The 54,986-nt window shown below is 62.5% G+C and carries 56 protein-coding genes and 1 riboswitch (2 of these 57 running past the window's edge); of the genes, 22 read left to right on the forward strand and 34 right to left on the reverse strand.

Annotation, left to right across the window (positions count from 1 at the left end):
* Window positions 1-540 carry the 5' portion of an acyl-CoA dehydrogenase family protein gene (locus tag BM019_RS04210; protein ID WP_175510588.1) on the reverse strand. The gene continues 615 nt to the left of window position 1, outside the view, so 540 of the gene's 1,155 nt are visible here — the first part of the coding sequence; it begins with the start codon at window positions 538-540; the stop codon falls past the left edge of the window.
* Window positions 541-766: 226 nt separating this feature from the next.
* Here BM019_RS04210 and BM019_RS04215 point away from each other — a divergent pair, with 226 nt between their 5' ends.
* Entirely contained in the window at window positions 767-1,666 is a 900-nt protein-coding gene (locus BM019_RS04215) for a GlxA family transcriptional regulator (RefSeq protein ID WP_172963002.1), read from the forward strand.
* A 47-nt stretch (window positions 1,667-1,713) separates the two neighbouring features.
* Here BM019_RS04215 and zapE read toward each other — a convergent pair whose 3' ends face one another.
* The 3 genes from zapE to BM019_RS04230 form a co-directional block, all read right to left on the reverse strand.
* Window positions 1,714-2,808, reverse strand: coding sequence for a cell division protein ZapE (gene zapE, locus BM019_RS04220; RefSeq protein ID WP_092417683.1), 1,095 nt, complete (start codon window positions 2,806-2,808; stop codon window positions 1,714-1,716).
* Window positions 2,809-2,895: 87 nt separating this feature from the next.
* The gene (locus BM019_RS04225; RefSeq protein WP_092417684.1) at window positions 2,896-4,251 is read right to left on the reverse strand and encodes a tryptophan--tRNA ligase; all 1,356 of its coding nucleotides are present in this window, start codon (window positions 4,249-4,251) and stop codon (window positions 2,896-2,898) included.
* A gap of 24 nt (window positions 4,252-4,275) precedes the next feature.
* A complete protein-coding gene (locus BM019_RS04230; RefSeq protein ID WP_037035259.1) occupies window positions 4,276-4,905 on the reverse strand; it encodes an alpha/beta hydrolase in 630 nt (209 codons plus the stop codon).
* A 144-nt stretch (window positions 4,906-5,049) separates the two neighbouring features.
* Between BM019_RS04230 and BM019_RS04235 the strand changes: the two genes are divergently transcribed.
* Window positions 5,050-5,484 (forward strand): Z-ring associated ZapG family protein, encoded by a 435-nt coding sequence (locus BM019_RS04235; RefSeq protein WP_007928428.1) that lies wholly within the window; start codon window positions 5,050-5,052, stop codon window positions 5,482-5,484.
* 183 nt (window positions 5,485-5,667) lie between these two features.
* Here BM019_RS04235 and BM019_RS04240 read toward each other — a convergent pair whose 3' ends face one another.
* The 5 genes from BM019_RS04240 to BM019_RS04260 all read right to left on the reverse strand — a co-directional run bounded on the left by BM019_RS04240 (window position 5,668) and on the right by BM019_RS04260 (window position 8,346).
* Window positions 5,668-6,399, reverse strand: coding sequence for a YiaD family glycine zipper/OmpA-like lipoprotein (locus tag BM019_RS04240; RefSeq protein WP_009045527.1), 732 nt, complete (start codon window positions 6,397-6,399; stop codon window positions 5,668-5,670).
* A 114-nt stretch (window positions 6,400-6,513) separates the two neighbouring features.
* Window positions 6,514-7,158 carry an MBL fold metallo-hydrolase gene (locus BM019_RS04245; protein WP_009045528.1) on the reverse strand — a complete coding sequence of 215 codons (645 nt, stop codon included), beginning with the start codon at window positions 7,156-7,158 and terminating at the stop codon, window positions 6,514-6,516.
* A gap of 118 nt (window positions 7,159-7,276) precedes the next feature.
* The gene (locus BM019_RS04250; RefSeq protein ID WP_009045529.1) at window positions 7,277-7,777 is read right to left on the reverse strand and encodes a methylated-DNA--[protein]-cysteine S-methyltransferase; all 501 of its coding nucleotides are present in this window, start codon (window positions 7,775-7,777) and stop codon (window positions 7,277-7,279) included.
* 148 nt (window positions 7,778-7,925) lie between these two features.
* Window positions 7,926-8,171, reverse strand: a complete 246-nt coding sequence (locus BM019_RS04255) for a hypothetical protein (protein ID WP_037004990.1) — start codon at window positions 8,169-8,171, stop codon at window positions 7,926-7,928.
* Window positions 8,161-8,346, reverse strand: a complete 186-nt coding sequence (locus tag BM019_RS04260) for a hypothetical protein (protein ID WP_037004992.1) — start codon at window positions 8,344-8,346, stop codon at window positions 8,161-8,163. The genes BM019_RS04255 and BM019_RS04260 overlap by 11 nt, the downstream gene beginning before the upstream one ends.
* 134 nt (window positions 8,347-8,480) lie before the next feature.
* Here BM019_RS04260 and BM019_RS04265 point away from each other — a divergent pair, with 134 nt between their 5' ends.
* Together BM019_RS04265 and BM019_RS04270 are read left to right on the forward strand one after the other, a co-directional pair.
* Entirely contained in the window at window positions 8,481-9,164 is a 684-nt protein-coding gene (locus BM019_RS04265; RefSeq protein WP_009045531.1) for a response regulator transcription factor, read from the forward strand.
* Window positions 9,149-10,489, forward strand: a complete 1,341-nt coding sequence (locus tag BM019_RS04270) for a sensor histidine kinase (RefSeq protein WP_092417685.1) — start codon at window positions 9,149-9,151, stop codon at window positions 10,487-10,489. Before BM019_RS04265 ends, BM019_RS04270 begins: the two co-directional genes overlap by 16 nt.
* Window positions 10,490-10,497: 8 nt before the next feature.
* Here BM019_RS04270 and BM019_RS04275 read toward each other — a convergent pair whose 3' ends face one another.
* The 5 genes from BM019_RS04275 to BM019_RS04295 form a co-directional block, all read right to left on the reverse strand.
* Window positions 10,498-13,233 carry a winged helix-turn-helix domain-containing protein gene (locus tag BM019_RS04275; protein ID WP_085532354.1) on the reverse strand — a complete coding sequence of 912 codons (2,736 nt, stop codon included), beginning with the start codon at window positions 13,231-13,233 and terminating at the stop codon, window positions 10,498-10,500.
* Window positions 13,234-13,560: 327 nt separating this feature from the next.
* The gene (locus tag BM019_RS04280) at window positions 13,561-14,925 is read right to left on the reverse strand and encodes a DUF1329 domain-containing protein (protein WP_007928419.1); all 1,365 of its coding nucleotides are present in this window, start codon (window positions 14,923-14,925) and stop codon (window positions 13,561-13,563) included.
* Between the two features lie 28 nt (window positions 14,926-14,953).
* Window positions 14,954-16,843, reverse strand: a complete 1,890-nt coding sequence (locus tag BM019_RS04285; RefSeq protein WP_009045534.1) for a DUF1302 domain-containing protein — start codon at window positions 16,841-16,843, stop codon at window positions 14,954-14,956.
* Between the two features lie 337 nt (window positions 16,844-17,180).
* Window positions 17,181-18,863 carry a fatty acid--CoA ligase gene (locus tag BM019_RS04290; protein WP_009045535.1) on the reverse strand — a complete coding sequence of 561 codons (1,683 nt, stop codon included), beginning with the start codon at window positions 18,861-18,863 and terminating at the stop codon, window positions 17,181-17,183.
* Window positions 18,864-19,032: 169 nt separating this feature from the next.
* A complete protein-coding gene (locus BM019_RS04295; protein WP_009045536.1) occupies window positions 19,033-20,217 on the reverse strand; it encodes an MFS transporter in 1,185 nt (394 codons plus the stop codon).
* Window positions 20,218-20,303: 86 nt separating this feature from the next.
* On the opposite strand from BM019_RS04295, the gene BM019_RS04300 reads away from it, so the two are divergent.
* A complete protein-coding gene (locus tag BM019_RS04300; RefSeq protein ID WP_092417686.1) occupies window positions 20,304-21,077 on the forward strand; it encodes an AraC family transcriptional regulator in 774 nt (257 codons plus the stop codon).
* Here the strand turns inward: BM019_RS04300 and BM019_RS04305 are convergent.
* Both BM019_RS04305 and BM019_RS04310 read right to left on the reverse strand, forming a co-directional pair.
* Complete coding sequence (locus BM019_RS04305) at window positions 21,070-22,170, reverse strand: hypothetical protein (protein ID WP_092417687.1); 1,101 nt, start codon at window positions 22,168-22,170, stop codon at window positions 21,070-21,072. The two genes, BM019_RS04300 and BM019_RS04305, sit on opposite strands and share 8 nt — an antisense overlap.
* Window positions 22,171-22,306: 136 nt before the next feature.
* On the reverse strand, window positions 22,307-22,936 hold the full coding sequence (locus tag BM019_RS04310) for a LysE family translocator (protein WP_007928409.1): 630 nt from the start codon (window positions 22,934-22,936) through the stop codon (window positions 22,307-22,309).
* Between the two features lie 82 nt (window positions 22,937-23,018).
* Here BM019_RS04310 and BM019_RS04315 point away from each other — a divergent pair, with 82 nt between their 5' ends.
* The 3 genes from BM019_RS04315 (at window position 23,019) to BM019_RS04325 (ending at window position 25,864) form a co-directional block, all read left to right on the forward strand.
* A complete protein-coding gene (locus BM019_RS04315; RefSeq protein ID WP_092417688.1) occupies window positions 23,019-23,984 on the forward strand; it encodes a 2-hydroxyacid dehydrogenase in 966 nt (321 codons plus the stop codon).
* Window positions 23,985-24,017: 33 nt separating this feature from the next.
* Window positions 24,018-25,016 (forward strand): class I SAM-dependent methyltransferase, encoded by a 999-nt coding sequence (locus BM019_RS04320; RefSeq protein WP_053262582.1) that lies wholly within the window; start codon window positions 24,018-24,020, stop codon window positions 25,014-25,016.
* A 52-nt stretch (window positions 25,017-25,068) separates the two neighbouring features.
* Window positions 25,069-25,190: riboswitch (yybP-ykoY riboswitch) on the forward strand.
* An 89-nt stretch (window positions 25,191-25,279) separates the two neighbouring features.
* Window positions 25,280-25,864 (forward strand): TMEM165/GDT1 family protein, encoded by a 585-nt coding sequence (locus BM019_RS04325; RefSeq protein WP_009045541.1) that lies wholly within the window; start codon window positions 25,280-25,282, stop codon window positions 25,862-25,864.
* Window positions 25,865-25,991: 127 nt separating this feature from the next.
* Here BM019_RS04325 and BM019_RS04330 read toward each other — a convergent pair whose 3' ends face one another.
* Window positions 25,992-26,807, reverse strand: coding sequence for a M48 family metallopeptidase (locus tag BM019_RS04330; protein ID WP_007928401.1), 816 nt, complete (start codon window positions 26,805-26,807; stop codon window positions 25,992-25,994).
* Window positions 26,808-27,075: 268 nt separating this feature from the next.
* On the opposite strand from BM019_RS04330, the gene BM019_RS04335 reads away from it, so the two are divergent.
* Complete coding sequence (locus BM019_RS04335) at window positions 27,076-29,217, forward strand: methyl-accepting chemotaxis protein (protein ID WP_092417689.1); 2,142 nt, start codon at window positions 27,076-27,078, stop codon at window positions 29,215-29,217.
* 168 nt (window positions 29,218-29,385) lie between these two features.
* On the opposite strand, the gene BM019_RS04340 is transcribed toward BM019_RS04335, so the two are convergent.
* From BM019_RS04340 to BM019_RS04350, 3 genes are read right to left on the reverse strand one after another with little or no spacing between them, the layout of a single operon-like run.
* The gene (locus BM019_RS04340; RefSeq protein WP_009045543.1) at window positions 29,386-30,006 is read right to left on the reverse strand and encodes an SOS response-associated peptidase; all 621 of its coding nucleotides are present in this window, start codon (window positions 30,004-30,006) and stop codon (window positions 29,386-29,388) included.
* A 34-nt stretch (window positions 30,007-30,040) separates the two neighbouring features.
* Window positions 30,041-30,301, reverse strand: coding sequence for a putative signal transducing protein (locus tag BM019_RS04345; RefSeq protein WP_007928396.1), 261 nt, complete (start codon window positions 30,299-30,301; stop codon window positions 30,041-30,043).
* 11 nt (window positions 30,302-30,312) lie between these two features.
* A complete protein-coding gene (locus tag BM019_RS04350; RefSeq protein ID WP_007928395.1) occupies window positions 30,313-30,495 on the reverse strand; it encodes a CPXCG motif-containing cysteine-rich protein in 183 nt (60 codons plus the stop codon).
* A gap of 139 nt (window positions 30,496-30,634) precedes the next feature.
* Between BM019_RS04350 and BM019_RS04355 the strand changes: the two genes are divergently transcribed.
* Window positions 30,635-31,804: a 1-acyl-sn-glycerol-3-phosphate acyltransferase gene (locus BM019_RS04355; RefSeq protein WP_036997981.1), complete on the forward strand. Its 1,170-nt coding sequence runs from the start codon at window positions 30,635-30,637 to the stop codon at window positions 31,802-31,804.
* A gap of 96 nt (window positions 31,805-31,900) precedes the next feature.
* On the opposite strand, the gene BM019_RS04360 is transcribed toward BM019_RS04355, so the two are convergent.
* A complete protein-coding gene (locus tag BM019_RS04360) occupies window positions 31,901-32,188 on the reverse strand; it encodes a hypothetical protein (protein ID WP_009045546.1) in 288 nt (95 codons plus the stop codon).
* Between the two features lie 187 nt (window positions 32,189-32,375).
* Between BM019_RS04360 and BM019_RS04365 the strand changes: the two genes are divergently transcribed.
* On the forward strand, window positions 32,376-32,582 hold the full coding sequence (locus tag BM019_RS04365; RefSeq protein WP_007928392.1) for a hypothetical protein: 207 nt from the start codon (window positions 32,376-32,378) through the stop codon (window positions 32,580-32,582).
* 147 nt (window positions 32,583-32,729) lie between these two features.
* On the opposite strand, the gene BM019_RS04370 is transcribed toward BM019_RS04365, so the two are convergent.
* Window positions 32,730-33,314: a YajG family lipoprotein gene (locus BM019_RS04370; RefSeq protein WP_009045547.1), complete on the reverse strand. Its 585-nt coding sequence runs from the start codon at window positions 33,312-33,314 to the stop codon at window positions 32,730-32,732.
* Between the two features lie 206 nt (window positions 33,315-33,520).
* On the opposite strand from BM019_RS04370, the gene BM019_RS04375 reads away from it, so the two are divergent.
* Both BM019_RS04375 and mqo read left to right on the forward strand, forming a co-directional pair.
* Entirely contained in the window at window positions 33,521-33,754 is a 234-nt protein-coding gene (locus tag BM019_RS04375; protein ID WP_092417690.1) for a hypothetical protein, read from the forward strand.
* 732 nt (window positions 33,755-34,486) lie between these two features.
* Window positions 34,487-35,998: a malate dehydrogenase (quinone) gene (gene mqo, locus BM019_RS04380; protein WP_053262586.1), complete on the forward strand. Its 1,512-nt coding sequence runs from the start codon at window positions 34,487-34,489 to the stop codon at window positions 35,996-35,998.
* Between the two features lie 91 nt (window positions 35,999-36,089).
* On the opposite strand, the gene BM019_RS04385 is transcribed toward mqo, so the two are convergent.
* The 4 genes from BM019_RS04385 to BM019_RS04400 form a co-directional block, all read right to left on the reverse strand.
* The gene (locus BM019_RS04385) at window positions 36,090-36,377 is read right to left on the reverse strand and encodes a PA4642 family protein (protein ID WP_007928384.1); all 288 of its coding nucleotides are present in this window, start codon (window positions 36,375-36,377) and stop codon (window positions 36,090-36,092) included.
* Between the two features lie 63 nt (window positions 36,378-36,440).
* Complete coding sequence (locus tag BM019_RS04390; RefSeq protein ID WP_092417691.1) at window positions 36,441-36,926, reverse strand: hypothetical protein; 486 nt, start codon at window positions 36,924-36,926, stop codon at window positions 36,441-36,443.
* A 90-nt stretch (window positions 36,927-37,016) separates the two neighbouring features.
* A complete protein-coding gene (locus BM019_RS04395) occupies window positions 37,017-37,490 on the reverse strand; it encodes a WbuC family cupin fold metalloprotein (protein WP_092417692.1) in 474 nt (157 codons plus the stop codon).
* A gap of 3 nt (window positions 37,491-37,493) precedes the next feature.
* Window positions 37,494-38,051, reverse strand: coding sequence for a hypoxanthine-guanine phosphoribosyltransferase (locus tag BM019_RS04400; RefSeq protein WP_007928381.1), 558 nt, complete (start codon window positions 38,049-38,051; stop codon window positions 37,494-37,496).
* Between the two features lie 166 nt (window positions 38,052-38,217).
* Between BM019_RS04400 and upp the strand changes: the two genes are divergently transcribed.
* Both upp and BM019_RS04410 read left to right on the forward strand, forming a co-directional pair.
* The gene (gene upp, locus BM019_RS04405) at window positions 38,218-38,856 is read left to right on the forward strand and encodes a uracil phosphoribosyltransferase (RefSeq protein WP_007928379.1); all 639 of its coding nucleotides are present in this window, start codon (window positions 38,218-38,220) and stop codon (window positions 38,854-38,856) included.
* Window positions 38,857-38,858: 2 nt separating this feature from the next.
* On the forward strand, window positions 38,859-40,133 hold the full coding sequence (locus BM019_RS04410) for a uracil-xanthine permease family protein (RefSeq protein ID WP_053262590.1): 1,275 nt from the start codon (window positions 38,859-38,861) through the stop codon (window positions 40,131-40,133).
* A 117-nt stretch (window positions 40,134-40,250) separates the two neighbouring features.
* On the opposite strand, the gene hemH is transcribed toward BM019_RS04410, so the two are convergent.
* Window positions 40,251-41,267: a ferrochelatase gene (gene hemH, locus BM019_RS04415; protein ID WP_092417693.1), complete on the reverse strand. Its 1,017-nt coding sequence runs from the start codon at window positions 41,265-41,267 to the stop codon at window positions 40,251-40,253.
* Between the two features lie 13 nt (window positions 41,268-41,280).
* Window positions 41,281-42,183, reverse strand: a complete 903-nt coding sequence (locus tag BM019_RS04420; RefSeq protein ID WP_062824662.1) for a TIGR01777 family oxidoreductase — start codon at window positions 42,181-42,183, stop codon at window positions 41,281-41,283.
* A gap of 196 nt (window positions 42,184-42,379) precedes the next feature.
* Here BM019_RS04420 and BM019_RS04425 point away from each other — a divergent pair, with 196 nt between their 5' ends.
* The 5 genes from BM019_RS04425 (at window position 42,380) to BM019_RS04445 (ending at window position 47,413) form a co-directional block, all read left to right on the forward strand.
* Window positions 42,380-43,363 carry an NAD(P)/FAD-dependent oxidoreductase gene (locus tag BM019_RS04425; RefSeq protein ID WP_062824661.1) on the forward strand — a complete coding sequence of 328 codons (984 nt, stop codon included), beginning with the start codon at window positions 42,380-42,382 and terminating at the stop codon, window positions 43,361-43,363.
* A gap of 313 nt (window positions 43,364-43,676) precedes the next feature.
* On the forward strand, window positions 43,677-44,645 hold the full coding sequence (locus BM019_RS04430; RefSeq protein ID WP_092417694.1) for a YbgA family protein: 969 nt from the start codon (window positions 43,677-43,679) through the stop codon (window positions 44,643-44,645).
* Between the two features lie 3 nt (window positions 44,646-44,648).
* A complete protein-coding gene (locus tag BM019_RS04435; protein WP_092417695.1) occupies window positions 44,649-45,584 on the forward strand; it encodes a MerR family transcriptional regulator in 936 nt (311 codons plus the stop codon).
* 13 nt (window positions 45,585-45,597) lie between these two features.
* Entirely contained in the window at window positions 45,598-47,043 is a 1,446-nt protein-coding gene (gene phrB, locus BM019_RS04440) for a deoxyribodipyrimidine photo-lyase (protein WP_092417696.1), read from the forward strand.
* Window positions 47,044-47,107: 64 nt separating this feature from the next.
* Entirely contained in the window at window positions 47,108-47,413 is a 306-nt protein-coding gene (locus BM019_RS04445; RefSeq protein ID WP_009045559.1) for a YkgJ family cysteine cluster protein, read from the forward strand.
* Between the two features lie 7 nt (window positions 47,414-47,420).
* On the opposite strand, the gene BM019_RS04450 is transcribed toward BM019_RS04445, so the two are convergent.
* From BM019_RS04450 to hemA, 6 genes are all read right to left on the reverse strand, one after another.
* Window positions 47,421-47,939: an acyloxyacyl hydrolase gene (locus BM019_RS04450; protein ID WP_007928361.1), complete on the reverse strand. Its 519-nt coding sequence runs from the start codon at window positions 47,937-47,939 to the stop codon at window positions 47,421-47,423.
* Between the two features lie 115 nt (window positions 47,940-48,054).
* A complete protein-coding gene (gene murI / locus BM019_RS04455) occupies window positions 48,055-48,846 on the reverse strand; it encodes a glutamate racemase (RefSeq protein WP_092417697.1) in 792 nt (263 codons plus the stop codon).
* Window positions 48,839-49,594 carry a molybdopterin-synthase adenylyltransferase MoeB gene (locus BM019_RS04460; RefSeq protein WP_092417698.1) on the reverse strand — a complete coding sequence of 252 codons (756 nt, stop codon included), beginning with the start codon at window positions 49,592-49,594 and terminating at the stop codon, window positions 48,839-48,841. The genes murI and BM019_RS04460 overlap by 8 nt, the downstream gene beginning before the upstream one ends.
* A complete protein-coding gene (prmC, locus tag BM019_RS04465; RefSeq protein WP_092417699.1) occupies window positions 49,588-50,418 on the reverse strand; it encodes a peptide chain release factor N(5)-glutamine methyltransferase in 831 nt (276 codons plus the stop codon). The genes BM019_RS04460 and prmC overlap by 7 nt, the downstream gene beginning before the upstream one ends.
* Before the next feature lie 6 nt (window positions 50,419-50,424).
* On the reverse strand, window positions 50,425-51,507 hold the full coding sequence (gene prfA / locus BM019_RS04470; RefSeq protein WP_007928353.1) for a peptide chain release factor 1: 1,083 nt from the start codon (window positions 51,505-51,507) through the stop codon (window positions 50,425-50,427).
* Window positions 51,504-52,790, reverse strand: coding sequence for a glutamyl-tRNA reductase (gene hemA, locus BM019_RS04475; RefSeq protein ID WP_009045563.1), 1,287 nt, complete (start codon window positions 52,788-52,790; stop codon window positions 51,504-51,506). The genes prfA and hemA overlap by 4 nt, the downstream gene beginning before the upstream one ends.
* Before the next feature lie 181 nt (window positions 52,791-52,971).
* On the opposite strand from hemA, the gene BM019_RS04480 reads away from it, so the two are divergent.
* Entirely contained in the window at window positions 52,972-54,696 is a 1,725-nt protein-coding gene (locus BM019_RS04480; protein WP_092417700.1) for a tetratricopeptide repeat protein, read from the forward strand.
* Window positions 54,697-54,700: 4 nt separating this feature from the next.
* On the forward strand, window positions 54,701-54,986 hold the 5' end (the start) of the coding sequence (lolB, locus tag BM019_RS04485; RefSeq protein ID WP_007928346.1) for a lipoprotein insertase outer membrane protein LolB. The gene runs 332 nt beyond the window's last position; only the first 286 of its 618 coding nucleotides appear in the window; its start codon is at window positions 54,701-54,703; the stop codon falls past the right edge of the window.

A 54,986-nucleotide genomic window follows, 5' to 3' on the forward strand; every position in this document is an offset into this window, starting at 1 on the left:
ATCGGTCTTGGCCACGACAATCACCAGATCGGCCAGATAGCCGTTGGTGATAAAGGTCTTGGAGCCGTTGATCACATAGTCGTCACCGTCCAGCACTGCAGTGGTCTTGACCCCCTGCAGGTCGGAGCCGGCGCCCGGCTCGGTCATGGCGATGGCCGTGACCATCTCGCCGGACACCAGTTTCGGCAGGTACTTGTGCTTAAGCTCCTCGCTGCCGTAATGCAGGATGTAAGGCGCGACGATATCGGAATGCAGGGAGAAGCCGATACCAGTCAGACCAAGGCGCCCTACCTCCTCGATCACTACCGCGCTATAGAGGAAGTCAGCCCCCAGTCCGCCGTACTCCTCGGGGAGATGGGAGCAGAGCATTCCCGCCTCACCGGCCTTGTTCCACAAGGCGCGGTCGATGTAGCCCTGTTTTTCCCATTGCCCATGGAACGGTACGGCCTCCTTTTCCAGGAAGGTACGTACGCTGTCACGAAAGAGCTCATGCTCGGAGCTGAACAAGGTTCTGGGGATCATGGGGCCACCTGTCGTTATTGTTAGCCGGGATTGGCCCACAGAGCCTAAGCCCACGCGTACGACACAGGACACTGGACACTTCCGACAAAAAATAAGACGATCCAGCCGTCTGGTGACCACTTTCCCCTATAAGAACAATTGAATTATGTCTAACCAAACCTCCACGCCCTTGCGGCGCGTCAGCATCCTGGCCATCGACCGGGTTTTCGCCTCCACCCTCATGCAAGCCAAGGATTTCTTCCATCTGGCCAGCCTGCGCTACGGCAAGCAGCTGGGCCAGGGCCTGACCCCGGCCTTCGAAACCCGCCTGGTCAGCCCCGATGGCAAACCGGTATGCAGTTTCAGCAACGTGATCATGCCGGTGGACGGCGGCCTGGAAGATACCGACGTGATCATCCTCCCGGCGTTCTGGGACGATTTCGAAACCCTCTGCCAACGTTATCCACAGATCCTGCCCTGGCTGCGCCAGCAACACGCCCGCGGCGCCGTGCTCTGCGGCGAGGCCACCGGGGTGTTCTGGCTGGCCGAAGCCGGGTTGCTCGACGGCAAGGAAGCCACCACTTACTGGCGTTTCTTCAATGCCTTCAGCGAGCGCTTCCCCAAGGTCCAACTCAATCAGGACAAGCACCTGACCGACGCCGACAACCTGTATTGCGCCGGCGGCACCACTTCGGCCTGTGACCTGTACATCTATCTGATCGAGCGTTTCTGCGGCGCCAACGTGGCCCAGGCCGTGGCCCGCGACATCCTTTATGAAGTGCAGCGCAGCTATTCCCCGGGGCGTATCGGCTTTGGCGGCCAGAAGCTGCATCAGGACGTGATCATCCTGCAGATCCAGCACTGGCTCGAAGAGCACTTCGCCGACAAGTTCCGCTTCGAGGACGTAGCCCGCGAACATGGCATGAGCATTCGCAATTTCATGCGCCGCTTCCAGACCGCCACCGGCGACAAACCCCTGCATTACCTGCAGCGCCTGCGCATCGAAACCGCCAAGGGCCTGCTCTCGGGAACGCGCAAGAGCATCAAGACCATCAGCTACGAGGTCGGCTATGACGATGCGAGCTTCTTCGCCCGCCTGTTCCGCCAGCACACCGAGCTGTCACCGAACCAGTACCGGCAGCAGTTTCACCAACAAGCCGCGTAAATGAAAAAGGGCCTGCAATGCAGGCCCTTCTTTTTATCTGGAAACCGTTAAGGCTTGTGCGCCCGCGAGAGGAACTCGTGGGACTGCATTTCCAGCAGACGGCTGAGGGTGCGCTGGAACTCGAAGGTCAGGCGACCGCCGGTGTACAGATCCTTGAGCTCGACTTCAGCGGAAATGATCAGCTTGACGTTACGGTCGTAGAACTCGTCGACCATGTTGATGAAGCGACGGGCGATATCGTCGTTGGCGACGCTCATCTGCTCGACACCGCTGACCAGCACGGCGTGGAAGATCTTGCCCAGTTCGATGTAGTCGTTCTGGCTGCGTGGGCCATCGCACAGTTCGCGGAAGTCGAACCAGGCCACGTCATCGCAGGTACGCAGGGCGCGGATTTCGCGGTTCTCGACGATCAGCACATCGTTTTCCACCGCCTGGGTGCATTCCGGCGTCAGCGCGCGAAAGCTCTTGCGCAGGCTTTCGTGGGCCGCTTCGTCCAGCGGGAAGTGGAACAACTCGGCCTGTTCCAGGTGACGCAGGCGGTAGTCGACGCCACTGTCGACGTTGACGATCTCGGTGTGCTGCTTGATCAGGGCAATGGCCGGCAGGAAACGCGCACGTTGCAGGCCATCCTTATACAGACCGTCCGGCACGATGTTCGAGGTCGCCACCAGGGTCACGCCGTTCTTGAACAGCTCTTCCATCAGCGTGCCGAGGATCATGGCATCGGTAATGTCGGAAACGAAGAATTCGTCGAAGCAGATCACCCGGGCCTCATCGGCGAAGCGCTTGGCGATGATGGTCAGCGGGTTCTTCTCGCCGCCCAGGGTCTTCATCTCTTCGTGCACACGCTTCATGAAGCGGTGGAAGTGAGTACGGACCTTCTGCTTGAACGGCAGGGCTTCAAAGAAGGTATCGACCAGATACGTCTTGCCACGCCCTACTCCGCCCCAGAAGTACAGGCCCTTGACCGGCACCTGGTCTTTCTTGCCAAACAGCTTGCCCAGCAGGCCCGGCTTGTTGTTCGACGCGGCGATCAGATCGTCGTACAGGCGCTGCAAATGACGCACGGCAGTTTCCTGCGCAGCGTCGTGGAAGAACTCCGGGCGTTTCAGATCAGCTTGGTATCGTTCTAGGGGCGTCATAATTCGTTAGCAAGGCAACAAAAACGGGCCGTCACTGTAGCGACGGCCCTGGAGAATGGCAATCAGCCCTTGGTCGGGAGATTGCGGTTAGTCCTGCACAGGCGTCAGGGCGACGCGCAGCGCATCGATTGCCGCATCGCGGGCCGCCGCGTCGGCAAAGGCCGGGCTGTCGGCCACGCACTCGCCTTCCAACCAGACACTGAAACCCAGCGCTTCACTGCGCAGATCCAGCGCCTGGCCGGCTTGCAGTTGCTTGGTCACCGCACCTGCAGTCTTGCCATCGGCAAAGTTGCGCGACAGCAACAGTTGCTCGCCATCGGCGGCCAGCAGGCGGAAACGGAAGCTGCCGTCGTCTTCACGGAAGCTGACGAAGCGCGCGGCCTTGGCCGCTTTCTTCTTGGTGGTCGCCGCCACTTGTACCTGATTGACGAACGAACGCAGGCCCACGGCCTCGCGCAGCTCGTTGAGGAATGGCGTGGCCACGGCGCGGGCTTTCTTGGCGCCGGCCTGGAGGATGTCTTCCAGGTCCGAAGGACGCTCGATCAACTGGTGATAACGCTCGCGCGCCTCGCCCAACTGGTTGTCCAGCAGCTGGAACAGACGATTCTTCGCCTCGCCCCAACCCAGGCCCTGCAGCAGCTCGCTGCGGAATTCGTCGGCCTGGGCCGGCGTCGCGAAAGCCTGGAACAGGGTGAACAGGTGAGCGTTGTCAGGGTCCTTGGCTTCGCCAGGAGCGCGGGAGTCGGTGACGATGCGCGAGATCGCGTCCTTCATGTCCTTGGCGCTGCTGAACAACGGGATGGTGTTGTCGTAGCTCTTGGACATCTTGCGGCCATCGAGGCCCGGCAAGGTGGCGACGCTTTCCTCGATCAGCGCCTCGGGCATGGTGAAGAATTCCTTGCCCTGACCGAACAGATGGTTGAAGCGCTGGCCGATATCACGGGCCATTTCCACGTGCTGGATCTGGTCGCGACCGACCGGCACCTTGTGCGCGTTGAACATCAGGATGTCCGCGGCCATCAGCACCGGGTAGCTGTACAGGCCCATGGTGATGCCGGCATCCGGGTCTTCGCCGGTCTCGACGTTTTTATCCACCGAAGCCTTGTAGGCGTGAGCACGGTTGAGCAGGCCCTTGGCCGCCACGCAGGTCAGCAACCAGGTCAGTTCCGGGATTTCCGGGATGTCCGACTGGCGGTAAAAAGTCACGCGTTCCACATCCAGGCCACCGGCCAGCCAGGTCGCGGCGATTTCCAGGCGCGAGCGCTGGATACGCAGCGGGTCATCGCACTTGATCAGCGCGTGATAGTCGGCCAGGAAGTAGAACGAATCGGCATTGCTGTCGCGGCTGGCGAGGATCGCCGGGCGGATGGCGCCGGCGTAGTTGCCCAGGTGCGGCGTGCCGGTGGTGGTGATGCCGGTGAGGATGCGCGTACGAGTAGTCATGGGTAATCGCTTATCAGACTGCAATCAATTCGAGAGTCGTGGCAGCACCAGATCCTTGAGATCGGTGAGCTTGCCATGAAAAAAGTGTCCGCATTCTGCCACTTTCAGCAGCTCATGGGGGCGCTCAAGCGCGTCGGACCAGTCGTAGACCAGCTGCGGGTCGACCACTTCGTCGGTTTCCGGCTGGATCAGGGTCAGCGGGCAGTTCTGCGGCAGCAGGTCGCTATCGCGCAAACGCATCACGGCGGCGGCAACCATGAACAGGTGCTTGAGCGGCTCGCCGCGGGCTTCCAGGCGTCCGCCGAGGCTTGCGGCGACGAAGCCGCCGAAGGAGAAGCCGAGCAGGGTCATCGGCAAGTCCGGGTGCCTGGCCCGCAGCCATTCGGCAGCCGCCTGCGCGTCGTCGACTTCACCGCTGCCCATGTCGTGGCTGCCTTCGCTGGCGCCGACGCCACGGTAGTTGAAACGCAAGGTGATCAGGCCGGCGTCACGCGCCGTACGTTGCAGGGTCGAGACCACCTTGTTGAGCATGGTGCCGCCCTGCACCGGGTTCGGATGGCAGATCAGCGCCACGCCACGGGCGTCGGCGACATCCAGATACAAGGCTTCCAGTTGACCGACCGGGCCGGCAATCACTACGGGGGTTTCACGCATAAGCAAGGAAGGAACTCCGTGACCTCGAATCGGGTCGACTCGTCTAGCAAATTGTCTGTGCCAATCTATTGCGAGTGAATCGCGGTATACAGCGCAGGTTCGAGCCGTTAACGTAAAGCAAAGCCGTTTATAGAGGAAGGACTCGTGGAACACTCGCTCTTAGTTTGGTTGTTGCCGACTCTTGCCCTGATCGCGGGTGTCGCCATTGGATTTCTGGTCGCTCGCCTGCTGCCGAATGCCGCGCCTAACCGCACGCAACGTCAGCTGGATGATATTCAGGAACGTTTTGACAGCTATCAGAACGAAGTGGTCACCCACTTCAACAGCACCGCCACCCTGGTGAAAAAACTCACTCAAAGCTATCAGGAAGTGCAGGACCACCTCGCCGAGGGCGCCAACCGCCTGGCCCTGGACGAGTTGACCCGCCAACGCCTGCTGGCCGCGCTGCACTCCGACTCGGTGCAGGCTCCACGGGAACGCCTGACGCCACCGCGCGACCAGGAACCGCCAAGGGACTACGCGCCAAAGACGCCTAACGCGCCTGGCATGCTCGACGAGCATTATGGTCTGAAGAAGTAATCAGGCTTCGCGTCCAATAAAAAGCCCCCGGACCATTCGGTTGTCCGGGGGCTTTTTTGTATCTGGTGATTTGATAGCGACTGTGCCGACCTCTTCGCAGGCAAGCCCGCGAAGAGGTCGGCAAAGGCCACACACAAAAATGCCCGATCACAGGATCGGGCATTTCTTCATTCAAACGATCAGTTACGGATACTGCTGAACCGTACCCGGCTGTTGCTGCTGACCACCATACTGCTGGCCAGGAATCGCCTTGAGGTTCACTTCCACCCGACGGTTCTGCGCACGGCCATTGACGTCGCCGTTGCTGGCGATCGGGTTATCCGGGCCAGCGCCACGGGCCGACAGGTTGGCACCGCTGACACCTTGAGAGGTCAGGTAGGTCGCCACGCTCTGGGCGCGACGCTGGGACAGGTCCATGTTGTGCTGGCGGCTGCCGGTGCTGTCGGTGTAACCGACGATTTCGATCTGGTTCTGGTTGAACTCCTTGAGGGAGTTGGCCAGGTTGTTCAGCGGTTGATAGAAGCTTGGGGCGATGTTCGCCGAATCGGTGGCGAAGGTGATGTTGCCCGGCATGATCAGTTTGATCTGATCGCCCTGGCGCTGCACTTCGACCCCGGTATTGGCCATGCTGGCACGCAGTTTCTTTTCCTGCTGGTCGGCGTAGTAGCCGTAGCCGGCGGCGGAAGCGCCGACTACCGCGGCGCCGATCAGCGCGCCCTTGCCACGGTTGTTGTGGTCGATGGCGGCACCGGCCAGCGCACCGGCCAAGGCACCCAGGCCACCGTATTTTGCAGTTTTGCTCATGCCCGTGGAGCCGTCGGCCTGCCCCTGATTGTCATAGGGGTTAGGCGAAGCACAGCCGGACAACAAGGCCACAGCGGTAGCAACAACGATCAAACGACGCGAGGTGAACATGGAGAAGCTCCTACTTTTTTCATTCTGTGATGCAGCGGACGTTGGCAACAGACCTTTGCAGGCGTTTGAACACGGCCAATGACAAAAATTCCGTGAAACTTTTGACAGCAAAGGTCAGGCCCTGACAAAGGGATTTTCACGCATTTCATCGCCCAGGCGGGTGTCCGGACCATGCCCGGCCACCACAGTCGCGTCTTCGTCGAGGGTGTACAGACGCTGCTTGATCGAACGCACGATGGTGGCCTGGTCGCCCCCCCACAGATCCGTGCGCCCTACCCCGCGCTTGAACAACGTGTCGCCGGCAATCAGCAGCTTAGCCTCTGCGAACCAGAAGCTCATGGAACCTGGGGTATGTCCCGGCGTATGCAGGGCCACGCCGCAACCGCAGGCCAGCTCTTCGTCGTCCGCCAGCCAGCGATCCGGCGCCGGCACCGGCGTGTAAGGCACGCCGAACATGCTGCACTGCATTTCCAGGTTGTCCCAGAGGAACTGATCCTCCTTGTGCAGGTGCAGGGTTGCGCCGGTTTTCTCCTTCATCTGTCCGGAGGCCAGGAAGTGATCCAGGTGGGCATGGGTATGAATGATGCTCACCACCTTCAGCCCCAGCGCGTCGAGCCGCGCCATGATCAGGTCGGGATTGCCGCCCGGGTCGACGACGATGGCCTTTTTTGTAACAGGGTCGCCAATGATCGTGCAGTTGCACTGCAAGGGACCGACGGGGAAGGTTTCGCGAATAAGAGCAGGCTTGGCGGCTTCCATGGGATGTTCCTGAAGAAATCGATAGGCCATTCTCGCACAGCTTGCAGCCACTGCTTTGCCGCGTAATGCAGACAACGACAACTGCCGCCCGCGCCCCCGGGGCGGCAATCATTCACAGTCAGAACGCCAACTGCAGGGTTTCCTCGCCTTCCAACGCCAGCAGAAACTGCTTGGCCTGCAGGCCGCCGGCAAAACCGGTGAGGCTGCCCGAGGCGCCGATCACCCGGTGGCAAGGCGCGATGATCGAGATCGGGTTCCGGCCATTGGCCGCACCGACTGCGCGCACGGCCTTGGGACTGCCCACCTGCGCGGCAATCTGGCTGTAGCTGCGGGTTTCACCGAAAGGAATGGTCAGCAGCGCCTGCCAGACCTTGCGCTGGAACTCGGTGCCGACAAAGTCCAGTTCCAGTTCGAAGCGATCGCGGCTGCCGGCAAAGTACTCCTTGAGCTGGCGCTCGGTTTCCAGCAAGACCGGATGATCGTCGGCAGGCTGCAACGGGCCGAGACGCACCCGGTTTTCGCGTTCGTTCTCCCAGAGAATCGCGGCGAGCTTCGTGCCTCTGGCAACCAGGGTCAGTTGACCGACGGGCGAGTTGATCAATTTGAATACGCAGGACATGGCAAGCCTCCTTTATCTTCCAGGGAGATCAGGCCCGGACCTGGCCTTCATCTCGGTACGCCTGCACTGTAGATCGACATTCAAGCGCAAGAACTACGTTTCTTGCGCTTGAACTCAGTGCCGGATTTTCCTGGGGCCGCTACATCGGCTACTCATCCTCTTCGATCAGATAACAATTGTCACTGCTGCTGCGCCGGCCATGGGGATCGACGATAAAAGCCCCGCGCCCGTTGCCGCACTCCAGCAGATGCACCGGCGACAGCTCACGCTGTTGATCGATACGCGCATTGAGCCGGACGATATAGGTGCCCAGCGCAAGCGCCACGCAAAGAATCAGCAACAGGCACAGCACCAACTGGTCGGTGTAATCCGCGCAGGTCTTTTCAGAAGGCATAGGCAATAGAGCCCGATCCTGCTGCCAGCCCGCCCCCATTCCCGGTCAAGAACCCTGACAGCGGCCCACCCCCGCCCAGGCGCGCCACAGACGTGCCGGGCGACAAGGCACAGGCCATCAGGCCGATGACAATCAAGACCAGCAGAATGCCTTTGGCGACAGGAGACAGGTTCATGGTGGCGTTCTCTTGGTATAAAAGCCGCCACCCTAGAGTCCGACAGGTTAACGCCAGGTAAACATCGGTAAAAAACGCGCCGGCTCCGTTATCCTCTGGGCCACTGAGCGACACAGGTCCAAGGGGACATTCCCGTGCATATCCACCTGCTGCTGGTCGAGGACAACCTCGACCTGGCCAACACCGTCATCGAATACCTGGAAATCACCGGGATCGTCTGCGATCACGCCAGTAATGGCCAGACCGGCCTGAACCTGGCGCTGAGCCAACACTATGATGTGATCCTGCTGGACATCATGCTGCCGCGCCTGGATGGCCAACAGCTGTGCAAACAGCTGCGCGAACAGGGCAAACAGACACCGATCCTGATGCTCACCTCGCTGGATGCCCTGCCGGACAAGCTCGCCAGCTTTGCCATGGGCGCCGACGATTACCTGGTCAAGCCCTTCGAGCTGGCCGAACTGGTGGCCAGGATCCGCGCCCTGAGCCTGCGGCGCAGCGGCCAGGCCAGCCGCCTGCAGGTGGCCGACCTGACCATGGATCTGTCCACCCGCAAGGTCAGCCGCGCCGGACAGGAACTGCACCTGTCGCCCACCTGCTGGACCCTGCTGGAGTGCCTGATGCGTGCCAGTCCCGAGCCGGTGGGGCGCGAACGTCTCGAGGCGACGGTCTGGGGCGACGAGCCGCCGGACAGCAATACCCTCAAGGTGCACATGCACCGCTTGCGCAAGGCGGTGGACAAGGATTTCAGCCAAGCGCTGATCCACACTATTTCTGGCGTCGGTGTGCAGCTGAGGACCCCATGCGTAAAGGGCTGAGTCTGAAATGGGTGATCAGCGGCAGTTTCCTGCTGTTGATCGCCGTGGTGCTGCTGATCTACAGCCAGCTGCTATCGAGCTATAGCATCCGAGGCCTGCTCTATACCGCCAGCGCCATGATGGAAGAAGAAGCCCTGTATTTCGTCAGGCACTACAAGAAAGACCCAAGCCTTGCCCCGCCGCAGAACTACTTCTTCAGCAGCGTTATCGGCAAGGAAGCGCTGCCGCCGAAAATTCGCCAGTTACTGGATACGCCGCCAACCCTGTCCTTCGGTGCCGTGCAGGTGTTCGGTGAACTGGACGCCGATGGACAGGATGAAGTCAAAGCGATCCTGGCCCAGCCCCTGGGTGACGGCAAAATCCTCTACATGTTCGATGTCGACCACGACCATGAAGAAGGTGGCGAGGTCGAGACCCCGTTGTCCGATGCCTATCTCGATCACGAACTGAACAGCATTAATGTCATCAGTCTGGCGGTATTCATCCCGGCACTGATCATCATCGCCCTGCTGGTCTGGTGGCTGGTGCGCCCCCTCGGCCGGCTGGCCCAGTGGTCCACCACCCTGAAAGATCCGGAGGAGGTGTCCAGCCAGCGCCCGAATTTCCGTTTCAAGGAGTTCAATGTCCTGGCCGACTCCCTGGCCCAGAGCGTGCAGCAGGTGCAGGCCGCCAGCCAGCGCGAAGGGCGCCTGCTGCGCTACACCAGCCATGAGTTACGCACGCCGCTGGCGGTGCTCAAGGCCAACCTGGAACTGCTGACCCTGCAGGCCGGCGGTTCGCTGCCCCTGCCTCTGCAACGTATCGAACGCTCGGTGCTGAACATGCAGCGCATTGCCGAGACGCTACTGTGGATGAGCCGCGAGCGCGTTGAACCCTTGCCGGAAGAAGCCATCGACATGGCCGAATTGTTCAACGAATTGATCCAGGAGCATCGCTACCTGATCGGCAAGCGGGATATCGAGCTGATCCTCGACATCAGCAACGAGCCTTGTCGCCTGCCCCTGACCGCCTGCCGAATCGTGGTTGGTAACTTTCTGCGCAATGCCCTGCAATATGCTGAGGAAGGCAGCATCGAAATCACCTTCGAACAGCTGCAACTGCGCATCGTCAACCGTATCCGTGATACCAGCCAGACGGAAGAATCCAGCGACTTCGGCTACGGCCTGGGCCTGGAGCTGATGCGCCAGCTGTGCGCCAGGCTGGGCTGGCACATCCAGGTCCTCACCGAACAACAGCGCTTCACCGTGACCCTGGACTTCAACACCGCAGAGCCCCCTGCTTCGCCCCAGGAGCGAGCCGAGGACGATACCCGCAAGATCAGCTGACCGCTCAATCAGCCCAGTAATCCCAACTCCTGGGCCCGGGCCACGGCCTGGGTGCGACGCTCCACCCCCAGCTTGCTGTTGATATGGCTGGCATGGGTCTTCACGGTATGCAGCGAGATAAACAACTGATCGCTGATTTCCTGGTTGGAACAGCCCTGGGCGATCAGTTGCAGCACCGCCAACTCGCGGGAACTGAGGGCTTCGCCGTGATGCTGCTCCAGGGAATCACGTGCCACGGCGACCGGCAGGCGTTCGAGCAAGGTCTGGCGCAATGGTGTCGCCGCCCCCTGCTGAAGTTGCTCGCGAACCCAGGCCGGATGCGCCCGCACCGCCCATTCGAACGGTTGCAATGCCCCGCCCACGGCAGCCTCCAGCGCCTGGGCAAAGGCCTGCCGGGCCTCGGGGTCGCGCCCCTGGGCCAGCAACAGCGCGACCTTCTGGTTCAACGCCATCACATTGAGCATTTGCCGCCCGGTCTGCCGGCCATGCTCCAGCAGTTTGTCCAGGCGCTGCTCGGCCAGGGCCGGCTCGCCCTGGATGCTGTCGAGCAAGGCTTGCTGCAACTCGATATGCAGCGGCAGTTGTGGATGAAATTCCGGTGCCGCGGCGGCCTGGTCGCCGGTGTAGGTCTGCCCCAGGCGAGCCAGCCAGGCTTGCGCCAGGTCCGTGCGGCCCTGGGCCAGCCAGAGTTCGCATTTGACCAGGGTGATCATCGCCAGGTAGTAGATCGGCGGTACGTCCCAGATGTGCATCAGGCGTTCGGCTTCGGCCAGTTCGGCAAAGGCCTTGGCAAATTCACCGTTGTGACCCTCCAGGTTGGCGATCACGCAATGGCCGATCAGCACGCTGATATCGCGACAGGCCCGCGCCTCGATCAGCCCCGCCCGCAGGCGCGCCAGTCCGGTCTCGGGCTGGCAGCGCAACGCCAGCAGGTAACCTTCGTACAGAGTCAGCCGCGCCCGTACCGCGTACAGGCGTTGCGCGGACAGGCCATACAAGCGCTGCAAGCCCTGGCGGACTTCATCCAGCGCCCGCAGGATCTCGCCGCGGGCTTGCAGCACCCGGGCCCGGTCGTAATGGGCCAGGGCCTCGAACAAAGGGTTGCCGACCCGCTGCGCCAGTTCCAGGGACTCGCGGTTGAGCCCCCGGGCACGCCACAGGTCGCCATCGGCGATCGCCAGGTTGGACAGGGTCGACAGGCACACCAGCCGCTGCCCGTAACGCTTCTGCGGCAAGGTTTCCAGGGCTTCGGTGCAATACAGCAGGGTCAGCTCGCGATTCCCCCGTCCGCGGGCGACGATCCCGCTCAAGGCCAGCCATTGCGCCAGCATGGATTTCTGCGCGGTGGCCGAGGGGGCCGGCAGGAAGCGGCTCAAATGGCTGGCCAGCTCCTCGGCAGCGTCCAGCTGGCACGCCAGCCCCAGCGCCCAGCTGTACAGCACGATCAGCCGCGGGGTGCTGATCAGCAGGCTGTCGGGCAAGTCCATTTTCCAGCGCAGCAGCATGCCGACGTTCTGCTCGGCCAGCAGTTGTTCCTCGGACAGGTTCTGTACCAGATTCGCCGCCACGTCCAGGTGCCCGGCGCGCAACGCCTGCTCCACCGCTTCGTCCAGCAGCCCCTGGGCGTTGAACCAGCGACAGGCCCGCAGGTGCAGGCTGGCCGGCGGCAATATCGCGTTGGCGGTGGGCCGGGTGCGCAGCAGGTCGGAGAACAGGTGGTGATAACGGTACCAGTGCCCCTGCTCGTCCAGCGGCACCAGGAATACCTGGTGGGCCAACAGGTAACGCAGGATCTCGGCACTGTCGTGGGACTCGCGCAATGCATCGCACAGGTCGCTGCAGAAACGTTCCTGGGGCGCCGTGTCGTAGAGGAACGACTGCACTTCGGCAGGCAGGCAATCGATGACCTCTTCCAGCAGATAATCGCGAATCAGGCCTTCGCCGCCATTCAGCGACTGCGGCAAGGTCGCGCCACTGCCCGCCTCCGAGGCCGCCAACAGCCAGAAGCGCAGCCCCGCCACCCAGCCTTCGCTGCGCAGGATCAGGCTTTCCAGTGCCTCGCCGCGCAGCGAACTGCTGTGCCGGTCGAGCAGGGTCAGGGATTCGTCGTAGGTCAGGCGCAGGTCCTGCTCATGCAGTTCCAGCAACTGCCGTGACAGGCGCAGACGCGCCAGGTGCCAGTCCGGGCGCTGGCGGCTGGTTACCAGCACCAGCAAGCCGTCGGGCAAATGATTGAGGAAGAACTGCAGACAGCGATCGAGCACCGGCCCCTGGGCCAGGTGGTAATCGTCCAGTACCAGCAATAAGGGAGAAGCACTGGAAAGATGGGCCGCCAACTCATCGAGCAGCCCGTCCAGCCACTCTTCGAAGGCGAAGGGCTGGTGGCGCTGGCGCATCTTCAGCAGCCCGAGGGATTGGTTGCCCAGTTGGGCGAAATATTGTTGCAGCCCCTCGAGCAGGCGCTCGAGAAAACGTCCCGGATCGCTGTCCCGGCGACTGAGCCCCAGCCACAGGCTGCGCCAGTGCGGCGGCAGGCTTTGGCAGAACTCCACCGCCAGTGAACTCTTGCCAAAACCGGCCGGTGCGCTGACCAACAGCAGCCGGCCATTGAGGCCCGCGCTCAGGCGCTCGCACAGACGCGGCCGCAGTACGTAGCCGTCGGGCAAGGGAGGTCGGTAGAAGCGCCCTTCCGGCGCGGGAATGGCCGCACCGGCAGGCCCCTGGATACGGGACAGATCAGTCATGGCCAACTCTTATTGAAGTGCTGTTGTCGGCAATACAGATGTCGGCAGACTAGCGGTAAAAAGCCCCCTGTTGAAGATTTTTGCTACAGATGGATAGAAAAAGAATACAACCAGGTTTGTCAGCACTCCCCGCATACCTGTAGGAGCGAGCTTGCTCGCGATAGGGCAGCGCGGTTTTACCGGGAGATGGCATTGTCTGGAGTTTTTTTCGCGAGCAAGCTCGCTCCTACAGAGGCCACCCCGCGCCTTGTAGAAAAACGCAGACAATAAAAAACGCCCCGAACCAGTCGGGGCGTCGATCGAGGATGCGCCTCGATTTACCGCGGGTTAACGAACGCCATCCTGGCGCAGGGCCGCCGGAGTGAAGTCGCTGGTGGTGGCGGTGAAGCCGAAGTCGTAGGCCGACTTCTCTTCGTTCTTCATGCCCAGTGCCAGGTAACGGCCGGACTGCAGGTCGTAGAGGGTTTCCAGGGCATACCACGGCACTTGCTTGTCGTAGTAGTTCTCGGCATGCGCCTCGGCCACGCGCCACAGCTGGCCACGACCGTCGTAGTGGTCGATCACCGCGGCCTGCCAGGTGTCTTCATCGATGTAGAAGTCACGCTTGGCGTAGATATGGCGCTGACCTTCCTTCAGGGTCGCGACCACGTGCCAGACACGGCGCAGCTCGTAGCGAGCCAGGTCCTGGTTGATGTGGCCGGCCTTGATGATCTCGGCGTACTTCAGCTGCGGCGAGTCGAGCTTGTAGCTGTTGGAGGCGATGTACATCTCCTTCTTGCCTTCCAGCTTCCAGTCGTAGCGGTCCGGCGCGCCGTTGTACATGTCGAGGTTGTCGGAGGTACGCAGGCCGTCGGCGGCGGTACCCGGACCGTCATACGACACTTGCGGGGCGCGACGCACACGACGCTGGCCAGCGTTGTAGACCCACGCCGAACGCGGCTCCTTCACCTGGTCGAGGGTTTCGTGCACCAGCAGCACACCACCGGCCAGACGCGCCGGCGCGGTCACTTTCTGCTTGAAGTAGAACAGGATGTTGCCCGGGTTCGCCGGATCGTAGTCCTTCATCTTGTCGCGGAACACGAACTGGTCCTGGAAGTACACCAGGCTGAACGAGCCGTTGGCCTGTGGCGTCGCCTGGGTCACCAGACGGGTCACGCTGCCGCCGCGATAGCGGGTGATGTGGTTCCAGATAACTTCCACGCCGCTTTTCGGAATCGGGAACGGAATGGCGGTCTTGAAGTTTTCCAGGCCGTTGCCGCCGCTGACCAGGTTGGTCTTGGTGGCGTTTTCCTTGATCGCGGCGAACACATCGGCTGGCACCGTGGCGCCGCGGTGGGAAGGATAGACCGGCATCTTGTAGGTTTCCGGGTAGCGCTTGAACATCGCGTACTGCCCTGGCGCCAGCTTGTCCTTGTACTGCTCGACGTTCTGCGCGGTGATGGTGAACTGCGGCTGCTCGCTGGCGTACGGGTTGGACAGGAAGCCCTTGCCATCCACACTGCCGGCGTTGGTCGGCAAGGCTTTCCAGGCCGGAATGGTGCCGGCTGAGTTACCGGCCATTTCCGCGCCCATCGGCGTCAGGGAGGTACCCAGCTTGGCCGCTTCATCGGCCGAGACCGCGGCCATGACCCCGGTCGCCAGCAGCGACAGCCCGAGGACACCGACCTGCAACAGACTCTTGGTTACTTTCATATTCTTGTTCTTCCTGAAAATGCAGTGCTTAGAAGTTCACGCCGAAACTGAGGGCCACGAAGTCACGGTCATCCACGGTGGTGTACTTGCCGTCGAAGAAGTTGGTGTACGCCAGGCTCGCGGTGTAGGTGTTCTGGTACTCGGCATCCACGCCCAGGCTGATGGCCTTGCGACCTTCCTCGAAGTTGCCGCCAGGGCCAGGCGAGTAACCGCTGACGTCATGGGACCAGGCCACGTTCGGCTTGAGGTTCACACCGGCGAACACGTCGTTGTATTCCCAGATGGCACGACCGCGATAACCCCAGGAAGTCGAGGTGGTGAAGCCGTCGTCGTTGCAGTTGCGGCTGCGATTGTTGGTCGCCGTTCCTGGACCCGCGCCGTTGATGGTGCTGGTATTGAGGATCTGCGAGCAGGTGTCCAGGCTACCGGTGGCAGGCAGTTCGCCCGGGCCATAGACCGGATCGCGGCCATAACGAACCTTGGAGGTGCTTTCCAGGCCGCCCACGTAGGTCAGGCCGACTTCACCAACCAGGGTCAGACGGCTGGCGCCCATGACCTGATCGAAGAAGTGGGTGAAGGTGGTCTGGAGCTGGGTGATTTCTTTACGGCGATAGCCGTGCAGGTCCTGACCCGGGGAGCCGTCGAGCAGCGAGGCATTGGCCAGGGTGCCGCCCAGGGGGCGAACACCGGCGAACAGGATATCGGTGGAGTTCAGCTGCACCGGAGCGTTCGGGCGATAGCTGATCTCACCGCTCCATGCGGTACCGGTAGGCAAGGTGGTGGAGAAGCTCAGGCCGTAGAGACGGATGTCCTCAGGGTACTCGACGAAGTACTCGGAGCTGCCCGCCACCACCAGTGGGCCCAGGGCGCGGAACGCTGGAGGCAAGGCCGCGACACGGTCGAAGACCGACTGCGGAGCACCGGTGGCGCTGAAGATCGGCGCACGGCTGTGGTAGTTCATGAAGTACGCGCCGAACTCGGTGTCGAGCGGCTCGTACATGTACTTGAAGGACACGCCCCACTGCCCGCTGTCCCGTGCATCGCGGTCCGGTCCACGACGCACCAGCACGCCTTCCTGATTGACGTCGACGCCCGCGGCGGCCAGTGGCCCCAGGGCAATCGACGGAATGGTCGAGCGCTTGTTCAGCACCCGCAGATTGTCGGTGCAACCGTCGGCGATGATGTCCGGCTGGGAGAAGAAGGTGCCGCAGTTGTCGACGACGGTCTGGTCCCATTCCAGCTGATAGAAGGCTTCGGCCGAGAGGTTGTCGGTCAGGCTCTGGGAGACGTAGAACATGTTGACCGGGATCAGGCCTTCCTTGACCTCCGCGCCAGGACGGCGGAAAGCCGATACGTCGATCGGGTTGATCGAGTTGATGCCGCCGCCGATGAAGGTACTTTCACCCCAGCTCACGACTTGCTTGCCCAGGCGCACGGAACCCGGCTGCTCGGCGATCGAGTAGTTGTGGTAGATGAAGGCGTCGAGGATCTGCCCGCCGGAAGACTTGGCGCCTTCCTTGCGGTTGCTGTCGCTGATGTCCTTGAACTCGCGGCTTTCGTCCTTGAGCTCGAAGTCATACCAGTATTTGCCACGGACGAAGACGCCGGTATCGCCGTATTTCAATTCAAGGTCGTGGATACCCTTGAAGATCTTGGAAAAGGTTTCGCCGCTTTTGAAGTTAGCGTGGCCATCGTCGGAGGTCTGGGACAGGCCATGACCGCCGTTGTTGACACCAATCAGATTCTTGTTGGGGCTCTGGGTAGACCAGCTCGCACCCAGCGATAGAGAAGAGTCGAACTGACCTTCGATTTCACCGATGTTGAAACTGACGCCGAAGGCAGGTCCGGCGAGCGTAGAGGCGAGACTGACGGCCAGAGGCAGTTTCGCCCGGCGCCAGAACTGGTTTACTGATGTCATCGACGCTACTCCATGTGCTTTATTGTTATGGCAGTGAGCACTTTTAAAAACGCTCTGAACGGGCGGAACCCAGTCAGCCCCGAAGTCGTTCAAAGTTGCATCGCCCCATGTTGTGCGGTTGCCCCGTTCTTAAAAATCCTTGGGCGGACTATAGCCAGCGGGTGGTACGGCTTGATCCCTCTAAAGTGTGATTTGCAGCCTCCAACCACTCTGGAACGGTCCTTTCGCCAGTCCGGCAAATGCCGGCACGGCAAGGATGGCTGAAAATTCGGATTTGACAAGGCAAGCGCTTGCTTGGTGGGCTCTACCGTGCCCTTTCGGGCACGGTAGAGGGTGTTTATAGCGTCGAAAGAAAGGTGCTGTTGTTGGCCTGCCATTCGGTGATGTCGAGGCGGATGCGCTTCTTGTCGAGCTTGCCGACACTGGTCTTGGGAATTTCAGTAACAAGGGCGATCTGACTGGGAATCGCCCACTTGCTCAAGTGCCCCTGCTCGACAAACGGCTTGAGATGCTCCTTGAGCTCCTTGGCCTCGATCGCATGCCCTTCACGGACCACCAGCAAGGCAAACGGACGCTCGCCCCATTGCGGATCGGGGATCCCCACCACTGCTACTTCGCGTACCGCCGGGTGGCGGCTGATCAGGTCTTCCAGGGCCAGGGACGATACCCACTCGCCTCCGGTCTTGATCACATCCTTGATCCGGTCGCGAATATCGATCACGCCCATGCCGTCGAGAGTCGCCACGTCGCCGGTGTGCAGCCAGCCGCCTTCCCACAGCTCCGCGCCCTTCTGCGGCTCGTTGAAATAGCCTTCGGTCAACCAGGGCGCACGCAGCACCAGCTCACCCTGGGTCTCGCCATCGGCCGGCAGGAAGTTGCCGTCGCCATCGACAATCGCCGCCTCCACCAGAGGTCCGGGCACGCCGGCCTTGATCCGGTAGGTAGTGCGCTCATCCTCGGTACCCGCCAGCAGTTCTTCGTTGAGGTGGGCACAGGACACCAGCGGCCCGGTTTCCGACATGCCATAGGCCGCCGTCAGCTGAATGCCCTTGGCCTTGGAGGCCTCGTACAGCGCACGGTTGAGCGCGCTGCCGCCAATGACGATCTTCCAGCCGCCGAAATCCGTGCCCTGGGCCGCCTTGGCATTGAGCAGCATCTGCAGGATGGTCGGCACGCAATGGGAGAAGGTGACCTTTTCCTTGCGCCACAGCTCCACCAGCAGTTCCGGGTCGTAACGGCCGGGATAGACCTGCTTGAGGCCGAGCATGGTCGCCACATAAGGCAGGCCCCAGGCATGCACATGGAACATCGGGGTAATGGGCATGTACACATCGCTGGTGCCCAGCAGGCGCACGCTGTCGATGCTGCCCATGATCACCGCCACGCCCATGGTGTGCAGTACCAGCTGGCGGTGGGTGAAGTACACGCCCTTCGGATTGCCGGTGGTGCCTGTGGTGTAGAAGGTGGTGGCCACCGAGTTTTCGTCGAAATCCTCGAAGGCGTACTGGGTGCTGGCAGCCGCCAGAAGCTGCTCGTATTCGCCCACCAGGTTGGGCAGGTCGGCGCTCTGGTCCGGGCCGTCGGTCAGCAGCAGGGTTTTCTCCACCGTGCTCAGTTGCCCGGCGATCGCCTGGTAGAGCCCGACAAACTCGCTGTTGACCAGCACGAAGCGGTCCTCGGCGTGATTCATGGTGTACAGGATCTGTTCCGGCGACAGGCGCACGTTGATGGTATGGATCACCGCGCCGATCATCGGGATCGCGAACATGCACTCCAGATAGCGATGGCTGTCCCAGTCCATCACCGCCACGGTATCCCCGGCCTTGACCCCGGCAGCCGTCAACACGTTCGCCAGCCTGGCCACGCGCTCGATCAGGGTTGGGTAGCTGTAACGCAGTTTGTCCCGGTAGACGATTTCACGGGTCTTCTCGTAACGGGTGCCGGACATCAGCAGCCGCTTGATCAATAGCGGGTATTGGTAGGCGCCTTCGGCTGGCGGAATAACGCGAGTCTGCAACATAAGCATCCCTTTTCGTGACTGCACGGTCGTGGCTGAAGAACGCTCACTCTAGAGCGCCGCTGGCTCTGCCAAATCAGCCAAAGGAATGATTTGCAGAGCCGTACGAATGCTAGCTCCAAGCCAGCATTCGCGCGACCGGGGATTCACGCGAAGACACTCCTGTGCCCCCTCAAGCGGCCTGCCCCGCCGCGGCCTCCGCCGGGGTACGCGGGAAGATCAACGCGGCGGCGAAGGTCAGCGCAGCGAAACCGCTCAGGATCAGATACAGCCCGGCCAGCCCCTGGCGCGGTTCGACAAAGGCAATCAACGGAATCGCCGTGGCGCTCGCGCCAAACGACAGGCAATAGCGCAAGGCAAACACCCGGGACTGCCACTGCGGGGCAACGAAGTTGGCGACCATCGCATCGTTCACCGTGACCTGCCCGAACACCACGAACATAAAGGCCGCTCCCAGGACGATGACCGACCAGCCCTCGACCTCGGCCAGGCCGAACAGCAGCGGCGCCTGGCACAGGGTCAAGAAGATAAAGGGCCATTTCAGACTGAAGCGATGCAGCACCCGACCAATGCTCAGTTGCGCCACAGCGCCGAAGGCATACGCCAGACTGACCACCAGGCCCAGGGTCTGCGGCGAAGCGAACAGGTCCTGCAGGCGCTCCTGGAACAGCTTCGGGTAGGTCATGGTGGTGGCGTTGAACACCACCCCACCGGTCGCGGTTGCCAGGGCCAGGACGCCAAACACCATGGCCATGGAAATACGCTGGCCATCCGCGCCCTTGAGCCGCACATGAGGCCGTGCCGGGATGGCTTCTTCACGCACCTGCCAGGCAAACCCCAGGCCCAGGGCAATCGCCACCACGCCCGGCAGGATGAACGCCGAACGCCAGCCGAAATGCGCCACCAGCAGCCCGGTGATCAATGCCGAAAAGGCCACGCCGAGATTGCCCCACATGCCGTTGATGCCGATCTCCCGCCCGCGGTTCTGCGCATAGGCCACCAGCATCGCCGTGCCCACCGGGTGGTAGATCGCGGCAAACACCCCCATCAGCGTCAGGCCGACCACCAGCATCGTCGGGCTGCTGCTCAGGCCGGTGAAAATCGCCGAGGCGCCGATACCGAAGAAGAACAGCAGCATCATCTGCCGCCGGCTCCAGTGGTCGCCCAGCCAGCCGGCCGGTAGCGAACAGGCACCGAAGGCAATGAAGCCGCCCAGGGAAAGACCGATCAGCGCGGCATAGTCCAGGTCGAAGGCCCGGGTCATCCCGAGCACGGCGGCGGGGAAGATCAGCATGAACATGTGATCGATCACGTGGGCGGCGTTGATGTAGCGGATTACGTTTCGAGACTGATTCATGACGGCACACTGTTTCGTTGTAGGTATGCCGTTATGCTAGGTTGGCTATAAAACGCACTCCTGACAATAAAGTCATCAGATCAGACATGTTAATCAGCCACTTTCAGCACGGCCCGGTCAGCGCCTATCCACGCGATTATCTCGACGGCGCCCACCAGGAGTTGCACCGGCATCGCGAGGCGCAACTGCTGTACGCGGTGCGCGGGACCATGCGCGTGGTAACGGCCCAGGGCGCATGGGTCTTGCCACCGACCCGCGCGGTGTGGATTCCGCCCCTGGTGGAACATGAAATCTTCATGGCCGGCGATGTGCACATGCGTTCGCTGTTCATCGCCCCCGAGCTGTCGCCGCCCTCGTTGCAGCAATGTTGCGTGCTGGCGGTCACGCCGCTGCTGCGCGAACTGATCCTGCGGGCCGTGCAGGGTCGCGAACACGCGGAAAACCCACTGATCCAGCAACTGATGCTGGAAGAAGTCGCCCGCCTGGAGAACCTGCCGCTGCATATTCCCATGCCCCGCGACCGGCGCCTGCAAGCCATTTGCCAGGCGCTGCTGCAGATGCCGGATCATGCCAATACCCTGGAAGACTGGGCGCAGCAGGTCGGCGCCAGTTCACGAACGCTGGCGCGGATGTTTCAGCAGGAATTGCACATGAGCTTCAATGCCTGGCGCCAGCAACTGCGCCTGATGGAAGCCCTGCCACGCTTGATCGCCGGCGAGAGCCTGCAGCAAGTGGCGACGGCCTTGGGTTATGGCAGCGCCCGGGCCTTCAGCGCGATGTTCTGCCGCTTGCTCGGCCACCCTCCGCGGGAATACCTCGGCGCCCTGAATCAGCTCAAGGCGCTAGGCCCCATCACTTAGCCCCGTGTGCAGGCCCGTGCGGCTGCAAATGCTGTTGCAGGTAGTGGCGCAGGCGTTTTTCCACATCGCGGTTACGCGGCCTGGGCAACCCGGCCGGCCATTCGCCACGCGCCAGCGCGCGAATCGGCGCCTGCTGGCTCATGCCACGGCGCTGGATCTGGCGCAGCCCCTGATCCCACCAGACATGGCGGCAAGCCTCGACATAAGGCGAGATCGGACCGCAGCTGCCATACAGCAGGTCGCGTCCGACTTTTTGCATGTCCTTGTTCTGCCGCCTCAAGTAGAACTTGATCCGCGAGCGCTGAAACAGCGACGGCAAGGGTTTACGCCGTGGGACCTCGCGCTGCAGGCGCAGCAACTCCGGCCGGAAGGCTTCGCCATGGCGCTGGAAGAACAGCGCTTGCATGGCGTGGAAGAAGTCCTTGTCGGAGAAGTAGTGATAGATGCAACTCTTGCTCTCGCCCACGGATTGACCGCGCAAGGCAAATGACAAGGCGATCTGTTCCAGGGTGTGCAGGTCCTTGATGTGGGCGCTCCATTCGTCAATCAAGGCAATCGAGGCTTGCATCAGCGGACCATCGCCGGCCGTCAGGCCACAAACCCCGCTGTTGAACAGACGCTGGTCGTCGGCTACCGACTGACCGCTGGCCTGCAGGTAGCGGTCGAGTTTGACGAACTCGGGGCGGGTACGGACCTCGGACCAGAGAAACTCGTCTTCATCGATCAGGTACTGGCCGGGGGCGATGCGATCGAACAGCCGCTGCGGGTCGGCCTCGAACAAGGTGTCGGTATCGACAAACAGGGTCTTGTCCGCCAGCGCGAGGCCCGCGGCAAAGGCACAGGCCTTGCGCCGGTGGTAGTAGCCCTGGTCACCCTGCCACTCGACCAGCGTTTGCTCACTCAACGGCACCACTTGCACCGGCCAGCCGCGGTAATCCTCGGGGCGGTCGGTCATGACCCGAATCACCAGCGGTTCGGCACTCTTGCTCTGGTCGAGGGCCGTCAGAATGCTGAATTTCGCTTCATGGCGATAAACCTCTTTGCCGCCATAAACCAGATAGAGCAACTGCTGCGGTACTTTTTGTATCGTCATCAAGCGTCCGGTCTCGCGCGCTCTCCGGACGGTCAACGGGCTCGACCTGCCGGAGTGGCATAAAAGCGGACGATTGTACGATTAATCCCAATTAAGGATCAGAAATATCCGATCAACCTGGACGAGAAAGACCGCCTCAATGCATCTCGGTAAAGGCCAGCTTCACCCCGATGGCGATCAGCACCGCGCCCATGGTGCGGTCGAACCAGTGGCCCATGCGGGCAAAACCGGCGCGGACTTTCTGCTGGCTGAACAGCAGCGCCACCAGGCAGAACCAGGTAGCCGTCGCCACCGCCAGGTACACGCCATAACCGGCCTGGATGGCCAGGGGCGTGTGCGGATTGATGACCACGGTGAACAGTGACAGGAAAAACAGCGTCGCTTTCGGGTTCAGGCCGTTGGTCACGAAGCCGGAAGTGAAGGCGCCGCGCGCGGTGCGCTCGCCAGCTTCCAGGTGCAGGTTCTCGGTAGCGGGCTTGGCCGGCTGCGCGCGCAGGGCCTTGTAGCCGATGTACAGCAGGTAAGCGGCGGCAGCCCATTTCAGCGCGTTGAACAGCACGATCGACTGCGACACGATCAGGCCGATGCCCAGCAGCGAATACCCCACGTGCAGGAAGATCGCGGTGCCGACGCCCAAGGCGGTCCAGGTGCCGGCGCGGCGCCCGTGGGTCACGCTTTCGCGCACCACGACGGCGAAATCCGGGCCCGGGCTGGCCACTGCGAGCAGGTGAATAAGGGCGACGGTCAAGAACTCGGCGAGGTACATGGACACTCCTGTGTTTCTAATTATTTCATCTGTTAGGCTCGGCAGATTACGCCTTCAGACCCTCGTGCAAAAGGTACAGTTGATGACTAACAATCGCCGCGCCGTCTTCCTCGACCACAGCTCCCTGGACCTCGGCGACCTCGACCTCAGCGCGCTGCGCCACAGCTTCGACGAACTGCAACTGCATGACCGGACCCGCCCCGAACAGGTGGTCGAGCGCCTGCGGGGAGCCCAGGTGGCGATCAGCAACAAAGTGTTGCTCAATGCCGAAACCCTGGCCGCCTGCCCCGAACTGAAACTGATCCTGGTGGCGGCCACCGGCACCAACAATGTCGATCTGGCCGCCGCCCGCGCCCAGGGCATCACCGTCGCCAACTGCCAGGGCTACGGCACGTCATCGGTGGCCCAGCACACCCTCATGCTGCTGCTTAACCTCGCCACCCGCCTCGGCGATTACCGCCAGGCGGTCAGCGACGGTCGCTGGCAGCAGGCCCGGCAGTTCTGCCTGCTGGACTTCCCGATCGTCGAACTGCAAGGCAAGACCCTGGGCCTGCTGGGCCATGGCGAGCTGGGGGGCGCCGTCGCCCGCCTGGCCGAGGCCTTCGGCATGCGCGTGCTGCTGGGGCAGATTCCCGGTCGTCCGGCCCGTCCTGATCGTTTACCGCTGGATGAACTGCTGCCGCAAGTCGATGCGCTGACCTTGCACTGCCCACTCAACGAACACACCCGGCACTTTATCGGCGCCCGGGAGCTGGCCCTGCTCAAGCCCCAGGCCTTTGTGGTCAACACCGCCCGTGGCGGCCTGATCGACGAGCAGGCCCTGGCCGACGCCCTGCGCCGCGGTCACCTGGGCGGCGCGGCCACCGACGTGTTGAGCGTCGAGCCACCGACCGCTGGCAACCCGCTGCTGGCCCATGACATCCCGCGGCTGATCGTGACCCCACACAACGCCTGGGGCAGCCGCGAAGCCCGGCAGCGCATCGTCGGCCAGCTGACGGAAAACGCCCAGGCGTTTTTCAGCGGTACAGCGCTGCGGGTCGTCAATTGATAAACTGCGCCACTTTTTTCCCAGGAGCAGATTATGGATCCGCGCAGTGAAGTACTGCTTCGTCAGGCTGACTTGTTTCAAGGCTCGCTGCTGCTGGCCGGCCTGCCCGCCGATGACCTGCTCGGCCGCCTGCCGGGCGCCCATGGCTGGTGCTGGCACGCCGGCGATCAGGCCGCCCTGGATGCGCGTTTCGCCGGGCGCAGCCACTTCGGCGTGACGGCCCCCGAGCAAGCCTTTGCCAACGCCGTGCTGTTCCTGCCCAAGTCCAAGGAACTGACCGACTACCTGCTCAACGCCCTCGCCTCGCGCCTGGCCGGGCGCGAGCTGTATCTGGTCGGGGAAAAACGCAGCGGCATCGAACGCGCGGCCAAGCAGCTCAACCCCTTCGGCAAACCGCGCAAGCTCGACAGCGCGCGGCACTGCCAGCTGTGGCAAGTGACGGTAGATAACGCGCCACAAGCCGTCAGCCTGGAAAGCCTGGCCCAGGAATATGAACTGCCGTTGGCCGAAGGGCCGCTGAAAGTGGTCAGCCTGCCGGGGGTGTTCAGCCATGGTCGCCTGGATCGCGGCAGCGCCCTGTTGCTGGAACACCTGGACAAACTGCCCAGCGGCCACCTGCTGGATTTCGGTTGCGGCGCCGGCGTTCTGGGTGCGGCGATCAAACGGCGCTACCCGCATAACAATGTGACCCTGCTGGATGTCGATGCATTCGCCGCTGCCAGCAGTCGCCTGACCCTGGCCGCCAATGGCCTGGAAGCCGAGGTCCTGACCGGTGACGGCATCGATGCCGCGCCCATGGGCTTGAACACCATCCTGACCAATCCGCCGTTCCATGTCGGGGTCCACACGGACTACCAGGCAACAGAGAACCTGCTGCGAAAAGCAGCCAAACATCTGAAAACGGGTGGCGAACTTCGACTGGTGGCCAACAGTTTCCTGCGTTATCAACCGCTGATCGAAGAGCATCTCGGCCCTTGTTCGATCAAGGCCGAAGGCCAGGGTTTTCGCATCTACAGCGCCAAGCGCGGCTGAAAACCTTTTTGCAAAAGAACGCTTGCCGAATGGATTTTGCCTAGGCAGAATCCGCTCCGTCCTAGGGGAGTAGTCTCCCGCGAGCGCCACGCTCGCCCGGCATGCGTCAACATACTTGATCCTCAGATCATGGCGCATGCGACCCAAGAGTCCGCACAGACGGACCGCAGGGTTTGACAAGACCTATGACACGCACACCTTACCCGGGGCGGGAAGGCTGTACGTGTCATAGCCGTGTCGACCCGCCCCTTAGGAATGCCCTGATGCTGGATTCTCTACTGGTTCCCACCGCGATCGTTGCCTTGGCCGAAATCGGCGACAAGACGCAACTGCTTGCCCTCATTCTCGCCGCGCGCTTTCGCAAACCCTGGCCGATCATCGCCGGCATCGTCGCCGCGACCCTGGCCAACCATGCGGCAGCCGGTGCGGTAGGCGCCTGGTTCGGCAGCTTCTTCTCGGACGCGACCTTGCACTGGATACTCGCCGCGAGCTTTACCGCGACCGCGCTCTGGACCCTGGTGCCGGACAAGATGGACGACGACGAAGCCAGCACCGCCCGCAAGTTCGGCCCCTTCCTGACCACGCTGATCGCGTTCTTCCTCGCTGAAATCGGCGACAAGACCCAGATCGCCACCGTCATGCTCGCGGCGCAATACCCGGAACTGTGGCTGGTCATCATCGGCACCACCGCCGGCATGCTGATCGCCAACGTCCCGGTGGTACTGGCCGGCAACTTCGCGGCGGAGAAACTGCCCCTGACCCTGATCCGTCGCCTCGCGGCTTCGGCGTTCTTCATCCTGGCCATTGTCGCGGTGTACAAGGCCATGCAGAGCAGCGGCTGGTTGTAAGCGCACCCTCAGCAGGCACGCCTCCAGGCAAACCTGCGAACACAAAAAAGCCCCGAACCAGTCGGGGCTTTCTTTTGCAGGGGGCCGGCTTGTTCACGACCCTGTCGTCAACAACGACGCCAGGCGATCAGGGCCTCTTGGCCTGCTGGTACAACGGCATCACCTTCGGAATCGCCGCTTCCAACGAGGAAATACGACTGCCGGACGCCGGGTGAGTACTGAGGAATTCAGGTGGCGCACCTTCCGAAGCCTTGCTCATCTTGTTCCACAGGGTAATGGCCGCGTTCGGGTTGTAGCCGGCGCGGGCCGCCAGTTCCAGGCCGATCAGGTCGGCTTCGTTTTCATTGCCGCGACTGTTGGGCAGGGTCATCAACAGGTTGACCCCGTTGTCGCCCACGGCGACCGCTTCCTGAGGCGCGCCGGCGATCAGGGCGATCTGCTTCAGCGCGCTGACACCGTAGGCCTTGGACATCGCTTCACGACCGTGCTCGCGCAAGGCGTGAGCGATTTCATGCCCCATGACCGCGGCGATTTCATCGTCGGTCAGCTGCAACTTGTCGATGATCCCAGTGTAGAAAATGATCTTGCCGCCAGGGCCGCAGTTGGCGTTGAGCTCATCGTTCTTGATCAGGTTGACTTCCCAATTCCACTGCGCGGAATCCGGGCGGAACACCGGGGCCTGGGCAATCAGCCGGTTAGCGATCGCCTGGAGGCGCCTGGCATTGGCACTGGACTTGTCCAGCACGTTCTTGCTGCTCGCCTCGCCGATCGTCTGTTGATAGGACTGCGCGTAGGACTGGTTGACCTCATCGGTCGACAGCATGCTGAACATGTACTGCTTGCGATCGACGCCGACAGCGCCACCGCTGGTGGTGTTGACCGACTGGCAACCCGACAGCAGCAACGCAGCGGTGAGTGCACCCAAAACCTGCTTCTTACTCATGAAAACGCTCCCTGAAAACATGGCGCGTATCCTAGGCTCAGTTGTGTATCGACGCCAGATACAACGGACGTGTAGCACGCTGTTTTCAGATACCGCGCCGTAGGAAAAAATTCACAGAGCCTTCCCCTCCGCGCCCGACAACGGCCGGCAGCTGCCCATTTGCGACATGCCAGCCTACAAAACGGTCATTTTTCCGATCCTCGCTCATGGTCGGCGAGGGCCTTGCCGATACAACGGGGCAGACGTCATTCCTGCGTCCGGAGCCCTTATGAAATTCAAGTCGATCCAGTTTTCCGTGGCCGCCCTGGCCGGTGCCATCGTCCTCAGTGTGGTCGTTGCCCTGGTGCTGTACGCCCTGTTCGCCGGCGCCCGGACCCAGGAGATGGTCCAGCAGCAAACCCAGGCTCAGTTCGAGCAAGTCATCGAGCAGCGACTGGTCGGCCTGGCGCAGACCCAGGTCAGCCAGATCCAGCGTGAACTCGAGGCGCCCCTGCTGATCGCCGGCGGGCTGGTGCGGGTCAACGCGCTGATCGGCAGCAAGGGCGCGGACGGCAATCCACAGCTCAATCTCAGCCGCGAGCAGCTGATCAACCTGATCAAGGAAAACGTCGCGCAGAACCCGAAGATTCTCGGTGCCTATATAGGCTGGGAAAAGAACGCCATCGACCATAACGACAGCGCCTATGTCGACACCAAGGTGGTGGGTATCGATGCCAGCAACGGACGCTTCCTGCCGTGGTGGTTCCGCAACGAAGACGGCAGCCTGGGCCTGGACAAACTGGTGGACGTGGACGACCAGAAAGTCCTGTCCACCGGCGTGCGTGCCAGCGAGTACTACCTGTGCTCCAAGGAAAGCAGGAAATCCTGCGTGATCGACCCGGCGCCGTACAAGGTCGGCGACAAGATCGTCATGCTCGCCTCCTTTATTGAACCCATCCTGCTCGACGGGGCCTTCCAGGGCATAGTCGGCGCCGACCTGTCGGTGAACTTCATCCAGGACATGCTCCTGGGCGCCAACCGGCAACTCTATAACGGCGTGGGCGAAATGGCCCTGATCGGTGGCAATGGCCGGCTGGTGGCCTACACCAAGGACCCGAGCAAGTTCGGCGAAAAAGTCAGCGACATTCTCGACAGCGAGGAAGTCGCCAAGCTGGGCAACCTCAAGCGCGGCGAAGTGAACTACAACGTCGATCAAGCCAACGGACGGATCGAGCTGTACCTGCCGTTCGGCATTGGCCAGACCGACGCCCGCTGGACCCTGATGCTGCAACTGCCGCTGGACGCTGTCATGGCCGACCTGCAGAAACTGCAGAGCGACCTGGCCGAACAACGCAAGGCCGACACCTTCGGCATGGCCATGGTCGGCCTGGTCATCGCCGGCCTCGGCCTGCTGGTGATCTGGCTGGTGGGCCACGGCATCGCCCGTCCGCTCAAGCAAATGGTGGCCATGCTCGACGATATCGCCCAGGGCGAAGGCGACCTGACCCGCCGCCTGAGCAGCGACCGCGCCGACGAACTGGGCTCGATCGCCAAGGGCTTCAATACCTTCCTGGCCAAGCTGCAGGCAATGATCAGCCAGGTGGTGACCTCGGTGCAGAGCGTCAGCGACTCCTCCGAACACACCGCCGATATCGCCATTCGCACCAACCAGGGCGTGCACAAGCAGATGGCCGAGATCGACCAGGTGGCCACCGCCGTGCATGAAATGACCGCCACCGCCCAGGACGTGGCCCGCAACGCGACCCAGGCCGCGCAAGCCGCCAACCATGCCGACCAGGCCGCCAGCCAGGGCATGCGGATCGTGCGCGACACCTCGACCGCCATCGGCGCCCTGGCCGTGGAAATCGGCCGGGCGGTGGGCGTCGTGCAGACCCTGGCCAAGGACAGCGAGAACATCAACGCAATCCTGATCGCCATTCGCGGTATCGCCGAGCAGACCAACCTGCTGGCCCTCAACGCCGCCATCGAAGCCGCCCGCGCCGGCGAACAGGGCCGCGGCTTTGCCGTGGTGGCCGACGAAGTGCGCAACCTGGCGCAGAAGACCCAGCAGGCGACCGAAGAAATCCAGTCGATGATCCAGCAACTGCAGCAAGGCACCCGCGATGTGGTGCGGGTCATGGAGGACAGCCAGAACCGCACCGACGAAAGCGTGCAGCACGCGGCGAAAGCGGCCGAAGCCCTGGAAACCATCACTCAGGCGGTGTCGGTGATCAATGACATGAACACCCAGATCGCCAGCGCCGCCGAAGAGCAAAGTGCGGTCGCCGAGGACATCAACCGCAACGTGATCAATATCGGCCAGGTGGCCAACGAAGTGGCGGGCGGCGCCGACGAGTCCAGCGCGGCCAGCGCCGGCCTGACCAAGCTGGCCGAGCAGCAGCGGCGCCTGATCAATCAGTTCAAGGTGTAAAAAAGGTCCTGTGGACCTTGCGCAGCCTTCGGTAGCGGCTACAGGGATTGCGGCGCGATTCAACAGCCCGACACGGGCTCTGTAGCCGCTGCCGCAGGCTGCGATCGAGCTGGACGGCACTCCGTGCGAAGCGCTCACCGAATCAGGCCACGCGATTCAGGGACGGCGTCAACCCGGGGTCAGGCATTCCGGGGCGTTGAGCTTCGGATCGTTCACCAGGTTGGCCAGCACCCGCTCGCGCAAGGCCGCCGGTGGACTGGCCAGCAAGGCTTGCAGCACCGGCAACGGTGTATCGGGGTCGAGCCAGGCTTCCTGGCCCTGGGCATCGAGAATCAATGGCCGACGCTGGCTGGCCGCCGGCTGGGTGACCACCGCGGTGCTCAGCCAGACCTGTTCCTGCACCGGATAGGCTTCCCAGATCGCCGCGAAGAACAGCGACGAACCCTCCCCCGGCGTCAGCCAGTACGGGCGTTTGCGGGTGCCGCCGCGCCATTCGTAAAAACCGTTGGCCGGCAGCAGGCAGCGGCGTTGGCGAAAGGCTTCGCGGAACATCGGCTGTTCGGCCAGGGTTTCGGCGCGGGCATGGGCCGGGGTGCGCGACAGATCGGTCAGCCAGGGCGGCGTCAGGCCCCAGCGGGCACGGGCAAGGTTGCGCTGGCCGTCGCTGCTGCGCAGGATCAGCACCGAATCGTTGGGCGAAATGTTCCACTGCGCCTGCTGGTCCGCCGGAAATCCGGGCAAGGCGGCAAACGCTTGGTTCCAGCGAAACAGGGCATAACGTCCACACATGGGGCAAACAACTCTCGGAAAATCGGCGGCCAGCCTAACAGATCAGCACGCCGGCATGATTGGCCGGCTCGTCGCCGGGCATCGGCAGCGCGGCATTGTACGCGGCGATCAGCTCTCGAGCGTATTGCGCCTGGTCGTTATCCACCGCCAGCCCAAGGAGGCCGAACATGGGCAACTCCCCGGTACCGCCAAGCAAATCCCGCCCCACCAGATGCGCCTCGACCCCCTCGCTGGCCAGCATGCCCTGGAGCAACTCCGCCTCCAGCAGGTTTTCCGGTTCGTAGATTCGCTGCATAAAGCCCCCCGTCACTCGTTTTCGCTGCGCACGTCGAGCATCCATTCCTGACCGTCGGTCTGCAGGGTGAACACAATGGGCCGACAACAGACCGGACAATCCTCGATGTACTGCTGATCGCCCCCGGACAGGTCCAGTACAGCCTCGGCCTCTTCACCACAGTAGGGACATTGATAGCGCTCGGTTTCCAGCATCGCGGCCTCCGAAGTGACTTGTGCGTATAATCGCCGGTCTATTTGCAGGGCTATTGAGATCTGAGCTTACTTTTCAGACCGCGCCCGGCTATTTTTCGATCCAAACCTTTTCTTACCTAGCCGTTTCCAACAAGAGAGCATGATGGGCGAATTCGATGCCATCCGACCTTACGACGACAGTGAAGTACCAGCGGTGCTGGCTCGACTGCTCGGCGACAAGGCGTTTCTAGATATCCTCACCCACTTCCGCTTCCCGCGCTTTGCCGGCGCTTTCGGCTGGCTGCTCAAACCCCTTATAGCTCATCGGCTGCGCCGTGAGTTCGCCGCGGTCACGTCGGTGGCGACCCTGCAGGACAAGGTCGAGTTCTACGTCGACCACACCATCGAGCGGGCCACCGACGGCGTGACCTACACCGGTGTCGAGCAGTTCAAGTCCGGCAGCGCTTACCTGTTCATCGCCAACCACCGCGACATCGTGATGGACCCGGCCTTCGTCAATTACGCGGTGTACCACGCCGGATTGCCGACCCCGCGCATCGCCATCGGCGACAACCTGCTGCAGAAGCCTTTCGTCAGCGACCTGATGCGCCTGAACAAGAGCTTCATCGTGCACCGTTCGATCACCGGTCGCCGGGAAAAGATGGCCGCCTACCAGCTGCTGTCGGCCTACATCAACCACTCGATCCGCAACGATTGCGCGTCGATCTGGATCGCCCAGGCCGAAGGCCGGGCCAAGGACGGCGACGACCGTACCGAGTCGGCGATCCTCAAGATGTTCCACATGAGCCGCAAGGACGAGCCGTTCGGCGAAGTCATCCAGTCGCTGAACCTGACCCCGGTGTCGATCAGCTACGAATACGACCCTTGCGATCAGGCCAAGGCCCGCGAGCTGTATATCCGCGCCACCACCGGCAGCTACACCAAGGCCCCGGGCGAGGACGACATCAGCATCGCCAAGGGCATCACCGGCTATAAAGGCCGGGTCCACGTGAACTTCGCCGCGCCGATCAGCGAGTTGTTCGAGGACACCAAGCAATTGGCGGTGGAGATGGACCGGCAGATTCTCGGCGGTTATCGCCTGTTCCCGGTGCATTACCTGGCCTACGCCCAGTGGAGCGATGCCGACCCGGCGCTGCAGGTGCCGAGCGCGGCCCAGGTGTTCCCGGCGGACGAACTGGCCAAGGCCCAGGAAGAGTGGCAACGGCGCCTGGACGCCTGCCCGGAGGAACATCGCCCGTACCTGGTGCTGCAATATGCGACACCAGTGCGCAATCAGTATCGGGTCAAGGCGGGACTGGCATTGCCATAACGCTCACCGCACACGACAACGGCGCCAGAAGGCGCCGTTGTCGTTTGTGCAATATGTGCCGGGAAACGCTGCCGCTCGCGCGAGCGGCCTCGGCTTTCAGAATCGGGTGCTGATCCAGGACACCAGCAACGCCAGCCCCAGGCAGGCAAAACCGAAGCGGTAGAAGAACCGGTTCATGCGCAAGGTCGCATCGTCCAACGCCTGCGCCGGCAGATCCTGGGAGCGGGATTGGCCCTGGGCGGCCAGATTGGCCAGCGCACGCTGCTCACGACGTCGGGTGGCGTGCAACAACCAGCTACCGGGAAAGGCGAACAGCAAGGCAAGAATATTGATCAGCTTGGCGGGGTGGGCGCTGAACAGCGACCAGATCAGTTGCAGCGACATCACGAACCTCGAATGAAACCGGATAACGAGCCCTGGCGGCTCGCGGCGCGGATTTTACCCAAAGGCTCACTTTCTGCCTGGGCTTTCCGACAGATAACAAGCCGCCTGCCGGTTAATTCGCCCTGTCATACGTTCGTCATACAAACAGGCCAGTCTGGCGCCCCTCGAAACCGACACGGAGCTTGTCATGCTGCACGCAGAAAACCAGGACCGCCTCTACCTGATCGCCCCCAGCGACGAACAGGAAGCCTTGGTCGGCGCCCTGGCCTTCAACGTCCAGGACCGCCACTGGCTGGTGTATTGCGCCCTCGGCGGGCACCAGCATGCCGACCTGCCGGAAACCGACCTGCTGACAGGCGTCAGCGTGCTGGATTTTTACGTCGAGGCGGCGTGAGGCCGGACTCGAAACAAATCGACAGCCAATAAAAAGCCCGGCTTCTGTGGAAGCCGGGCTTTTTTGTGTACAGCGCCGAAGCCGTCAAGCAAGGCCCTTCGGGCCTTATCGTCCGAACGCGGCCCGAGCCTGCGGCAGCGGCTACCATTATTCGCCGAGAATCTGGCCGATGCTCGGGTCCTTGAACAGACGGGTCAAGGCGTCGCTGAGTACGTCGCTGACCAGCTTGGTATTGGTTTCCTGGTTCGGCGCCATGCCGAAACGCTGGTCCAGGGACGCACCGTAGCGACCGCTGTAGCGGCGGTTGGCGTTCTGCACATCGGAACGGAAGGTCGCGCCGATGGTGGCCTCGGTCACGTACAGGCCTTCCTTGGGCGACTGATACTTCAGCTCGGCCAGGGTCACGGTCAGTTGCGGAGCGTTCAGCGCGTTGGCGGTCGGGGTAAAGCCCAGCAGGCGTACCGCGGCTTCGGCCTGGGCCTGCAGCTTCGGCAGGATCTGCGCGCCCTGGACGGTAATCGCGCTGGTTTCAGGGTACAGCCCGCCACGGGTACCCAGGGTTGGCGACGGACGGCCATCGACCACTTTCACGACCACCGGCTGGCCATGGCCGACCGGCGCGAGCTGAGTGGTGAGTTTCGGTTCCGGGCTGAGTTGTTGCGGGCTATGGGCGCAACCAGCCAGCGTCAAACTGGTCACAGTGATCAAACCGAACAACAGGCGTTGCAACATGCTCATTTCTCCAGAAATCAGGCACAGACAGGCGCGCAGTATAGCGGGGGTCAGCGGCCGCTAACCAGCGGCCCGGCGCGAGTCAGTCAGCTCTCATACAGGTTCGGTACCAGGCGCTTGCTGTAACCTCCCCGTCACGAGCGTTACATGGCCATGTAACGCCCGGGCGGCATTCTTCATCGCAATTGCCCAACAGGTACATCGCCATGCATTTCCTCTGGTCCTTGTTCGCTCCGCGCCAGAAATACCGCAGCTTCGCCAAGCTCGACCCGCAGGGCCGCTGCCAGGCTTTCAAGCACTGCAAAGTGCCGCCAATGGGCGACGGCTGGGTAGAAATCGAGGAAATCCGTCTCAACTGGTTGCACCAGCCGCTACCCGCCAGCGCCCGCGTCAGCCCACGCATTGCCCGCACCCGGGTGCAACCGATGATGGCCACCTGACCAAAAGCCTAATAAAAGTCATTAAACAGGATCATTTCTGCGCGTTTCTTCGTTACAATCTCCCCCCGATTATAAGGACGTCTCCTGATCGGGCCTCGCAGCATCGCTGATGCATCAGCTTCAGCTCCCCCGCATTGCCCACAGAGAGCCGCCCACACAGATCGAGTGAAGCCGGCGTGCTTGCTGTTCATCTTGCAAACCACCGCTTTTCGCGCATCTGCAGAGCTGCCATTGCTCGGCCACTAAGCTGTTCGCCCGTTAATGCCACGTGCTCCATGTCGGCATTCACCCCTCGGGCCGGTGCCAGGCTTGGACAGCCCTTTTTTGAGGTTCACGTCTTCAAAAGAGCGTGAAAAAACGGGTTTTCACAACTTCACAAGAGTGTGGCGAGCAAATGAATAGTTTTGCGTCTGTACTGGCACCATTAGCGTCTACAACAGCCCGATTACACAGGACCGAGCACGCCTCAGATACTTGCGCTTGAAGCCTGTCCGCTACGGATTTGGTTGCACAAACGGACTCTTGACCATAAGTCGAATTGCCCGCCCTGCCCTGAAATGCGTTCATACGCGGATCAGGCCCGGTTGGTAGCGTCCGTCGAAGTTGCGAAAAATTGCGAAGATTCGGACATGGCGATCCTGGCCATGAGTGACCCGGGGCATAACGTGAACCGCCCCTTACTCCTGGCAGCTATGCCGTCAATTTGGTGCTGCAGATTTTGGAGACGCGTTAATGGCGCATAACGAAGCAGTAGACGTCGTATTGGTTGGGGCCGGCATCATGAGTGCCACCCTTGCTGTACTGCTCAAGGAGCTCGACCCCGCGATCAAGCTGGAAGTCGTCGAGCTGATGGATTCGGGGGCCGCGGAAAGTTCCAACCCGTGGAACAACGCCGGTACCGGCCACGCCGGCCTCTGTGAGCTGAACTACACGCCACAGGCCGCCGACGGTTCCGTCGATATCAAGAAAGCCGTGCATATCAACACCCAGTTCGAGGTGTCGAAGCAGTTCTGGTCCTACCTGACCAAGAAAGGCACCTTCGGCTCGTCCAAGTCCTTTATCAGCCCGGTGCCGCACCTGAGCTTCGTCCAGGGCGACAGCGGTGTGTCCTTCCTGAAGAAGCGCTTTGAAGTGCTGAGCAAGCACCACGCTTTCGCGGACATGGAATACACCGAAGACAAGGCCAAGATGGCCGAGTGGATGCCGCTGATGATGCCGGGACGCGCGGCTGACGAAGTCCTCGCCGCCACCCGCGTGATCAACGGCACCGACGTCAACTTCGGCGCCCTGACCAACCAGTTGCTCAAGCACCTGACCAGCGCACCCGATGCCCAGGTCAAGTACTGCAAGCGCGTCACCGGCCTGAAACGCAACAAGGACAACGGCTGGACCGTCAGCATCAAGGATGTCAACAGCGGCAACACCCGTGAAGTCGACGCCAAGTTTGTGTTCCTCGGCGCTGGTGGCGCGGCACTGCCGCTGCTGCAGGCCTCGGGCATCGAGGAAAGCAAAGGCTTCGGCGGCTTCCCGATCAGCGGCCAGTGGCTGCGTTGCGATAACCCGGAAGTGGTCAAGCATCACCAGGCCAAGGTCTACAGCCAGGCCGCGGTCGGTTCGCCACCGATGTCCGTGCCGCACCTGGACACCCGCGTGGTCGATGGCAAGAAATCCCTGCTGTTCGGGCCATACGCCGGCTTCACCACCAAGTTCCTCAAGCACGGTTCGTTCATGGACCTGCCGATGTCGGTTCGCGCCGGCAATATCGGCCCGATGCTGGCCGTGGCCAAGAACAACATGGACCTGACCAAGTACCTGGTCAGCGAAGTGATGCAATCCATGGAGCAGCGCCTGGAATCCCTGCGCCGCTTCTACCCGGAAGCCAAGGCCGAAGACTGGCGCCTGGAAGTGGCCGGCCAGCGGGTGCAGATCATCAAGAAGGATCCGAAGAAAGGCGGCGTGCTGCAGTTTGGTACCGAGCTGGTCGCAGCCAAGGACGGCTCCCTCGCCGCCCTGCTCGGCGCTTCGCCAGGCGCTTCGGTGACCGTCTCGATCATGCTGGAACTGATCGAGCGCTGCTTCCCGGCCAAGGCCAGCGGCGAGTGGGCCAGCAAGCTCAAGGAAATCTTCCCGGCCCGTGAAAAGGCCCTGGAAACCGACGCCGCGCTGTACCGCAAGATCAACAGCGAGAACAACGTCAGCCTGGAGCTGGTCGAACAGAGCAGCGAAGCCGAAAGCTACGCTTAAGCCGCGCCCATGAAAAACGCCCCGCTCTCTTGGAGAACGGGGCGTTTTTTTATGGCCGCTTACCCACAGCCACAACCGGGGCGGTGAGTTTTCAGCCGCGGGCTTTTTCGATCAGTTCGATGTAGTCGGCGGCATTGCGCTGGTCCTGGATCAGGGCCACAAAGTCCTTGCCATGTTCGTCCTTGCCGTCCAGGTCGTAGCCGGCCTCGACGAAGAACACCAGGAAACGCTCGAAATCGTCGATACGCAGGCCACGATAGGCCTTGATCAGCTTGTGCAGGGACGGCGAAGTGGCGTCGGCCGGCTCGAAATCGAGGAACAGTTTGATCTGCGCATCGCCGATCTCGTCACCAATCACTTGTTTCTTATCTTTACGCATTGCCGACTCCAGCTCGCAGACATTTCACGGGGCAGGCAGTTTACCCCCAGGCCGCGTCGGGCCTCAACGCGAGCGTACGGCGCCGGTGTGCAGATCGGCCCAGATGTGGCCGTTGGCGTAGCTGAGGAACTGGCAATACACCGTATCGTTGCGCAACAGGTCCATCACCACCCGATACTGGGCCAATGGATAGAACAGGGTGAGGGTCTTGCTCTTGGCGTCGAACTGGGGCTTTTTCAGGCTTTTGCTCTCGCCGTCAAAATTCACCAGCACCTGGCTGATGGTCGCGCCCTTGTTCAACGGCTTGCCCTTGAGCCGGACCAGCAGCGGCGAAGTGACCGGGATCGGTTGCTGGTTGGATTGGCGCTGGCTGCCGATGACCACCGAGTATTCGGTGACCTGCAACAACTGTTGCTGCTCGGGAGCGACGTCACGCAGGGTCAGGTCATCGGGGGGCAGGAACTGCGCGTGCATGGGCGTCGGGGCAGCGGCCAGGGGCAGGCTCAGGATCAGAACAAAGGCCGCGCAACTGCGAATCAAAAGGCTCATGACAGGCTCCGGACACAAGGCCTGGCACTCTAGCATGGGTCAGCGCAGATTTTTGCAGGCGCGGCTACAGCTCCAGCGCAAGGATGGCGCTCAGTCGAACTGGGCGCGCATCCAGGCCTGGTATTCGGCCACACCCGGCTCGCCTTCGCGGGGCGCCCAAGCGGCCAGTTCACCTTCGCCGACCGGACGATAAGGCCCGGCCTTGCATTCGAACATCAAGCTATCGGGCTCAAGCACCACCAGGCCGTGGTAGACGCCGACCGGCAGGTCGACGCCCATGCAATCGCCACCCGCCTGCAGCACACGTTTTTCCAGCACCTGACCGGCGTCGTCGAAAATCAGCAGGCCCAGGGCCCCCTTGAGCACCAGCAGGGTCTCGGCCTTGTCGTCACCTAGATGACGATGGGGCGGGATATAGGTGGATGGCTGCAGCCCCACCGCCATGCGGTGACAAGGCTCTTGCATCTGATGGAAATTGTGGTGATGGCGACCACGGGTGCTGGCCGAGGCTTTTTCGGCCAGCTCGGCAAACAGCGACTGATCCAGATAGCTCGGCTCGCTCATGGCTTACATCCCCTTGACGGCAAAGATGCCGGCAGCGTTGCGCCAGTAACCCTTGTAGTCCATGCCGTAACCGAAGATGTAGCGGTCCACGCAGGGCAGGCCGACATAGTCGGCTTTCAGGTCGGGACGGGCCTTGCGGTCGTGGTCCTTGTCGATCAGCACAGCGGTGTGTACCGCGCGGGCACCGGCGTGTTTGCAGAAGTCGATGATCGCACCCAGGGTATGACCCTCGTCGAGGATGTCGTCGATGATCAGCACGTCACGGTCGATGAAGGACACTTCCGGCTTGGACTTCCAGAACAGCTCGCCGCCGCTGGTTTCGTTGCGATAGCGGGTGGCATGCAGGTAGGAAGCTTCCAGCGGGAATTTCAGGTGGGTCAGCAGCTTGCCGGAGAAGATCAGGCCACCGTTCATCACGCAGAAAACCACCGGATTGCGCTCCGCCAGTTGTTCATTGATTTGTGCACCGACTCGGGCGATGGCCGCCTCGACCTCAGCTTCGGTGTACAGGCAGTCAGCCTCGCGCATGATTTGACGGATATGCTCGAGATCAGCGGACATGGCGCTCTCCAGGGGGGTGGCAGTTTCGGAAAAGCGAGCAAAGGTACGCATCCGGCCCGGTCAGATCAAGCGTTTCTGGACTAACGTACTTAGATGTCTATAGGACAACACCCTCGGATAGATTAATCTAGGCCGGTTTTTTTGCCCGCCGCCGGAGCCTTTCCCTATGCCCATCCGTGAGATCCGCCATCCGCTGATCCGACACAAACTTGGCCTTATGCGCCGCGCCGACATTAGCACGAAGAACTTCCGCGAGCTCGCTCAGGAAGTCGGTGCCCTGCTGACGTACGAAGCCACCAAAGACTTGCCGCTCGAATCCTATGAGATTCCGGGCTGGTGCGGCCCCGTCCAGGTCGAGAAGATCGCCGGCAAGAAGATTACCGTGGTGCCGATCCTGCGCGCCGGTATCGGCATGCTCGAAGGCGTGCTCAGCCTGATCCCGGGCGCCAAGGTCAGCGCCGTGGGCGTGGCCCGCAACGAGGAAACCCTGCAGGCGCACACCTACCTGGAAAAACTGGTTCCGGAAATCGACGAACGCCTGGCCATGATCATCGACCCGATGCTCGCCACCGGCAGCTCCATGGTCGCGACCATCGACCTGCTGAAAAAGGCTGGCTGCAAGGACATCCGCGCCATGGTGCTGGTCGCCGCCCCCGAAGGCATCGAAGCCGTCGAGAAAGCGCACCCGGACGTGACCATCTACACCGCTTCCATCGATCAGAAACTCAACGAGCACGGCTACATCATCCCGGGCCTGGGCGATGCCGGCGACAAGATCTTCGGCACCAAGCAGAAGGACGCCTGAGCATGCGGGATGAGTTCAACGATCCGCTCTGGCGCCAGGTGCTGTCTGGCGCGCAGATGCTCTTCGTGGCCTTTGGCGCGTTGGTGTTGATGCCGCTGATTACCGGTCTCGACCCCAACGTGGCGCTGTTCACGGCGGGTCTCGGGACTCTGTTGTTCCAGCTCGTGACCGGGCGCCAGGTACCGGTATTCCTGGCCTCCAGCTTTGCCTTCATCACCCCGATCATTCTTGCCAAGGGCCAGTTCGGCCTGGCCGCGACCATGGGCGGCGTGATGGCGGCCGGTTTCGTTTATACCTTCCTGGGCCTGGCGGTGAAGATCAAGGGCACCGGTTTCATCGACCGACTGCTGCCGCCGGTGGTGATCGGCCCGGTGATCATTTCCATCGGCCTGGCCATGGCCCCGATCGCCGCCAACATGGCGATGGGCAAGGCCGGCGACGGCAGCGAGCTGATTCATTACCAGACGGCGATGATGATCTCGATGCCGGCGCTGCTGACCACCCTGATCGTCGCGGTGTTCGGCAAAGGCATCTTCCGCCTGGTGCCGATCATCTCCGGGGTGCTGGTGGGCTTTGCCCTGTCGTTCTACTTCGGCGTGGTCGATACCGCGAAGATCGCCGCGGCCCCCTGGCTGGCCCTACCGCACTTCACCGCGCCGGAGTTCAACTGGCAGGCGATCCTGTTCATTGTCCCCGTGGCCCTGGCACCTGCCATCGAGCACATCGGCGGAGTGATCGCGGTCGGCAGCGTGACCGGTCGCGACTACCTGAAGAAGCCCGGCCTGCATCGCACCCTGTTCGGTGACGGCATCGCCACCACCGCCGCCGGCCTGTTCGGCGGTCCGCCCAATACCACCTACGCCGAAGTGACTGGCGCGGTCATGCTGACCAAGAACTACAACCCGAAAATCATGACCTGGGCGGCGGTCTTTGCCATCAGCCTGGCGTTTATCGGCAAGTTCGGCGCGCTGCTGCAAAGCATTCCGGTACCGGTGATGGGCGGGATTCTCTGCCTGTTGTTCGGTTCGATCGCGGCGGTGGGCATGAACACCCTGATCCGTCACAAGATCGACCTGGGCGAAGCCCGCAATCTGGTGATCGTTTCGGTGACCCTGGTGTTCGGCATTGGCGGGGTGTTGATCGGTACCGGGACCGGTCCGGACGACTTCGGTCTGAAAGGGATCGCCCTGTGCGCCGTCGTCGCGATTGCGCTGAACCTGATCCTGCCGGGCAACGATGGCTGGAAGAACAAGAAGGCTGAGGAACCGCTGATCTGAGGATCTCTGTAGCCGCTGCCGCAGGTTCGGGCCGCGTTCGGACGATAAGGTTCGAAGAGCCTTCCTGCGGCAGCTGCGCTGCCGATCGCAGCCTTCGGCAGCGGCTACAGGGTTGCGTTACAACGCCAAAGGCGCACGCTCGCACAAGGTGTTCAATGCCTTGGCCCATTGCGGGTCGTCGTTCAGGCACGGCACCAGCACCAACTCCTCCCCTCCCGCTTCGCGGAACTGTTCGCGACCGCGATCACCGATCTCTTCCAGGGTCTCGATGCAGTCGGCGACAAACGCCGGGCACATCACCAGGATCTTCTTCACGCCCTGTCGGGCCAATTCATCCAGGCGCGCCTCGGTGTAGGGCTCGATCCATTTGGCACGCCCCAGACGGGACTGGAACGACACCGACCACTTGCCGTCCGCCAGCCCCATGCGCTCGGCGAACGCCCGGGCCGTGCTCAGGCACTGGCCGCGGTAACAGGTGGCGGCCACCTCGGGGGTCGCGTCGCGGCAGCAATCACCTTCCAGGCTATGGCCGGGATTGAGCTTTTTCAGGTGCCGCTCGGGCAAGCCATGGAAGCTCAGCAGCAGATGATCGAAGTCCTGTTGCAGGTGCGGCCTGGCACTGGCCACCAGCGCGTCGAGGTACTCCGGCTGATCGTAAAACGGCTGCAGCACCGAAAGCTGCACATCCAGCTTCTTGTCCCGAATCACCCGCCGGGCTTCCTCCACCACCGTGGTCACGGTGCTGTCGGCGAATTGTGGATAGAGCGGCGCCAGGGTGATCTTCTTCTGCCCCTGGGCCACCAGGCGCAGCAACGCCGACTCGATGGACGGCTCGCCATAACGCATCGCCAGCTCCACCGGGCCGTGCTTCCACTCCCGCGTCATGGCTTCCTGCAAGCGGCGGCTGAGCACCACCAGCGGCGAACCCTGCTCCCACCAGATCGAAGCGTAGGCATGGGCCGATTGCTCCGGACGCTTGATCAGGATCAGCGACACCAGCAAGCGCCGAACCGGCCACGGCAGATCGATCACGTAAGGGTCCATCAGGAATTGATTGAGGTAGCTGCGCACATCCGCCACCGAGGTGGAGGCCGGCGAACCCAGGTTGACCAGGAGCAACGCGTGATCGGTCATGCAACGTCCTATTTCAGAGGCGGCTGGACAGGTCGTCCAGGGCCGCGCGCAAATCAGTAAACTGGAAAGTGAATCCGGCGGCCAGCAACCGCGCGGGGACCGCGCGCTGACCACCCAGCAGCAGCAACGACAATTCCCCCAGGCCGACACGCAAGACAAAGGCCGGCACCGGCACTACCGCCGGCCGGTGCAAGACGCTGCCCAGGGTCTTGGCGAACTCGCGATTGCGCACCGGCTTGGGCGCGCAGGCATTATAAGGACCGCTGGCATCACTGCGGTGCAGAAGAAAATCAATCAGGGCGATTTGATCCTTGATATGAATCCACGGCATCCACTGCCGACCGTTGCCGATCGGCCCGCCCAGCGCCAGTTTGAAGGGCAGCAGCAAGCGCGACAAAAAGCCGCCCTCGGCCGCCAGCACCAGGCCCGTGCGAATCAGCACCACACGCAGGCCCATGGCCTCGGCACGCTGCGCGGTCTCCTCCCAGGCGATACACAACTGGCTGGCGAAATCCTCACTGACCGGGGGCGAATCCTCGTTCAGCTCGCGCTCCCCGCCATCGCCATACCAGCCCACGGCCGACCCGGAGATCAGCAACCCGGGTTTCTGCCTCCGGCTTTCCAGCCAGGCCAACAACTTTTCCGTCAGGGTAATGCGGCTGCTCCAGAGCAACGCCTTGCGCTTGTGAGTCCAGGGCCGATCGGCGATCGGTGCTCCCGCCAGGTTGATGATGGCGTCGACCGGTTCCTCTGCCAGTTCGTCCAGGCGGGCGATGCCGCGAACCTGAGCGCCACAGAGTTTGGGCACCTCGGTGGGCCGACGACTCCATACGGTCAACTGATGGCCTTGGGTCAGCCAGTGACGGCAGAGCTGACGTCCTATCAAACCAGTACCGCCGGTCAGCAATATGTGCATGACATCTTCCTCGCGTGGCGTTTTACCCGGATCACTAGTCTATTTTTATAAGCAGGGATCTTTTCAATCGGGCAGGCTCTGTGTTTAACAATAGGACACCCTGTAAAACCGATAACGCCGAAAGTTATACCAAAAAACAAAATTGTACAGATTTTAACAACGGCGTAGTCTGCACAGAAAGGTAAACGAGGCCCCTATGACCGTACCCATCGCAATCATTGGTACCGGCATCGCCGGACTCTCCGCCACCCAGGCGCTGAGAGACGCCGGGCATGTCGTGCAACTCTTCGACAAGAGCCGCGGCAGCGGCGGGCGTATGTCCAGCAAGCGCAGCGACGCCGGCGCGCTGGACATGGGCGCGCAATATTTCACCGCTCGCGACCGGCGCTTCGTCACCGAAGTCCAGCGCTGGCAAGCCAATGGCTGGGCCGCCGAATGGACGCCGCAGCTGTACAACTTCCATGGCGGCCAGCTCACCCCCTCGCCGGACGAACAGACCCGCTGGGTCGGCACCCCGCGCATGAGTGCCATTACCCGTGGCCTGCTGGGCGAAACGGAGGTGCATTTCGCCTGCCGCATCACCGAGGTCTACCGCGGCGAACAGCATTGGCACCTGCAGGATGCCGAAGGTTTCACCCACGGCCCGTTCAGCCACGTGATCATCGCCACGCCGGCCCCCCAGGCCACCGCCCTGCTGGCCGCCGCACCGAAACTGGCGAGTGCCGCCGCCGGGGTGAAAATGGACCCGACCTGGGCTGTCGCCCTGGCATTCGAGACCGCGCTGGAAACCCCGGTGGAAGGCTGCTTCGTACAGGACAGCCCGCTGGACTGGCTGGCCCGCAACCGCAGCAAGCCAGGGCGCGACAACAGCCTCGACACCTGGGTCCTGCATGCCAGCAGCACCTGGAGCCGCCAGCACATCGATCTGCCGAAAGAAGCAGTGATCGAACAGTTGCACGGCGCTTTCGCCGAACTGCTGCACAGCGCCATGCCCGCCCCGACCTTCAGCCTCGCCCACCGCTGGCTCTACGCTCGCCCGGCCAGCAGCCATGAGTGGGGAGCCCTGGCGGATGTCGACCTGGGGCTCTATGTGTGCGGCGACTGGTGCCTGTCCGGTCGCGTCGAAGGAGCCTGGCTCAGCGGGCAGGAGGCCGCCCGCCGGTTGCACGAAAACCTGTAAGCGCATCACCCCGCGTAACGTTTTGCTGCTGTCGCAATGGACAGCAGCCCGTCTCCTCCGCTCAAGACTCGAACACACTTCTGCCGATCGGACCGTTCCGAGACGAAGAAAAACGCGCGCCAACAATCTCATGCGTTAGCCAGCCAGCAATCGAACGGGGACGGCCCAGCGACCGCCAGATGATCAGGAAATGACCCGAAAGGCTTCGCGGCGCAAACCTGTACAAAATATTTGACTTGCACACCTTTGATCCTATGATGAGGCAAAGTTGTACAAGATCTTATTTTTGTACATGAAACCCGGAGCCTCTCACATGCCCGACAATCCGACCCAGGCCGACAAGCCGAGAATCGCCATCAGCGCCTGCCTGTTGGGGGCGCCTGTGCGCTACAACGGCGGGCATAAGGAATCGCGCCTGTGCAGCCAGGCCCTCGCTGAGTTTTTCGAGTTTGTCCCGCTGTGTCCGGAAGTCGCCATTGGCCTGGCTACACCCCGCGAACCGATCCGCCTGATGGGCGATCCACGGCAACCGCGGGCCGTTGGCAGCGTCGACCAAACCATGGATGTCACCCGGGCACTCACCGATTACGGCCAGCGCATGGCCGCTGAACTGGACAGCCTCTGCGGCTACATCTTCATGCAGAAATCTCCGTCCTGCGGCCTGGAGCGGGTCAAGGTCTACCAGGACCAGGGCCGCCCCGCCGCGCTCAGCGGACGCGGTATCCATGCCCAGGCTTTCTGCAGCCGCCATCCGGACCTGCCGGTGGAAGAAGACGGCCGGCTCAACGATCCGGTGCTGCGGGAAAACTTCCTGACCCGGGTGTTCGCCTACAGCGCCTGGCAGGACATGCTCAGGCAAGGCCTGAGCCGTCGCCGCCTGACCGACTTTCACGCGCGCTACAAATACCTGCTGATGGCCCACAACCCGGAGCAATACAAGGCCCTCGGCACCCTGCTGGGCAGCATGGGCCAAAGCGATCCGGCGCAAATCGGCCCACGTTATTTCAGCCAGCTGATGGCGGCCCTGAAAAAGTGCGCCACCCGCCGTACCCACAGCAACGTACTGCAACACATCAGCGGCTATTTCAAGCAAGCCATCAGCCGCGACGACAAACAGGAAATGCAGCACCTCATCACCCAGTACCGCCACGGCATCGTGCCGCTGGTGGTGCCGCTGACCCTGCTCAAGCATCACCTGCGCCGGCACCCCGATCCCTACATCGCGCAACAGGTGTACCTGCAGCCCCACCCGGAAAGCCTCAGCCTGCGCAACGCGCTCTGAACCATGAACGATTCGAGGCTCGACCCGGATGCATCCGCCAGCGAATCCGATGGCGCCCATGAGCAAGGCTGGCTGCCGATTCGCGAGGTGACCCGCCAGACCGGGGTCAACGCCGTCACCCTGCGCGCCTGGGAACGCCGTTACGGGCTGATCGTGCCGCAACGCACCGCCAAGGGTCACCGGCTGTTTTCCAACGAACACGTGCAGCGCATCCTGAAGATCCTGACCTGGCTCGATCGCGGGGTGGCGGTCAGCCAGGTCAAGCACTTGCTGGACGCCGAGCCGGCGCCCAGCGAACCGGCCCAAAACGACTGGCACCTGCAACGCCAGCGCCTGATCCAGGCCATCAGCCAACTGGCCGAGCGCCAGGTCGACGAAAGCTTCAACCAGGCCATGGCACTCTATCCGCCACGAACCTTGTGCGAGCACCTGCTGCTACCGCTGCTGGGCGAACTCGAACAGCGCTGGCAGGGCCGCTTCGGCATGCGGATGGAGCGGGTGTTTTTCCATTCCTGGCTGCGCAGCAAATTCGCGGTGCGGGTCTATCACAACAATCGCCAGCTACAAGGCGCCCCGCTGCTGCTGATCAATCACTCGGACCTGCCGCTGGAGCCACACCTGTGGCTCTGCGCCTGGCTGATCAGCAATGCCGACTGCCCCGTGGAAGTCTTCGACTGGCCGCTGCCCCCCGGTGAACTGGCCCTGGCCGCCGAACACTTGAAAGCGCGAGGCGTGCTGTTGTACTCGAGCCAGTCGATCAACCTGCGGCAACTGCCACGCCTGCTCGGCGGCCTCGACTGCCCGGTACTCATCGTCGGCCCAGCAGTAAGCATCCACCCCGCCGAACTGGCCATCTGCACTACCGAGATCGCCAATCTGCACCTCGCCGCAGACCCGCTCTCCGCGCACCAGGCCCTGATCGGGCTAAGGCTTCTCTAATGCAGGAATTCCCATGCAACTGATCTGGCTACGCAGCGACCTGCGCCTGCATGACAACACCGCGCTGAGCGCCGCAACCCAGCGCGGGCCGACGGTGGCCCTGTACCTGCTGAGCCCGCGGCAGTGGCAGGCGCATGACGATGCGCCGTGCAAGGTCGACTTCTGGCTGCGTAACCTTGAACAACTGAGCGGCGACCTGGCGCGGCTGAATATCCCGCTGCTGATCCGCCAAGCGCCAAGCTGGGAGCAGGCACCCCAGGTGCTATTGCAGCTGTGCCGGGAACTGGCCATCGAGGCGCTGCACGTCAACGAGGAATACGGCATCCACGAAAGTCGCCGCGATACGGCGGTGGCCAGCCTGCTGAAGAGCCAGGGCGTGGGCTTCCACAGTTACCTCGACCAACTGCTGTTCCGGCCCGGCAGTGTGCTGACCAGGAGCGGCGGCTACTTCCAGGTCTTCAGCCAGTTTCGCAAGGTCTGCTACAACCGGCTGCACAGCGCCCTGCCGCCACAGCTGGCGGCTCCCAGGGCGCAAGCCGCGCTGAGGATAAAGGCCGATGCGCTGCCCCGGCAGATCGAGGGCTTCCCGACACCCGGCCCGCACCTGCAAGCGCTCTGGCCGGCCGGAGAAACCGCGGCGCAACAACGCCTGGCGCGCTTTGCCGAGGCACAGCTCGACCACTACCAGGCCGAGCGCGACTTGCCGGCCAGGCCCGGCACCAGCCAGCTTTCGCCCTACCTCGCCGCCGGCGTGCTGTCGCCACGCCAATGCCTGCACGCGGCGCTGCAGAACAACCGGGGCGAGTTCGCCAGCGGCAGCCCCGGCGCCGTCACCTGGATCAACGAACTGCTCTGGCGCGAGTTCTACAAACACATCCTGGTGGGTTATCCGCGGGTATCCCGGCACCGGGCCTTCCGCCCGGAAACCGAAGCCGTGGCCTGGCGCGATGCCCCCGATGAGCTGGCGGCCTGGCAGCAGGCCCGCACCGGCCTGCCGATCATCGATGCAGCCATGCGCCAGTTGCTGGAAACCGGCTGGATGCACAACCGTTTGCGGATGATCGTGGCGATGTTCCTGACCAAGAACCTGCTGATCGACTGGCGCCAGGGCGAGCGCTTTTTCATGCGCCACCTGATCGACGGCGATCTGGCGGCAAATAACGGTGGCTGGCAGTGGAGTTCATCCACCGGCACCGATTCGGCGCCCTACTTCCGCATCTTCAACCCCTTGAGCCAGTCGCAGAGGTTCGACAGCCAAGGGGCTTTCATCAAGCACTGGCTGCCAGAGCTGGCGGGGTTGAATGCAAAAGATATCCACAACCCGGCCGCCATGGGCGGCCTGTTCGGCGTGGCCGATTACCCGCCGCCGATGGTCGATCTGTCGATGTCCCGCGAGCGCGCCCTGGCGGCCTTCAAGAACCTGCCGTCACGAGTGGCGGCCGAGGAGTATCGGGAGTAAGGGGCGGCAGGCGTCTGTCAGTGGTTTCACACAGCCTGCGGCCACTGCCTTACACTGCGCGCCTATGACCACTATTCCTGTCACCCAGATCGCCGAAACGGCGGTCACCTGCTCGAGCTGCGCGGCCTGCTGCTGCCAACTGGAAGTGATGCTGATCACCGAAACCGGGGTGCCCGAACGTTTTATCGACACCGACGAGTGGGGCGGCGAAGTCATGTTGCGACTGGATGATGGTTGGTGTGCCGCGCTGGATCGCAACAGCATGCTGTGCAGCATCTACGAACAACGGCCACTGATCTGCCGGGAGTTCGAGATGGGGGAAGTGGACTGCCTCAACGAACGCCGCGGCATCGCCACGGCGTATCGCTGAAAGGGTCTTACAACGGCATGGTGTAATGCAGCGAGTAGCTCTCTACACCGTCGTTGGGCGTCGCGATGCCAGCGTTGGAATAGTGCGTGGCACGGAGACCGACTTCATGCCCGCCGTTGAAACGCAGGCCGAAACCGAAGCGGTCCTCGAACTGGAATGCCGAACCCAGCTTGTTGTCCTCAACCTCAGTGTTGGCGAACACCGCCACACCGATCCCCGCCTCGATGTAAGGCTTGATGTTCTGCCCGGCAAATTCGTACACCAGCACCGGCGAGAACGACAGGCTGTGGTTGCTGGACTTCTCGTCGCCATCCCAGAAGGTATAGGCGCCGCTCCAGTAGCCGGTCAGGCGACCGACATCGCTTTGCAGCCAGCTCTTGTCCCAATCGAATTGCATGCCCAGGCGATAGGTCTGGGTCGAATCGCCGGTCTGCCCCACCGAAAACTCGACGCCGGCCGCTTGTGCCGAAAAACTTTGCCCCAGTAGTGCAGCTGCAAGCGCAGCCAAACAAAACATTCGTCTCATCAGGAACATCCTTTTCAAACGATTTGTATGGTGTTGTACAGATTCCGCAGACACGTTAATAGAAATCTGTGCTTGAACAGAAGTTCAGCGCAAATCAGCGCTTCTGCAGGATTTTTTATAAAGCGAAGCTTTGCACCGCTCCCGCCTCTTTCCAGAGCAACGGCAGAATATGTCTGAAGTGACACGGATCGCCACTGGTCCAGAACCGGGCCTGGCGTGCGGGCCCCGCGGCCAAGAACTCGCGCTCGCCGAGCAGGCGCTCCAGCTGGCGGGCAACCGCGGCCCCGGTATCGATCAGGCTGATGTCCTCGGGGATCATCGACTTGAGCAACGGCTTGAGAAACGGATAGTGGGTGCAGCCGAGGATGAGGGTGTCACAGCCGGCCGCCAGCAGCGGTTCGACATAACCCTGCAGCAGTTGGCGCAACGCGGGGCTGTGCAGGTCCCCGGCTTCGATCCGTTCCACCAGGCCCGGGCATGGCCGGGTGATGACCTTGATATCGGTGGCGAAACGATCGAGCAAGGCGGCGAACTTGGCACTCTGCAAGGTACCGGTGGTGGCCAGCACGCCGACCACGCCACTGCGGGTGGCGGCGGCAGCCGGCTTGACCGCAGGCTCCATGCCGATGATAGGCCAGTCCGGGTAGTCCCGACGCAGGTCGGCGACAGCGGCCACGGTCGCGGTGTTGCAGGCCAGCACCAGCGCCTTGGCGCCCTGCTCGCGGAAAAACCCGGCGACCAGGCTGCAACGCTGACGGATGAATTCGGGGGTTTTCTCGCCATAGGGAATGTTGCCGCAATCGGCCACATACAGCAGCGATTCATGGGGCAGGCGCTGCTGGATCTCCGCCAGCACCGACAGGCCGCCGACGCCGGAGTCGAAGACGCCGATCGGCGCTTCACGCATGCTGGCCTCCACAGACGCTGCAGCCCGGGTCGCGCTTGACCCGCAGTTCGCGAAAGCGCGTGCCCAGGGCATCGATCAACAACAGGCGGCCCACCAGCGGCTCGCCGAACCCCACCAGCAGCTTCAAGGCCTCGAGGGCCTGCAGGCTGCCCACCAGCCCCACCAGCGGCCCGAGCACACCGGCCTCGCTGCAGGTCAGTTCGGCTTCGCTGCCATGCCCATATAAACAGTGGTAGCACGGGCTCTCGGGACGCCGTGGGTCGAACACCGACAGTTGCCCCTCCAGGCGAATCGCCGCGCCGCTGACCAGCGGCTTGCCGGCGGCGACACAGGCGGCATTCACTGCCTCGCGGGTCGAGAAGTTGTCGGTGCAATCGAGTACCAGATCCACCGCCGTGACCGCGGCCGCCAGGGAGTCGGCATCCAGCGCGGCACGATGGGGCACCAGCTGGATCTCGGGATTGATCGCGGACAAGCGCCCCATCGCCGAATCGACCTTGCTCAGGCCGACGCTGTCGGTGTCGTGAATGATCTGGCGTTGCAGGTTGGTCAGGTCGACCGTATCGAAGTCGGCCAGGTGCAGTTCGCCGACACCCGCGGCGGCCAGGTACAAGGCCACCGGAGCGCCCAGGCCACCCAGGCCGACGATCAATACGCGGCTGGCCTTGAGTCGCAACTGGCCGTCGATGTCGACGTGCTGCAACAGAATCTGCCGGCTGTAGCGCAGCAATTCCTGATCGTTCAGCACGGCAGGCTTCCTAAGCTGATGCGTTCATGACCGCCCAGGTCGACACGGCTGTGTACCTCGGCGAACCCTTGGCTGAGTAACAGGTCGCGTACGGCCGGCGCCTGGTCGTAGCCATGCTCGAGCATCAACCAGCCGCCAGCCTCGAGGTGCTCTGGCGCCTGGGCGATGATCAGGCGCAGGTCGTCCAGCCCGTCCTTGCCCGCGACCAGGGCGCTCTCCGGCTCGAAACGCACATCGCCGGCCGCCAGGTGCGGGTCGGTGTCGGCGATATAGGGCGGGTTGCTGATGATCAGTTGATAACGCTCGCCTTGCAGGGCGCTGAACCAATGGCTGCTCAGCACTGTGACATTGTCCAGTTGCAGGCGCTGGCGGTTGCGTTCGGCCAGGGCCACGGCTTCCAGCACCCGGTCGACCGCGGTGACCCGCCACGCCGGGCGCTCGCTGGCCAGGGCCAGGGCGATGGCGCCGCTGCCGGTGCCCAGGTCGAGCACTTTGGCCGGGGTGGCGGGCAGCAGCTCCAGCGCCGCCTCCACCAGCAATTCGGTGTCGGGACGCGGAATCAGGGTGTGTGGCGCCACTTCCAGGTCGAGCTTCCAGAAGCCCTGCTGGCCAAGGATATAAGCCACCGGTTCGCCGGAACGGCGCCGCTGCAGGTAACTGGAGAAGGTCAGCGCCGCTTCGCTGGGCACGATCCGCTCGGGCCAGGTGTGCAGGAAGCTGCGCGGCTTGCCCAGGGCGGCGGCCAGCAGCAACTCGGCATCCAGGCGGGCCGTGGGCGAATCGGGCAATTGGGCGGCGCGCAACAGGCTGGCGATGATGGTCATTTATGTTTACTCGCCCAGTGCCGCAAGTTGATCGGCCTGGTATTCGGCCAGAAGCGGTTCGATCACGGCCTCGACGCCACCGGCGAGGATTTCATCGAGGGAATAGAGGGTCAGGTTGACGCGGTGATCGGTCACTCGGCCCTGGGGAAAGTTGTAGGTGCGAATGCGCTCGGAGCGGTCGCCCGACCCCACCAGCAGCTTGCGTTCGCTGGCAATCGCGTTGGCCGCGGCGCTGGTCTGCTGGTCGTTGAGCTTGGCCGACAGCCAGGACATGGCCCGCGCCCGGTTCTTGTGCTGGGAGCGTTCTTCCTGGCACTCGACCACGATTCCCGACGGGATGTGGGTGATGCGGATCGCCGAGTCGGTCTTGTTGACGTGCTGGCCACCGGCACCGGAGGAGCGGTAGGTATCGATCCGCAGGTCCGCAGGGTTGATCTCGATGGCTTCCTGTTCGTCCGGCTCGGGCAATACCGCCACGGTGCAGGCCGAAGTATGGATGCGGCCCTGGGACTCGGTGGCCGGCACCCGCTGCACGCGGTGGGCGCCGGACTCGAATTTCAGCTTGCCGTAGACGTTCTCGCCTTCGACCCGGGCGATGACTTCTTTATAGCCGCCGTGCTCGCCCTCGTTTTCCGAGAGGATCTCCAGCCGCCAGCCACGCCGCTCGGCATAACGCGAATACATGCGGAACAGGTCGCCGGAGAAGATCGCCGCCTCGTCGCCACCGGTGCCGGCGCGGATTTCCAGGAACACGTTGCGCCCGTCGTTGGGGTCCTTGGGCAGCAGCATGCGTTGCAGGGTGCTTTCCAGTTCGACCAGTTGTTCCTTGGCCTCGCGGACTTCTTCCACCGCCATTTCGCGCATATCCGGGTCGCTGTCCTTGAGCAGCGCCTGGGCGCCCTCGAGGTCGGCCTGGACCTTGAGCACCTGTTTATAGGTCTCGACGATCGGCTCGACTTCGGCGTACTCCTTGGAATAGGCGCGGAACTTGGCCTGATCGGAAATGACTTCGCCGTCGCCAAGCAACGCGGTCAGTTCTTCGAAACGGTCCTGGAGGACATCCAGCTTATTGAGCAGTGACGCTTTCATTGCGGTTTTTTATCCGAAGAGTCCGAAGCGCCCTCACCGAGGGCAAAGAGTTCCTGGGCCATGGCCAGCGCATCCAGGCGGCCTTCAGCGGTCAGTTTTTTCAACTGGACGCTGGGCGCATGCAGCAGTTTGTTGGTCAGGCCGCGAGCCAGTTGCATCAGGACGTCTTCGGCGCTGCTGCCGTTGCTCAGCATGCGCAGGGCCTTTTGCAGTTCTTCATCGCGCAGGCGCTCGCTCTGCTGACGATACGCCTTGAGCACGTCCACCGCAGCCAGCTCGCGCAGGCGCACCATGAAGTCCTCGGCGCCGATGTTCACCAGCTCTTCCGCCGCCTGCGCCGCGCCTTGGCGGCTCTTGAGGTTTTCGGCGACCACTTCGTGGAGATCGTCGACGGTATAGAGGTAAACGTCGTCCAACTCGCCGACTTCCGGCTCGATATCCCGCGGCACGGCAATATCCACCATGAAGATCGGCTTGTGCTTGCGCAGCTTCAGCGCGCTTTCCACCGCGCCCTTGCCAAGGATCGGCAACTGGCTGGCGGTGGAACTGATGACGATATCGCTGTGCACCAGCTCCTGAGGAATATCCGACAGCAGCACGGCATGGGCTCCAAACTGTTCGGCCAGGGTGCTGGCGCGCTCCAGCGTGCGGTTGGCGACCACGATGCGCTTGACCCCCAGGTCATGCAGGTGGCGGGCGACCAGGGTAATGGTCTCGCCGGCGCCGATCAGCAGCGCCTGACTGCGCTGCAGATCGCTGAAAATCTGTTTCGCCAGGCTCACCGCGGCAAAGGCCACGGAAACCGGGTTTTCGCCGATGGCGGTGTCGGTACGTACCTGCTTGGCGGCACTGAAGGTGGCCTGGAACAGCCGCCCCAGCAGCGGGCCTATGGTTCCGGCCTCACGCGCCACTGCGTAGGCGGACTTCATCTGCCCGAGGATCTGCGGTTCGCCCAGCACCAGCGAGTCCAGCCCCGAGGCGACGCGCATCATGTGACGAACGGCCGCATCGTCTTCGTGCACATAGGCACTGGCGCGCAGGTCTTCGAGGCTCAGATGGTGATACTCGGCCAGCCAGCGCAGCACGACATCCGCCGAAAGGTGATCCTGTTCTATATAGAGTTCACTGCGATTGCAGGTGGAGAGGATCGCAGCTTCGCGGCTGTCGGTGAGGCGGCAGAGCTGCTGCAAGGCCTCAACCAACTGCTCAGGGGTAAAGGCCACGCGCTCGCGGACGTCTACTGAAGCAGTCTTGTGGTTAATACCGAGTGCGAGGAAGGCCATTCAAGGTCGCTGATGATGTCGAGAAGCCGACAATTGTCCTACTTCGAAAGATTCAGAACAACCACTGCCGACTATTGTCCCAATAGACTGCCTCTGTAAGGCATCCGCTGAGTCTCGGTTATGTTTGGCCGAAGGCTTGTGTCATGATGATCCGACCGCAGGTTAGTCGTCCTCTTCCTATATGAATAGATCTTCCGCGTTGCTCCTCGCTTTTGTCTTCCTCAGCGGCTGCCAGGCCTTGGCGCCCGTTTCACCGGACAGTACGCCGCCGGTCGAAGACAGTACCCCGGCTCCTGAAAAGCCCAAGGTTTACTCCTCGTTCAGCGAAGACACGGTCTTCAGCCTGCTGAGCGCGGAGCTGGCTGGCCAACGCAATCGTTTCGACATTGCCCTGGACAACTATGTCACCCAGGCCATCAATACCCAGGACCCGGGCATCTCCGAGCGGGCGTTTCGCATCGCCGAATACCTGGGCGCCGACCAGGCCGCGCTGGACACTGCGCTGATCTGGGCGAAAAACGCCCCGGACGACCTGGAAGCCCAGCGTGCCGCCGCCATCCAGTTGGCCCGCACCGGGCGTTACGACGAATCCATGGTCTATATGGAAAAAGTCCTGCAGGGCAAGGGCGATACCCATTTCGATTTCCTCGCGCTGTCGGCCGCCGACACCGACCAGGACACCCGCAACGGTCTGATGAAGAGTTTCGACCGCCTGCTGCAAAAACACCCGAACAACGGCCAACTGGTGTTCGGCAAGGCGCTGCTGCTGCAACAGGACGGCGATACCCGCGAAGCCCTGAAGCTGCTGGAGCAGAACCCGCCGGAAGAAGGCGAGATCGCGCCGATCCTCCTGCGCGCCCGCCTGCTGCAGAGCCTCAGCCGCGCCGACGAAGCCCTGCCGCTGCTGGAAAAAAGCATTCGCAAGTACCCGGACGACAAGCGCCTGCGCCTGACTTACGCGCGCATGCTGGTCGAGCAGGATCGCATGGACGACGCCAAGGCCCAGTTCTCCAGCCTGGTCCAGCAGTATCCGGAAGACGACGAGCTGCGCTACTCCCTGGCGCTGGTCTGCCTGGAAGCCAAGGACTGGGAAGAGGCCAAGGGTTACCTGGAAGACCTGATCGCCCGGGAAAGCCACGTCGATTCGGCGCACCTGAACCTGGGCCGCATCGCCGAAGAGCTCAACGACCCGCAAGGCGCGCTGGCGGAATACGGCCAGGTCGGCCCAGGTACCGACTACCTGCCGGCACAATTGCGCCAGGCCGACATCCTGATGAACAACGGCCGTACCGCCGAAGCCGAAAAACGCCTGGCCGCCGCCCGCGACACCCAGCCGGACTACGCCATCCAGCTGTACCTGATCGAAGCCGAAACCCTGTCCGCCAACAAACAGGGCGACAAGGCCTGGAAGATTCTCCAGCAAGCCCTGCAGCAATACCCGGACGATGTGAACCTGCTCTACACCCGTGCGATGCAGGCCGAGAAGCGCAACGACCTGGCCCAGATGGAAAAGGACCTGCGCCTGATCATCAAGCGCGAGCCGGACAACGCCATGGCATTGAACGCCCTCGGCTACACCCTGTCGGATCGCACGACCCGCTACGCCGAAGCCAAGGCCCTGATCGAACAGGCCCACCAGCTGACCCCGGACGATCCGGCGGTACTCGACAGCCTGGGCTGGGTGAACTATCGCCTGGGCAACCTCGCGGAAGCCGAACGCCTGCTGCGCCAGGCGCTGGAACGCTTTCCCGACCAGGAAGTCGCCGCGCACCTGGGCGAAGTGCTCTGGGCCAATGGCAAGCAACGCGAAGCCAAGCAGATCTGGAGCAAGTTCCTCAAGGACCAGCCCGACAGCCCTATCCTGCGCAGCACCATCAAGCGCCTGACCGGATCAGAGACCCTTTAAGACTATGTTTTTGCGCCACCTTATCGTTTTCAGCTTTATCGCCCTGCTCGCCGGCTGCTCGGGTTTCGGCACCCGCGAATCCGTCGAGGGTCACGGCAGCCCCGCGCTATGGCGCGAGCACAAACAGCAACTGAGCGGCCTCGACGGCTGGCAGATCAACGGCAAGATCGGCATTCGCGCCCCCAAGGATTCGGGCAGCGGCACGCTGTTCTGGCTGCAGCGCCAGGATTACTACGATATCCGCCTGTCCGGCCCGCTGGGTCGCGGCGCCGCCCGCCTGACCGGACGTC

Source organism: Pseudomonas sp. NFPP07, from assembly GCF_900115645.1.
Classification (GTDB): domain Bacteria; phylum Pseudomonadota; class Gammaproteobacteria; order Pseudomonadales; family Pseudomonadaceae; genus Aquipseudomonas; species Aquipseudomonas chlororaphis.

What these genes read in the sequence shown, in the direction of transcription:
- zapE (WP_092417683.1), bottom strand. Translation starts at nt 2,808, where the DNA reads ATGACGCCCCTAGAACGATACCAAGCTGATCTGAAACGCCCGGAGTTC.
- BM019_RS04225 (WP_092417684.1), bottom strand. Translation starts at nt 4,251, where the DNA reads ATGACTACTCGTACGCGCATCCTCACCGGCATCACCACCACCGGCACG.
- BM019_RS04230 (WP_037035259.1), bottom strand. Translation starts at nt 4,905, where the DNA reads ATGCGTGAAACCCCCGTAGTGATTGCCGGCCCGGTCGGTCAACTGGAA.
- BM019_RS04240 (WP_009045527.1), bottom strand. Translation starts at nt 6,399, where the DNA reads ATGTTCACCTCGCGTCGTTTGATCGTTGTTGCTACCGCTGTGGCCTTG.
- BM019_RS04245 (WP_009045528.1), bottom strand. Translation starts at nt 7,158, where the DNA reads ATGGAAGCCGCCAAGCCTGCTCTTATTCGCGAAACCTTCCCCGTCGGT.
- BM019_RS04250 (WP_009045529.1), bottom strand. Translation starts at nt 7,777, where the DNA reads ATGTCCTGCGTATTCAAATTGATCAACTCGCCCGTCGGTCAACTGACC.
- BM019_RS04255 (WP_037004990.1), bottom strand. Translation starts at nt 8,171, where the DNA reads ATGCCTTCTGAAAAGACCTGCGCGGATTACACCGACCAGTTGGTGCTG.
- BM019_RS04260 (WP_037004992.1), bottom strand. Translation starts at nt 8,346, where the DNA reads ATGAACCTGTCTCCTGTCGCCAAAGGCATTCTGCTGGTCTTGATTGTC.
- BM019_RS04270 (WP_092417685.1), top strand. Translation starts at nt 9,149, where the DNA reads ATGCGTAAAGGGCTGAGTCTGAAATGGGTGATCAGCGGCAGTTTCCTG.
- BM019_RS04275 (WP_085532354.1), bottom strand. Translation starts at nt 13,233, where the DNA reads ATGACTGATCTGTCCCGTATCCAGGGGCCTGCCGGTGCGGCCATTCCC.
- BM019_RS04280 (WP_007928419.1), bottom strand. Translation starts at nt 14,925, where the DNA reads ATGAAAGTAACCAAGAGTCTGTTGCAGGTCGGTGTCCTCGGGCTGTCG.
- BM019_RS04285 (WP_009045534.1), bottom strand. Translation starts at nt 16,843, where the DNA reads ATGACATCAGTAAACCAGTTCTGGCGCCGGGCGAAACTGCCTCTGGCC.
- BM019_RS04290 (WP_009045535.1), bottom strand. Translation starts at nt 18,863, where the DNA reads ATGTTGCAGACTCGCGTTATTCCGCCAGCCGAAGGCGCCTACCAATAC.
- BM019_RS04295 (WP_009045536.1), bottom strand. Translation starts at nt 20,217, where the DNA reads ATGAATCAGTCTCGAAACGTAATCCGCTACATCAACGCCGCCCACGTG.
- BM019_RS04300 (WP_092417686.1), top strand. Translation starts at nt 20,304, where the DNA reads ATGTTAATCAGCCACTTTCAGCACGGCCCGGTCAGCGCCTATCCACGC.
- BM019_RS04305 (WP_092417687.1), bottom strand. Translation starts at nt 22,170, where the DNA reads ATGACGATACAAAAAGTACCGCAGCAGTTGCTCTATCTGGTTTATGGC.
- BM019_RS04310 (WP_007928409.1), bottom strand. Translation starts at nt 22,936, where the DNA reads ATGTACCTCGCCGAGTTCTTGACCGTCGCCCTTATTCACCTGCTCGCA.
- BM019_RS04315 (WP_092417688.1), top strand. Translation starts at nt 23,019, where the DNA reads ATGACTAACAATCGCCGCGCCGTCTTCCTCGACCACAGCTCCCTGGAC.
- BM019_RS04320 (WP_053262582.1), top strand. Translation starts at nt 24,018, where the DNA reads ATGGATCCGCGCAGTGAAGTACTGCTTCGTCAGGCTGACTTGTTTCAA.
- BM019_RS04325 (WP_009045541.1), top strand. Translation starts at nt 25,280, where the DNA reads ATGCTGGATTCTCTACTGGTTCCCACCGCGATCGTTGCCTTGGCCGAA.
- BM019_RS04330 (WP_007928401.1), bottom strand. Translation starts at nt 26,807, where the DNA reads ATGAGTAAGAAGCAGGTTTTGGGTGCACTCACCGCTGCGTTGCTGCTG.
- BM019_RS04335 (WP_092417689.1), top strand. Translation starts at nt 27,076, where the DNA reads ATGAAATTCAAGTCGATCCAGTTTTCCGTGGCCGCCCTGGCCGGTGCC.
- BM019_RS04340 (WP_009045543.1), bottom strand. Translation starts at nt 30,006, where the DNA reads ATGTGTGGACGTTATGCCCTGTTTCGCTGGAACCAAGCGTTTGCCGCC.
- BM019_RS04345 (WP_007928396.1), bottom strand. Translation starts at nt 30,301, where the DNA reads ATGCAGCGAATCTACGAACCGGAAAACCTGCTGGAGGCGGAGTTGCTC.
- BM019_RS04350 (WP_007928395.1), bottom strand. Translation starts at nt 30,495, where the DNA reads ATGCTGGAAACCGAGCGCTATCAATGTCCCTACTGTGGTGAAGAGGCC.
- BM019_RS04355 (WP_036997981.1), top strand. Translation starts at nt 30,635, where the DNA reads ATGATGGGCGAATTCGATGCCATCCGACCTTACGACGACAGTGAAGTA.
- BM019_RS04360 (WP_009045546.1), bottom strand. Translation starts at nt 32,188, where the DNA reads ATGTCGCTGCAACTGATCTGGTCGCTGTTCAGCGCCCACCCCGCCAAG.
- BM019_RS04365 (WP_007928392.1), top strand. Translation starts at nt 32,376, where the DNA reads ATGCTGCACGCAGAAAACCAGGACCGCCTCTACCTGATCGCCCCCAGC.
- BM019_RS04370 (WP_009045547.1), bottom strand. Translation starts at nt 33,314, where the DNA reads ATGTTGCAACGCCTGTTGTTCGGTTTGATCACTGTGACCAGTTTGACG.
- BM019_RS04375 (WP_092417690.1), top strand. Translation starts at nt 33,521, where the DNA reads ATGCATTTCCTCTGGTCCTTGTTCGCTCCGCGCCAGAAATACCGCAGC.
- mqo (WP_053262586.1), top strand. Translation starts at nt 34,487, where the DNA reads ATGGCGCATAACGAAGCAGTAGACGTCGTATTGGTTGGGGCCGGCATC.
- BM019_RS04385 (WP_007928384.1), bottom strand. Translation starts at nt 36,377, where the DNA reads ATGCGTAAAGATAAGAAACAAGTGATTGGTGACGAGATCGGCGATGCG.
- BM019_RS04390 (WP_092417691.1), bottom strand. Translation starts at nt 36,926, where the DNA reads ATGAGCCTTTTGATTCGCAGTTGCGCGGCCTTTGTTCTGATCCTGAGC.
- BM019_RS04395 (WP_092417692.1), bottom strand. Translation starts at nt 37,490, where the DNA reads ATGAGCGAGCCGAGCTATCTGGATCAGTCGCTGTTTGCCGAGCTGGCC.
- BM019_RS04400 (WP_007928381.1), bottom strand. Translation starts at nt 38,051, where the DNA reads ATGTCCGCTGATCTCGAGCATATCCGTCAAATCATGCGCGAGGCTGAC.
- upp (WP_007928379.1), top strand. Translation starts at nt 38,218, where the DNA reads ATGCCCATCCGTGAGATCCGCCATCCGCTGATCCGACACAAACTTGGC.
- BM019_RS04410 (WP_053262590.1), top strand. Translation starts at nt 38,859, where the DNA reads ATGCGGGATGAGTTCAACGATCCGCTCTGGCGCCAGGTGCTGTCTGGC.
- hemH (WP_092417693.1), bottom strand. Translation starts at nt 41,267, where the DNA reads ATGACCGATCACGCGTTGCTCCTGGTCAACCTGGGTTCGCCGGCCTCC.
- BM019_RS04420 (WP_062824662.1), bottom strand. Translation starts at nt 42,183, where the DNA reads ATGCACATATTGCTGACCGGCGGTACTGGTTTGATAGGACGTCAGCTC.
- BM019_RS04425 (WP_062824661.1), top strand. Translation starts at nt 42,380, where the DNA reads ATGACCGTACCCATCGCAATCATTGGTACCGGCATCGCCGGACTCTCC.
- BM019_RS04430 (WP_092417694.1), top strand. Translation starts at nt 43,677, where the DNA reads ATGCCCGACAATCCGACCCAGGCCGACAAGCCGAGAATCGCCATCAGC.
- BM019_RS04435 (WP_092417695.1), top strand. Translation starts at nt 44,649, where the DNA reads ATGAACGATTCGAGGCTCGACCCGGATGCATCCGCCAGCGAATCCGAT.
- phrB (WP_092417696.1), top strand. Translation starts at nt 45,598, where the DNA reads ATGCAACTGATCTGGCTACGCAGCGACCTGCGCCTGCATGACAACACC.
- BM019_RS04445 (WP_009045559.1), top strand. Translation starts at nt 47,108, where the DNA reads ATGACCACTATTCCTGTCACCCAGATCGCCGAAACGGCGGTCACCTGC.
- BM019_RS04450 (WP_007928361.1), bottom strand. Translation starts at nt 47,939, where the DNA reads ATGAGACGAATGTTTTGTTTGGCTGCGCTTGCAGCTGCACTACTGGGG.
- murI (WP_092417697.1), bottom strand. Translation starts at nt 48,846, where the DNA reads ATGCGTGAAGCGCCGATCGGCGTCTTCGACTCCGGCGTCGGCGGCCTG.
- prmC (WP_092417699.1), bottom strand. Translation starts at nt 50,418, where the DNA reads ATGACCATCATCGCCAGCCTGTTGCGCGCCGCCCAATTGCCCGATTCG.
- prfA (WP_007928353.1), bottom strand. Translation starts at nt 51,507, where the DNA reads ATGAAAGCGTCACTGCTCAATAAGCTGGATGTCCTCCAGGACCGTTTC.
- hemA (WP_009045563.1), bottom strand. Translation starts at nt 52,790, where the DNA reads ATGGCCTTCCTCGCACTCGGTATTAACCACAAGACTGCTTCAGTAGAC.
- BM019_RS04480 (WP_092417700.1), top strand. Translation starts at nt 52,972, where the DNA reads ATGAATAGATCTTCCGCGTTGCTCCTCGCTTTTGTCTTCCTCAGCGGC.